This is a genomic window from Geodermatophilus sp. CPCC 205506 (assembly GCF_051383635.1).
In the GTDB taxonomy this organism is placed as follows: Bacteria; Actinomycetota; Actinomycetes; order Mycobacteriales; family Geodermatophilaceae; genus Geodermatophilus.
Genome location: NZ_JALPKP010000010.1, coordinates 57393 through 115063, shown reverse-complemented (window position 1 = coordinate 115063; position 57671 = coordinate 57393). Strand labels below are relative to the sequence as shown.

General features: G+C 74.3%; 54 protein-coding genes and 5 tRNA genes (2 of these 59 cut by a window edge). 15 read left to right on the top strand and 44 right to left on the bottom strand.

From position 1 onward, the window contains the following. From MY520_RS08195 to MY520_RS08125, 15 genes are all read right to left on the bottom strand, one after another. Window positions 1-77: the 5' portion of a heparan-alpha-glucosaminide N-acetyltransferase domain-containing protein gene (locus MY520_RS08195; RefSeq protein ID WP_436691592.1), read on the bottom strand. The gene continues 1048 nt to the left of window position 1, outside the view; the window shows 77 of its 1125 coding nt (coding positions 1-77); its start codon is at window positions 75-77; its stop codon lies beyond the left edge, outside the window. A gap of 52 nt (window positions 78-129) precedes the next feature. Continuing rightward, window positions 130-1044: a pyridoxal 5'-phosphate synthase lyase subunit PdxS gene (pdxS, locus tag MY520_RS08190; protein ID WP_436691591.1), complete on the bottom strand. Its 915-nt coding sequence runs from the start codon at window positions 1042-1044 to the stop codon at window positions 130-132. A gap of 61 nt (window positions 1045-1105) precedes the next feature. After that, complete coding sequence (locus MY520_RS08185; RefSeq protein WP_436691590.1) at window positions 1106-1654, bottom strand: hypothetical protein; 549 nt, start codon at window positions 1652-1654, stop codon at window positions 1106-1108. An 11-nt stretch (window positions 1655-1665) separates the two neighbouring features. Continuing rightward, on the bottom strand, window positions 1666-2901 hold the full coding sequence (locus MY520_RS08180) for a glycosyltransferase family 4 protein (RefSeq protein WP_436691589.1): 1236 nt from the start codon (window positions 2899-2901) through the stop codon (window positions 1666-1668). Next, window positions 2898-3908 (bottom strand): phosphatidylinositol mannoside acyltransferase, encoded by a 1011-nt coding sequence (locus MY520_RS08175; RefSeq protein WP_436691588.1) that lies wholly within the window; start codon window positions 3906-3908, stop codon window positions 2898-2900. Before MY520_RS08175 ends, MY520_RS08180 begins: the two co-directional genes overlap by 4 nt. After that, window positions 3905-4555 (bottom strand): phosphatidylinositol phosphate synthase, encoded by a 651-nt coding sequence (gene pgsA / locus MY520_RS08170; protein ID WP_436691587.1) that lies wholly within the window; start codon window positions 4553-4555, stop codon window positions 3905-3907. The genes MY520_RS08175 and pgsA overlap by 4 nt, the downstream gene beginning before the upstream one ends. Next, window positions 4556-5131 carry an HIT family protein gene (locus MY520_RS08165; protein WP_436691586.1) on the bottom strand — a complete coding sequence of 192 codons (576 nt, stop codon included), beginning with the start codon at window positions 5129-5131 and terminating at the stop codon, window positions 4556-4558. After that, a complete protein-coding gene (gene thrS, locus MY520_RS08160; RefSeq protein ID WP_436691585.1) occupies window positions 5128-7164 on the bottom strand; it encodes a threonine--tRNA ligase in 2037 nt (678 codons plus the stop codon). The genes MY520_RS08165 and thrS overlap by 4 nt, the downstream gene beginning before the upstream one ends. A 93-nt stretch (window positions 7165-7257) precedes the next feature. Next, a complete protein-coding gene (locus MY520_RS08155) occupies window positions 7258-8376 on the bottom strand; it encodes a CapA family protein (protein ID WP_436691584.1) in 1119 nt (372 codons plus the stop codon). A gap of 10 nt (window positions 8377-8386) precedes the next feature. Continuing rightward, complete coding sequence (locus tag MY520_RS08150; protein WP_436691583.1) at window positions 8387-8944, bottom strand: MOSC N-terminal beta barrel domain-containing protein; 558 nt, start codon at window positions 8942-8944, stop codon at window positions 8387-8389. Beyond that, window positions 8941-9393: an HNH endonuclease gene (locus MY520_RS08145; protein ID WP_436691582.1), complete on the bottom strand. Its 453-nt coding sequence runs from the start codon at window positions 9391-9393 to the stop codon at window positions 8941-8943. The genes MY520_RS08150 and MY520_RS08145 overlap by 4 nt, the downstream gene beginning before the upstream one ends. 84 nt (window positions 9394-9477) lie before the next feature. Next, a tRNA-Val gene (locus tag MY520_RS08140) sits at window positions 9478-9549 on the bottom strand. A 26-nt stretch (window positions 9550-9575) separates the two neighbouring features. Then, a complete protein-coding gene (locus tag MY520_RS08135) occupies window positions 9576-10043 on the bottom strand; it encodes a TIGR02611 family protein (protein ID WP_436691581.1) in 468 nt (155 codons plus the stop codon). 14 nt (window positions 10044-10057) lie between these two features. Beyond that, complete coding sequence (locus MY520_RS08130; protein WP_436691580.1) at window positions 10058-10942, bottom strand: anti-sigma factor domain-containing protein; 885 nt, start codon at window positions 10940-10942, stop codon at window positions 10058-10060. Next, complete coding sequence (locus tag MY520_RS08125; protein ID WP_436691579.1) at window positions 10939-11574, bottom strand: sigma-70 family RNA polymerase sigma factor; 636 nt, start codon at window positions 11572-11574, stop codon at window positions 10939-10941. Before MY520_RS08125 ends, MY520_RS08130 begins: the two co-directional genes overlap by 4 nt. 136 nt (window positions 11575-11710) lie before the next feature. Between MY520_RS08125 and MY520_RS08120 the strand changes: the two genes are divergently transcribed. The 4 genes from MY520_RS08120 (at window position 11711) to MY520_RS08105 (ending at window position 12537) form a co-directional block, all read left to right on the top strand. Next, window positions 11711-12160, top strand: coding sequence for an SsgA family sporulation/cell division regulator (locus MY520_RS08120; RefSeq protein ID WP_436691578.1), 450 nt, complete (start codon window positions 11711-11713; stop codon window positions 12158-12160). Window positions 12161-12234: 74 nt separating this feature from the next. After that, window positions 12235-12307: transfer RNA gene (locus tag MY520_RS08115), tRNA-Gly, on the top strand. Window positions 12308-12348: 41 nt separating this feature from the next. Then, window positions 12349-12419 (top strand) — tRNA-Cys (locus MY520_RS08110). 46 nt (window positions 12420-12465) lie between these two features. Next, window positions 12466-12537, top strand: a tRNA-Val gene (locus tag MY520_RS08105). 64 nt (window positions 12538-12601) lie between these two features. Here MY520_RS08105 and coaE read toward each other — a convergent pair. Then, window positions 12602-13201 (bottom strand): dephospho-CoA kinase, encoded by a 600-nt coding sequence (coaE, locus tag MY520_RS08100; RefSeq protein ID WP_436691577.1) that lies wholly within the window; start codon window positions 13199-13201, stop codon window positions 12602-12604. A gap of 258 nt (window positions 13202-13459) precedes the next feature. On the opposite strand from coaE, the gene MY520_RS08095 reads away from it, so the two are divergent. Continuing rightward, the gene (locus MY520_RS08095) at window positions 13460-13621 is read left to right on the top strand and encodes a hypothetical protein (protein ID WP_436691576.1); all 162 of its coding nucleotides are present in this window, start codon (window positions 13460-13462) and stop codon (window positions 13619-13621) included. A gap of 199 nt (window positions 13622-13820) precedes the next feature. On the opposite strand, the gene rpsA is transcribed toward MY520_RS08095, so the two are convergent. After that, on the bottom strand, window positions 13821-15281 hold the full coding sequence (gene rpsA / locus MY520_RS08090; protein WP_436691575.1) for a 30S ribosomal protein S1: 1461 nt from the start codon (window positions 15279-15281) through the stop codon (window positions 13821-13823). Window positions 15282-15495: 214 nt separating this feature from the next. Here rpsA and MY520_RS08085 point away from each other — a divergent pair, with 214 nt between their 5' ends. Next, window positions 15496-16347 carry a class I SAM-dependent methyltransferase gene (locus MY520_RS08085; RefSeq protein ID WP_436691574.1) on the top strand — a complete coding sequence of 284 codons (852 nt, stop codon included), beginning with the start codon at window positions 15496-15498 and terminating at the stop codon, window positions 16345-16347. Between the two features lie 49 nt (window positions 16348-16396). Here the strand turns inward: MY520_RS08085 and MY520_RS08080 are convergent, their stop codons facing one another. Next, window positions 16397-17596, bottom strand: a complete 1200-nt coding sequence (locus tag MY520_RS08080; protein WP_436691573.1) for an FAD-dependent oxidoreductase — start codon at window positions 17594-17596, stop codon at window positions 16397-16399. A 195-nt stretch (window positions 17597-17791) separates the two neighbouring features. Next, window positions 17792-20533, bottom strand: coding sequence for a DNA polymerase I (gene polA, locus MY520_RS08075; protein WP_436691572.1), 2742 nt, complete (start codon window positions 20531-20533; stop codon window positions 17792-17794). 90 nt (window positions 20534-20623) lie between these two features. Here polA and MY520_RS08070 point away from each other — a divergent pair, with 90 nt between their 5' ends. Next, window positions 20624-21028, top strand: a complete 405-nt coding sequence (locus MY520_RS08070; protein ID WP_436691571.1) for a PaaI family thioesterase — start codon at window positions 20624-20626, stop codon at window positions 21026-21028. Between the two features lie 13 nt (window positions 21029-21041). On the opposite strand, the gene MY520_RS08065 is transcribed toward MY520_RS08070, so the two are convergent. After that, a complete protein-coding gene (locus tag MY520_RS08065; RefSeq protein ID WP_436691570.1) occupies window positions 21042-21674 on the bottom strand; it encodes a GNAT family N-acetyltransferase in 633 nt (210 codons plus the stop codon). Between the two features lie 188 nt (window positions 21675-21862). Here MY520_RS08065 and MY520_RS08060 point away from each other — a divergent pair, with 188 nt between their 5' ends. From MY520_RS08060 to MY520_RS08040, 5 genes are all read left to right on the top strand, one after another. Next, complete coding sequence (locus MY520_RS08060) at window positions 21863-23230, top strand: ABC transporter permease subunit (protein WP_436691569.1); 1368 nt, start codon at window positions 21863-21865, stop codon at window positions 23228-23230. A 4-nt stretch (window positions 23231-23234) separates the two neighbouring features. Next, complete coding sequence (locus MY520_RS08055) at window positions 23235-24233, top strand: branched-chain amino acid ABC transporter permease (RefSeq protein WP_436691568.1); 999 nt, start codon at window positions 23235-23237, stop codon at window positions 24231-24233. Beyond that, window positions 24223-25254, top strand: coding sequence for an ABC transporter ATP-binding protein (locus tag MY520_RS08050; RefSeq protein ID WP_436691567.1), 1032 nt, complete (start codon window positions 24223-24225; stop codon window positions 25252-25254). The genes MY520_RS08055 and MY520_RS08050 overlap by 11 nt, the downstream gene beginning before the upstream one ends. Further along, a complete protein-coding gene (locus MY520_RS08045; protein ID WP_436691566.1) occupies window positions 25251-26108 on the top strand; it encodes an ABC transporter ATP-binding protein in 858 nt (285 codons plus the stop codon). Before MY520_RS08050 ends, MY520_RS08045 begins: the two co-directional genes overlap by 4 nt. 95 nt (window positions 26109-26203) lie before the next feature. Further along, complete coding sequence (locus MY520_RS08040) at window positions 26204-26623, top strand: DUF7712 family protein (RefSeq protein WP_436691565.1); 420 nt, start codon at window positions 26204-26206, stop codon at window positions 26621-26623. Between the two features lie 169 nt (window positions 26624-26792). Here the strand turns inward: MY520_RS08040 and MY520_RS08035 are convergent, their stop codons facing one another. Both MY520_RS08035 and MY520_RS08030 read right to left on the bottom strand, forming a co-directional pair. After that, window positions 26793-28130 (bottom strand): ABC transporter substrate-binding protein, encoded by a 1338-nt coding sequence (locus MY520_RS08035; protein WP_436691564.1) that lies wholly within the window; start codon window positions 28128-28130, stop codon window positions 26793-26795. Window positions 28131-28308: 178 nt separating this feature from the next. Beyond that, window positions 28309-28908, bottom strand: coding sequence for an ANTAR domain-containing response regulator (locus MY520_RS08030; RefSeq protein ID WP_436691563.1), 600 nt, complete (start codon window positions 28906-28908; stop codon window positions 28309-28311). A 71-nt stretch (window positions 28909-28979) separates the two neighbouring features. On the opposite strand from MY520_RS08030, the gene MY520_RS08025 reads away from it, so the two are divergent. Then, window positions 28980-29053, top strand: a tRNA-Leu gene (locus tag MY520_RS08025). A gap of 40 nt (window positions 29054-29093) precedes the next feature. After that, the gene (locus MY520_RS08020; protein WP_436691562.1) at window positions 29094-30902 is read left to right on the top strand and encodes a pyridoxal phosphate-dependent decarboxylase family protein; all 1809 of its coding nucleotides are present in this window, start codon (window positions 29094-29096) and stop codon (window positions 30900-30902) included. 7 nt (window positions 30903-30909) lie between these two features. On the opposite strand, the gene MY520_RS08015 is transcribed toward MY520_RS08020, so the two are convergent. The 17 genes from MY520_RS08015 to MY520_RS07935 all read right to left on the bottom strand — a co-directional run bounded on the left by MY520_RS08015 (window position 30910) and on the right by MY520_RS07935 (window position 53565). Then, window positions 30910-31791, bottom strand: coding sequence for an acyl-CoA thioesterase (locus tag MY520_RS08015; protein WP_436691561.1), 882 nt, complete (start codon window positions 31789-31791; stop codon window positions 30910-30912). Next, complete coding sequence (pyk, locus tag MY520_RS08010) at window positions 31788-33203, bottom strand: pyruvate kinase (protein ID WP_436691560.1); 1416 nt, start codon at window positions 33201-33203, stop codon at window positions 31788-31790. The genes MY520_RS08015 and pyk overlap by 4 nt, the downstream gene beginning before the upstream one ends. A 126-nt stretch (window positions 33204-33329) precedes the next feature. Then, complete coding sequence (locus MY520_RS08005) at window positions 33330-34820, bottom strand: glutamate synthase subunit beta (protein WP_436691559.1); 1491 nt, start codon at window positions 34818-34820, stop codon at window positions 33330-33332. After that, window positions 34813-39486 (bottom strand): glutamate synthase large subunit, encoded by a 4674-nt coding sequence (gene gltB / locus MY520_RS08000; RefSeq protein ID WP_436691558.1) that lies wholly within the window; start codon window positions 39484-39486, stop codon window positions 34813-34815. Before gltB ends, MY520_RS08005 begins: the two co-directional genes overlap by 8 nt. A gap of 317 nt (window positions 39487-39803) precedes the next feature. Next, a complete protein-coding gene (lgt, locus tag MY520_RS07995; protein WP_436691557.1) occupies window positions 39804-40775 on the bottom strand; it encodes a prolipoprotein diacylglyceryl transferase in 972 nt (323 codons plus the stop codon). Next, window positions 40772-41575 carry a tryptophan synthase subunit alpha gene (gene trpA, locus MY520_RS07990; protein ID WP_436691556.1) on the bottom strand — a complete coding sequence of 268 codons (804 nt, stop codon included), beginning with the start codon at window positions 41573-41575 and terminating at the stop codon, window positions 40772-40774. The genes lgt and trpA overlap by 4 nt, the downstream gene beginning before the upstream one ends. After that, window positions 41572-42921, bottom strand: coding sequence for a tryptophan synthase subunit beta (trpB, locus tag MY520_RS07985; RefSeq protein WP_436691555.1), 1350 nt, complete (start codon window positions 42919-42921; stop codon window positions 41572-41574). The genes trpA and trpB overlap by 4 nt, the downstream gene beginning before the upstream one ends. Window positions 42922-42994: 73 nt before the next feature. Next, window positions 42995-43804, bottom strand: a complete 810-nt coding sequence (gene trpC / locus MY520_RS07980; RefSeq protein WP_436691554.1) for an indole-3-glycerol phosphate synthase TrpC — start codon at window positions 43802-43804, stop codon at window positions 42995-42997. 159 nt (window positions 43805-43963) lie between these two features. Continuing rightward, on the bottom strand, window positions 43964-44587 hold the full coding sequence (locus MY520_RS07975; RefSeq protein WP_436691553.1) for a Trp biosynthesis-associated membrane protein: 624 nt from the start codon (window positions 44585-44587) through the stop codon (window positions 43964-43966). Between the two features lie 43 nt (window positions 44588-44630). Further along, window positions 44631-46139 (bottom strand): anthranilate synthase component I, encoded by a 1509-nt coding sequence (locus tag MY520_RS07970; RefSeq protein ID WP_436691552.1) that lies wholly within the window; start codon window positions 46137-46139, stop codon window positions 44631-44633. Further along, window positions 46126-46488, bottom strand: a complete 363-nt coding sequence (hisI, locus tag MY520_RS07965; protein WP_436691551.1) for a phosphoribosyl-AMP cyclohydrolase — start codon at window positions 46486-46488, stop codon at window positions 46126-46128. The genes MY520_RS07970 and hisI overlap by 14 nt, the downstream gene beginning before the upstream one ends. Window positions 46489-46524: 36 nt before the next feature. Continuing rightward, a complete protein-coding gene (locus MY520_RS07960; RefSeq protein ID WP_436691550.1) occupies window positions 46525-47205 on the bottom strand; it encodes a hypothetical protein in 681 nt (226 codons plus the stop codon). After that, window positions 47202-48854: an FAD-binding dehydrogenase gene (locus MY520_RS07955; RefSeq protein WP_436691549.1), complete on the bottom strand. Its 1653-nt coding sequence runs from the start codon at window positions 48852-48854 to the stop codon at window positions 47202-47204. Before MY520_RS07955 ends, MY520_RS07960 begins: the two co-directional genes overlap by 4 nt. Window positions 48855-48864: 10 nt before the next feature. Next, the gene (locus MY520_RS07950) at window positions 48865-49377 is read right to left on the bottom strand and encodes a hypothetical protein (protein ID WP_436691548.1); all 513 of its coding nucleotides are present in this window, start codon (window positions 49375-49377) and stop codon (window positions 48865-48867) included. Between the two features lie 60 nt (window positions 49378-49437). Next, a complete protein-coding gene (locus MY520_RS07945) occupies window positions 49438-49887 on the bottom strand; it encodes a hypothetical protein (protein ID WP_436691547.1) in 450 nt (149 codons plus the stop codon). Window positions 49888-49924: 37 nt separating this feature from the next. Next, a complete protein-coding gene (locus MY520_RS07940) occupies window positions 49925-51748 on the bottom strand; it encodes an ABC transporter ATP-binding protein (protein ID WP_436691546.1) in 1824 nt (607 codons plus the stop codon). A 77-nt stretch (window positions 51749-51825) separates the two neighbouring features. Further along, window positions 51826-53565: an ABC transporter ATP-binding protein gene (locus MY520_RS07935; RefSeq protein WP_436691545.1), complete on the bottom strand. Its 1740-nt coding sequence runs from the start codon at window positions 53563-53565 to the stop codon at window positions 51826-51828. Between the two features lie 138 nt (window positions 53566-53703). Between MY520_RS07935 and MY520_RS07930 the strand changes: the two genes are divergently transcribed. Beyond that, entirely contained in the window at window positions 53704-54306 is a 603-nt protein-coding gene (locus tag MY520_RS07930) for a TIGR03085 family metal-binding protein (protein WP_436691544.1), read from the top strand. A 28-nt stretch (window positions 54307-54334) separates the two neighbouring features. On the opposite strand, the gene MY520_RS07925 is transcribed toward MY520_RS07930, so the two are convergent. From MY520_RS07925 to MY520_RS07905, 5 genes are all read right to left on the bottom strand, one after another. Next, window positions 54335-55171 carry a class II glutamine amidotransferase gene (locus MY520_RS07925; RefSeq protein ID WP_436691543.1) on the bottom strand — a complete coding sequence of 279 codons (837 nt, stop codon included), beginning with the start codon at window positions 55169-55171 and terminating at the stop codon, window positions 54335-54337. A gap of 72 nt (window positions 55172-55243) precedes the next feature. After that, window positions 55244-56038, bottom strand: coding sequence for an imidazole glycerol phosphate synthase subunit HisF (gene hisF / locus MY520_RS07920; protein WP_436691542.1), 795 nt, complete (start codon window positions 56036-56038; stop codon window positions 55244-55246). Continuing rightward, on the bottom strand, window positions 56035-56427 hold the full coding sequence (locus MY520_RS07915; protein WP_436691541.1) for a RidA family protein: 393 nt from the start codon (window positions 56425-56427) through the stop codon (window positions 56035-56037). The genes hisF and MY520_RS07915 overlap by 4 nt, the downstream gene beginning before the upstream one ends. After that, window positions 56424-57158 (bottom strand): bifunctional 1-(5-phosphoribosyl)-5-((5-phosphoribosylamino)methylideneamino)imidazole-4-carboxamide isomerase/phosphoribosylanthranilate isomerase PriA, encoded by a 735-nt coding sequence (gene priA / locus MY520_RS07910; protein WP_436691540.1) that lies wholly within the window; start codon window positions 57156-57158, stop codon window positions 56424-56426. The genes MY520_RS07915 and priA overlap by 4 nt, the downstream gene beginning before the upstream one ends. Window positions 57159-57244: 86 nt before the next feature. Further along, on the bottom strand, window positions 57245-57671 hold the 3' end of the coding sequence (locus tag MY520_RS07905) for a hypothetical protein (protein WP_436691539.1). It continues 686 nt past the right edge of the window; 427 of the gene's 1113 nt are visible here — the last part of the coding sequence; the start codon falls outside the window, past its right edge — the gene reads right to left on this strand; its stop codon occupies window positions 57245-57247.

The window sequence follows — 57671 nt, the reverse complement described above, 5'->3', positions numbered from 1 at the left end:
TCCAGGCCGACGACCCGACCGGACGGCCCGCGTGGTGGCCCGGCGCGCTCGGCCACCCGCTCCCGCTCGACGGTCACCGGGGCAGGGTAGGACCCCGACCTGGGAGGCGGCTGCGCAGCGGCGCGGGCGTCACCAGCCGCGGGTGGCGAACCGCTCCTCGTCGGGCAGCGTGGCGACGTTGATGCCGACCATGGCCTCGCCCAGCCCGCGGGAGACCTTGGCGATCACGCCGGGGTCGTCGAAGAACGTGGTGGCCTGCACGATGGCGGCCGCGCGCTGCGCCGGGTCTCCGGACTTGAAGATGCCCGAGCCGACGAACACGCCCTCGGCGCCCAACTGCATCATGAACGCGGCGTCCGCGGGGGTGGCGATGCCGCCGGCGGTGAACAGCACCACGGGCAGCTTGCCCAGCCGGGCCACCTCGGCGACCAGCTCGTACGGGGCCCGCAGCTCCTTGGCGGCGACGAACAGCTCGGTCTCGTCCAGGGTGCCCAGCCGCCGGATGCCGGCCCGGATGGCGCGCATGTGCCGCACCGCCTCGACGACGTTGCCGGTGCCGGCCTCGCCCTTGGAGCGGATCATCGCCGCGCCCTCGGCGATCCGGCGCAGCGCCTCGCCCAGGTCGGTGGCGCCGCAGACGAACGGCACGGTGAACGCCGACTTGGCGATGTGGTGCGCCTCGTCGGCCGGGGTGAGCACCTCGGACTCGTCGATGTAGTCCACGCCGAGGCTCTGCAGCACCTGCGCCTCGACGACGTGGCCGATGCGGGCCTTGGCCATCACCGGGATGGAGACGGCCTGGATGATCCCGTCGATCATGTCGGGGTCGCTCATCCGCGCGATGCCGCCCTGGACCCGGATGTCGGCCGGCACCCGCTCGAGCGCCATGACCGCCACGGCCCCGGCGTCCTCGGCGATCCGGGCCTGCTCGGGGGTGACGACGTCCATGATCACGCCGCCCTTGAGCTGCTCGGCCATGCCGCGCTTCACCCGCTCGGTGCCGGTGCCGGCGGGGGTCTGGTCGGTCGTGCTGTGCTCTGCCACGGGATGCTGCCTCAGGAGTCGGGGGCGCGGGAGGGGTGGAACCGCTCCATCGTACGGACGGTCACGGGCGCGGTCGGCCGCCGGCGGCGCTGCTGGTGACCTCGCGCAGCCCGTCCTCGATGTCGAAGAACCGCGGCATCGGCCGGCCGCCGTGCAACCGCAGCAGGCTCGGCAGCCGGCGGGTGCGCAGCGCGTGGGTGTCCCGGACGGCGTCGTTGTAGAACCGCCGGGCCAGCCCGATCCGCGTGGCGGTGCCCTCGAGGTCCGCCAGCAGCGCGGCCGGCACCCCCGGCAGGTCCCCGGGCAGGTCGCGCAGCTCGCGGCCCAGCGCGTTCTCGGCGAGCTCCCGGTCCCCGCCCCGGGGCCCGCGGGCCTCCCGTGCAGCGGCCGCCAGCCGGGCGGCCCGGTCCTCCCCCACGGCCGCGGCGTGGTCGCGGGCCAGTTCGACGGCGAGCCCCGCCCGTCGCTGCAACTGGGTGTCCAGGGACGTCCAGGCCCGGTCGACGCGGCCCCGCAAGCGGCGCAGTCGGGTCAGCGTCCACGCCGACCAGGCCGCGAGGAGGACGAGGACCGCCGCGAGGACGAGCAGCAGCCAGACGTCGGGGGTCACGGCCGGTCAGGCTAGCGCTGCACCCACCGTCGCAGGGCCGCTCGCATCGGGGCGTCGCCCGGTTCCTCGTCATCCGGGACGACGGGCAGCCGGTCCAGCTCGTCGTCGCCGTCCTCGGCGGTGACCTCGCCCACACCGGGGAGCGCCACGGTCTCGTAGACGGCGAGGATCCGGCGGGCGATCACCGACCAGTCGTACCCGGCGGCCACCCGCTGCCCGACGTCCGACAGCTCCGCCCGCCGCCGCGGGTCGCTGAGCAGCGCGCCCAGGGCGAGCGCCAGCTGGTGGGCGTCGCCGCGCCGGACCAGCACGCCGGCCGATCCGTCCTCCAGCACCTGGGCGAAGGCGTCCAGGTCGCTGGCGACGATGGGCGCGCCCGCGGCCAGGGCCTCGATCAGGATGATCCCGAAGGACTCCCCCAGCAGGTTGGGCGCGCAGTAGACGTCGACCGACCGGAGGAAGGCGCCCTTCTCCTCCTCGGAGAGCTCGCCGAGCAGCGCCACCTGCGGGCGCAGGTCCTCGCCGAGCAGGTCGCCCACCTCGTCGGGGTCACCGCGCCCGGCGATGAGCAGCTGGGCGCCGGGGTGCTGCCGGACGACGGTGCGCATCGCCTCCAGCAGCACCGGCAGGCCCTTGCGCGGCTCGTCGTAGCGGCCGAGGAAGCCGATGGTCGGGCCGTCGACACCCCGGCTGCGGCCGGGCAGGGTGGGGCCGTCGGCGAAGGCGGCCACGTGCACGCCGTTGGGGATGATCACCGCGTCGCCGCCGAGGTGCTCGACCTGCACCCGCCGGGCGAAGTCGGAGACGGCGATCCGCCCGGAGATCTTCTCCAGCCACGGCCGGATCACCGGTCCCCACGCGGCCAGCCACTTCGACCGGATGGTGGCCGCGTGGAAGGTCGCCACGATCGGGCCCTTGGCGATCATGCAGACCAGGAGGCCGATCGACGGCGGCGCCGGGTCGTGCACGTGGACGACGTCGAAGTGGCCCTCGCGCAGCCAGCGACGCACCCGCGCGGCCGACACCGGCCCGAACTGCACGCTGGCCATCGAGCCGTTGTAGGGGACCGGGACGGTGCGCCCCGCCCAGGTGACGTGCTCGGCGGGAAGGGACTCCTCCCGCTCGGCCGGGGTGAGCACCTCCACGTGGTGCCCCATCCCGCGCAGCGTCTCGGCGAGGTCGCGCACGTGGTACTGGACGCCGCCGGGGACGTCCCACTGGTAGGGGCAGACCAGCCCGACCCTCATCCGGCACGCCCCGGCCGGGTCCGCTCCGGCGGGTCGGGCGGCACGTCGGCCCAGATGCGGCCGAGGACGTGCCAGTCCTCGGGCCGGCGCGCGATGCCCTCGGCGAAGGCGTCGGCGACGCCCTGCATCGCCGTCCCCACCCGGTCGCGCAGCCGGCCGGGACCGTCGACCGGCACCTCCGGGGAGAACACCAGCCGCCACCCCTGCTCGGTGAACTGGCAGACGGTGGGGACCACCGCCGCCCCGGTCTGCGAGGCCAGCAGCGCCGGCCCCCCGGGCATCGTCGCCCGCCGGCCGAGGAACTCGACCTCGACTCCTCCGCTGCCGAGGTTGCGGTCGACCAGCAGGCAGGTCACGCCGCCGGCGGACAGCCACTCCCGGAGCACCTCGGTGCTGGGCCGCGGCCCGCCCGTGAGCGGCACCACCCGCATGCCGAGGGACTCCCGGTAGTCCAGGAACCGGCGGTACAGGGACTCGGGCCGCAGCCGCTCGGCGACGGTCATGAACGGGCCGTCGAGGTGGTCGATGAACCACACCCCGGCGGCGTCCCAGTTCCCGCTGTGCGGCAGGACCATCACCAGGGGCCGCCCCCCGTTCCGCGCCGCCACCACGTGCTCGAGGCCGACGACCTCGGTGCCGGCGACGATCCGGTCGCTGCTCAGCCGCGGCAGCCGGAACGCCTCCTGCCAGTAGCGCGCGTAGGAGCGCACCGCCCGGGTGGTCAGCGCGTCCAGCTCGGCCTCCGGCAGCCGCCCGCCGGTGGCCACCCGCAGGTTCGCCCGCAGCTGCCGGACGCCGCGGCCGTCCCGCCGCGCGGCCCAGCGGCCGGCGAGGTCGAAGGCCCCGCGGGCCACCGGCTCGGGCAGCCGCGTCACCGCGCCCCAGCCCGCGGCGAAGCCGAGGTCGGTCAGCCGCGCGCCGGCGCGGGCCCGCAGCCCCGGGCGCCCGGGGACCACCGCGAGCGGGGGTGCCGCCGGACCGGGCTCGGTCCGCGCCGCGTCACTCACGGGGTCAGCCCGGCAGGGGGGCTCGACGGCGGGGCGGGCAGCGACCGGCCGCGGGACTGCCGGTACACCGCGAGGAACCGCTGGCCGACGGTGACCGCGCTGCCCACGAGCAGGACCCAGAGGCCGACGTGCACGGCGTACGGGATGCCGAGCCCGGTGAACCCGGTGCCGGCGAGCACGAGGATCAGCCGCTCGGTGCGCTCTACGACGCCGACGTCGCAGGACAGGCCCATCCCCTCGGCGCGCGCCTTGATGTAGGAGGTGAGCACCCCGAGGACCAGGCAGAGCAGCGCCAGCAGCACCAGCAGCCGGTTGTCCCCCGCCCCGGAGAACCACCAGACCAGGGCGCCGAAGACGGCGGCGTCGGCGGCCCGGTCGCCCGTGGAGTCGAGGACGGCGCCGAACACCGATCCGCCGCCGCGGGCGCGGGCCAGCGCGCCGTCGAGCATGTCCAGCAGCACGAAGACGGTGACGGTGAACGCGCCCCAGAACAGGTGCCCGGTGGCGATCAGCCCGACCGCTCCGGCGACCGCGCCGACCGTGCCGGTCAGCGTGACCATGTCCGCGGTCACCCCGGCGCGCAGCAGCCAGGCCACCACCGGTGCCCAGAAGCGGCCGACGGCCGCCCGCGCGTTGACCCCGAGCACTCAGTCCCCCCGGACCCGCGCGCCGGGCCACTGCTGCGAGAGCAGCTCGCGCGTCTCGCGCAGCACCTGCGGCAGCACGCGGGTCAGCCCGATGACCGGCATGAAGTTGGTGTCCCCGCCCCAGCGCGGCACCGCGTGCTGGTGCAGGTGGTCGGCGATGCCGGCCCCGGCGACCGAGCCCTGGTTCATGCCGATGTTGAACCCGTGCGCCCCGGAGACCGAGCGCACCACCCGCATCGCGGTCTGGGTGAAGGCGCCGAGCTCGGCGACCTCGTCGTCGGTGAGGTCGGTGTAGTCGGGCACGTGCCGGTACGGGACCAGCATGAGGTGGCCGGCGTTGTAGGGGTACAGGTTGAGCACCGCGTAGACCAGGGCCCCGCGGGCGACGATCAGCCCCTCCTCGTCGTCCATCTCCGGGATCAGGCAGAACGGGCAGTCGTGCGCGCCCGTGGGCTTGCCCTCACCACGGATGTAGGCCATCCGGTACGGCGTCCACAGGTGCTCGAAGACCGTGGCCGGCCCGCCGTCGTCACTGGAGACGGCGACCTGGAAGCCCTCCTCCGCGTCGGTGCTCATCCGGCCACCAGGGCCTCGGCGGTGGGGTCGGCGTTGGCCCGGCTCGCCACCCACTGCGCGATCGCCGCGACGGCCTGCTCGACGGGGACGCCGTTGTGCTGGCTGCCGTCGCGGAACCGGAAGGAGACCGCCCCCGCCTCGGCGTCGGTCGCCCCGGCGATGAGCACGAACGGCACCTTCTGCTTGCTGGCGGTGCGGATCTTCTTCTGCATCCGGTCGTCGGAGTCGTCGACCTCGACCCGGATCCCGCGGGCCTTCAGCTTCAGCGCGACGTCGGTCAGGTAGGACACCTGCTCGTCGGTGACCGGGATCCCGACGACCTGCACCGGGGCGAGCCAGGCCGGGAAGGCTCCGGCGTAGTGCTCGGTGAGCACCGCGAAGAACCGCTCGATCGACCCGAACTTCGCCGAGTGGATCATCACCGGCTGCTCGCGCCCGCCGTCGGCGGAGGTGTACTCCAGGCCGAAGCCGGCCGGCTGGTTGAAGTCGTACTGGATGGTCGACATCTGCCACGTGCGCCCGATGGCGTCCCGGGTCTGGACGGAGATCTTGGGGCCGTAGAAGGCCGCGCCGCCCGGGTCGGGCACGAGCTCGAGGCCGGTCTCCCGCGCCGCCTGCTCGAGGACCTTCGTGGCCACTTCCCAGTCCTCGTCGGACCCGATGAACTTGTCCTGCTTGTCCGGGTCGTCGCCGCGGGTGGACAGCTCCAGGTAGTAGTCGTCGAGGCCGAAGTCCCGCAGCAGGCCGAGCACGAAGGCCAGCAGGTGCCGGATCTCGCCGGGGGCCTGCTCGGGGGTGACGTAGCTGTGCGAGTCGTCCTGGGTCAGCCCGCGCACGCGGGTGAGGCCGTGCACGACGCCGGACTTCTCGTACCGGTACACCGAGCCGAACTCGAAGAACCGCAGCGGCAGCTCGCGGTAGGACCGCCCGCGCGACCGGAAGATCAGGTTGTGCATGGGGCAGTTCATGGCCTTGAGGTAGTACTGCGCGTTCTCCAGCTCCATCGGCGGGAACATGGTGTCCGCGTAGTACGGCAGGTGGCCGGACAGCTCGAAGACGTGCGCCTTGGTGATGTGCGGCGTCCCGACGTAGTCGAAGCCCTCCTCGATGTGGCGGGCGCGGACGTAGTCCTCCATCTCCCGCTTCACCACCCCGCCCTTGGGGTGGAAGACGGCCAGTCCCGACCCGATCTCGTCGGGGAAGCTGAACAGGTCCAGCTCCGCGCCGAGGCGGCGGTGGTCGCGGCGCTCTGCCTCCGCGAGGTGCTCGAGGTGGGCCTTGTGCGCGTCCTTGCTCTCCCACGCGGTGCCGTAGATGCGCTGCAGCTGCGGGTTCTTCTCGCTGCCCCGCCAGTAGGCGGCGGCGGACCGGGTGAGGCTGAACGCCGGGATCGTGTTGGTGCGCGGCAGGTGCGGGCCGCGGCACAGGTCGGTCCAGACCCGCTCACCGGTCCGGGGGTCGAGGTTGTCGTACATGGTCAGCTGGGCGCCGCCGACCTCGACGTCGGCACCCTCGGCCGCCTCGCCGGCACCACCCTTGAGCCCGATCAGCTCCAGCTTGTACGGCTCGTGCGCGAGCTCGGCCTGCGCGTCGGCGTCGCTGATCTCGCGGCGGGCGAAGTTCTGCCCGGCACGGACGATCTCGGTCATCTTCTTCTCGAGGGCCTTGAGGTCTTCGGGCGTGAACGGCCGCTCGGGGTCGAAGTCGTAGTAGAAGCCGTTCTCGATGGGCGGGCCGATGCCCAGCCGCGTGCCGGGGAACAGTTCCTGCACGGCCTGCGCCAGCACGTGCGCCGTCGAGTGCCGGATCACCGCGCGGCCCTCGGGGCTGGCCGCGGGCACCGGCTCCACCTCGGCGTCGGCGTCGGGCACCCAGGCGAGGTCCCGGAGGTCCCCGCCGGCCAGGTCGCGGACGACCACCGCGCCGTCGGGACCCTTGAGCGGCACCCCCGCCTCCTTGAGCGCGTCCAGGGCCGTGGTCCCGGCCGGCACCCGGATCGGCGCGGCGGCGGCAGGGGTGGGCGCGGCTGACACGAGGGCTCCTGGAGGTCGATCGGTGCGGCCCGGCCGGGTCGGCCGGACAGGGGAAGGGTAGCCACCGGAGCACCCGGAACCGGAGCACCCGACCTAGCCGGCGACGATCTCCAGCCCCGCGGCGCGCGCCCCCCGCCGGTCGAGCACCGCGGCCACCCGCTCGAACGTGGCCGGGTCCGCGGGCACGACCTGCACCTCGTCGGGACGGCGGTCGATGAGCAGCGGCACGGCCTCGGCCCGGGTGACGGTGAACCGGCCGTCGCCGCCGCGGGTGAAGGTGAAGCGGGCGGCCACCGAGTCCTCGGTGGCGTAGCCGCGGGTCGAGTGCTCGGCCAGGTGGTTGCCGAGTCCGTAGGCCACCCACTCGCCGTCGATCCGCTCGAACGGCTGCACGACGTGGGCGTGGTGGCCCAGCACCAGGTCGACGTCCGGCGAGGCGAGCAGCGCCCGCACCGCCTGCTCCTGGGCGGCGGTCGGCTCGTGGTCGTACTCGGCGCAGCAGTGCAGGCTGGCCACCACGATCTGCGCCCCGGCGGCGCGCGCCCGGGCCGCGGCGGCCAGCACGCCCCCGACGTCGGGCACGTCGGCGACGTCCACCGCCCACGGCCGCCCGGGCGGCAGCGGCACGCCGTTGAGGCCGAACGTCGCGGACACCGAGGCCACGCGCACACCGGCGACGTCGAGCACGACCGGGGTCGCGCTCTCGGCCTGCGAGCGGTAGGTGCCGGTGTGGGCGATCCCGGCCGCGTCCAGGACGTCGAGGGTGCGGGCCACCCCGTCGACGCCTGCGTCCAGCGAGTGGTTGGAGGCCGTGGTGCACAGGTCGTAGCCGGCGCCGGCCAGCGCGTCGACGACCTCCGGCTGGACGGCGAAGCTCGGGTACCCGCGGTAGGGCCCGCCCGCCGGGGCGACCGGCGTCTCCAGGTGGCAGATGGCCAGGTCGGCGTCCCCGATGACCGGCGCGACCGGCGCGAACACCCCGGTGAAGTCGTACCCGCCGTCCCCGGTGGCGGCCCCCGCGACCAGGGCGCCGTCCTGGTGCACCAGCACGTCGCCGGTGGCGACGACGGTGACCGACTCCGGGGCCGGCGGGGCGGAGGCGGACGTCGCGGACGGTGCGGCCTCCGGTTCCGGCTCCGGAGCGGCGCCGCAGGCGGCCAGCAGCAGCGCGAGGACCCCGGCGGCGACCGGCCGGCGGCTGGAGCTGGGCACGCCGACGACGCTAGTGCGGAGCCACCTCGACCCGGTCTCCGACGCGCACCGTCCCCGGCCGCCGGACGTCGGCGTAGACACCCAGGCAGTGCTTGGGCGTGCGGGTGACCAGCAGCTCGACGGCGCCGATGCGGACGGTGCGCCCCACCCAGCCGCGCTCGTCGGCGCCGGGCGGGAGGTCGAGCAGGAGGTTGGCGCGGGGGTCGTCGGCCGAGCAGCCCTCGGGCACCTCCCCGGCGGCGGCGCGGGCGACGGCCGCCCGGCTCACCAGGTGGACGGCGGCGGCGTCGACCTGTGGCCCGGCGGCCCGCTCCAGCCGGACGGGCCGGCCCAGCACCTCGGTGAGGGTGATCGTGTCGGCCTCGTCGTCCCCCGTGGCGACGACGCCGGCCATCGCGGGGGTGGTCTTGACCGTCACCGGCTCCCCCGTCGTCGCGTCGACGACGCGCCACGCCCGGTCGCCGGCGAGGCCGGCCGGCGAGACCTCCACCTCGGCGACGGTCCGGCCACCGAGGCTCTTGACCGGGTAGACCGTCACCTGCGCGATGCTGCCCACGACGTCGGTCACGGGGCGACCGTACGACGCCGGTCGGGGGCGGCCTCGGGGAACCGGCGGCGCACCCGCCTGAGCTGGGCGTCGAGGTAGGGCCGCGCCCGCCGCTGGCCGCCCACCCGCTCGATGGCCTCCCCCAGCGCGGCCAGGGCCCGCGCCAGCCGCGGTGCGTCCGGCGCCCAGCCGCGCCGCTCGCACTCCTCGAGCCAGTCGACCGGCGGGCGGTGCCCCCGGTCGGCGTTGCACCGGCGGCAGGCGGCCACCTCGTTCTCCAGCCAGGACGGGCCGCCCTTGACCCGCGGGACGACGTGCTCGGTGGTCGCCGCCACGAGGGGCCCGAAGCCGCGGCCGCACCAGATGCAGGTACCGCCGTCGCGCTCCACCACGGCCGCCAGCCGGGCGGCGCGACCGGGCTGCCGCGGGTGCTGGCCGGCGGGGACGGCTGGGGACCGGCGCGGGGGCATCGACCCCATGGTCCCCGCTCGCGGCCGGCGCCGCAGACGCGGAGAGGCCCGGTCCGCCGTCGCGGACCGGGCCTCTGCCGGGGGTGGGCGATACTGGGTTCGAACCAGTGACCTCTTCGGTGTGAACGAAGCGCTCTACCACTGAGCCAATCGCCCGTGCGGGAGTTCATTGTGCCAGACCCTCACCGCCAGAGCGGCACCCACCCCGGGACCCAGCCGGGCACGCCCATCATGTGCAGGGTGACCACCAGGACGCCGTAGACGAAGGCCGCCGTCACGAGCGCGACCGCCAGCCGCACCCACAGCGCCTGCCGGCCGAGCCAGTCGGTCCAGGCCTTGACGTGCTTCTTCGTGAACTCCAGCAGCCGCTCGGCCCAGAAGAACTCCGTGGCGAGCACGAAGAGCCCGGCGATGACGGTGAGCCACCCGGGCCCGGGCAGCGGGATGGTGACCAGCCCGACGGCGACGATCAGGCCGCCGACGATGCCCACGCCCAGCCGGTAGGTGGAGTCGACGGTGCGGCGCGCGGCCAGCCGACGGCGCCAGCGGGTGCCGGCCACCCGCTCCCGCAGGCTGCGGTGGCTGTCGTGGCCGTAGTGCTCCTGCAGTTGCTCTCTCGTCTGGTGCCCTCGCCGCTCGACAGGGGTCACCGTCTCCGGACCGGTCAGCTGGTCACCTCCCCGCGCGCGACGACGTCCGTCGGGTCCGACGGAGCCTGGCGACCGGGCTCGAGGCTGACCGCGTAGGCCGAGTAGTCGTCGAGACCGATCGAGGCGGAGCCTACGGTCCGCAGGTCCATCTGTGGTCGGACCACGTCGAAGGTGCCCAGGGCCACCGGCGTGTCACCGGTGATGCCCCAGATCACGTAGGTCTGCGCCGCGGCCTCGTTGACCGGCAGGCCGTGGGTGACCACCTGCACCCGGCCGGCCCTGGCGACCACCGTCGCCAGCGGCGCGCCGTCGTCCCCGGACAGCGGCGCGATCGTCGCCCGGCCGGGGGTGAGCAGCGCGTTGACGACGTCGGCCTGCACGGCCGCCGCCGCCCGCGCCTCGTCCCGCGCGGTGCTGAGCACCACGTTCCAGGTGCCCAGGGCCAGCATCGCCGCCACCGCCCCCGCGAGGAGGGCGCTGGGCAGCACGCGGCGCCAGGGCGTCGGTGGCAGCGGCGGCTCGACGGGGTCGGGCACGGGGTAGCCGGGCAACCCGACGGCGGGCAGGTCGGCCGGCCAGGCGACGGCGTCCCCCTCCGGTGCGGGCCGGGGACCCGGCGGCCGCTCGGCCGGAACGCGCTGCGCGGTCTCCCCGACGGCCGCGCGCAGCCGCTCGCCCAGGCGGTCGGAGGGCCGGGCCGGCGGCAGGTCGGCGGCCAGCGCGCCCATGACCTCGGTGGTCTCGGCGACGGTGCCCCGGCAGCGGGCGCAGCCGGGCAGGTGGGCGGCGACGAGGGTCTCCTCCTCGGGCTCGAGCGCGTGCAGCGCCCAGCCGACGGCCAGCTCGTCGAACGTCCCGTGCCCGTCCGGTCGCCGCGGCGCCCCGGGGAGCTCGCTCACCGGCCCGGCCCGTCGACGTGGGTGACGTCGTGGAGGGCACCACCCATCGAGCGGCCGGCGACCGTGCCGAGGTCCTCCCGGAGCCGTCGCATGCCGGCCAGCATGCGTGTCTTGACCGTGCCGAGCGGTGCCCGGGTCAGTGCCGCCACCTCCCGCTGCGTGTAGCCGCCGTAGTAGGCCAGCGTCAGCGCCTCCCGCTGGGCGTCCGGGAGCGCGCCCAGCGCGGCCCGCACGCGGGCGGCGACGATCCGCCCCCACACGTCCTCCTCGACGTCGCCGCCGGACGCCGGCTCCCCGGCGGGGTCGTCAGCGCGGCCCAGCCGCCGCCGGTGGGCCTCCTCCCGGCGGACGGCGTCGACGGCCTCGTGGTGCACCAGCCCCATGAGCCAGGACGAGAGGCTGCCGCGGTCGTGGTCGTAGGCGGCCGGGTCGCGCCACACCCCCAGGAACACCTCCTGGAGCACGTCCTCGGCCAGCGCGTCGTCCGCCAGGATGCGCCGGGCGAGGGCGAACGCCGGGCGGCTGTAGCGCAGGTAGAGCTCCTCCAGGGCGGCCCCGTCCCCTGCGCGCACCCGCAGCAGGAGGTCGGCGTCGCCGGGCCCGTGCCCGGCCCGCCGTGCCGGACGGCTCACGTGTCCATGGTCACACGCCACCGCGTTCGCGGGGAGGCTCCACGGTTCAGCCGGCCCCGGAGGGGGCACTACAGGATGGACACGCCCGGCAGACGCCGCGGCGTGACCCGTCTCAGGGAAGGTCGTTGTTCGGGTCATGATCAGCCGCTCGACGCCCGGGTACACGTGCCCCACCACCCTCCACCTGATCGGACCACAGTCGTGGACCGAGGTGCCGGCGCTGCTCAGCTATCAGGTCAGCGACCCCTTCGCCGTCCGGATCACCTTCGGCGACAGCGGCACCGACGGCGGCGAGGGCATCTCCTGGCTGCTCGCGCGCGAGCTGCTGCAGTCCAGTCTCGACCGCCCGGCCGGCGAGGGTGACGTGCGCCTGTGGCCGTCCCGCACGGCCGGCGACGTCCTCTACCTCCACCTGCGCGCCCCCTCGGGCGAGGCGCTGTTCGAGCTCTCCCGCGGCGCGGTGGCCGGGTTCCTGCAGCTCACCGAGACCATCGTCCCCATGGGCGAGGAGGCCTCCGTCCTCGCGGTGGACGACGAACTGACCGCCCTGCTGTCCAACGGCGGCGCCGACCCCGGCGCTCGCTGACGCAGGCGGAGGAGGGACCCCCCTTCGGAGCCGCACTCGCGGTCGGGTATGGTTCTCTCCCGTAGGACAGCAACGCGGACGTGGCTCAGCTGGTAGAGCATCACCTTGCCAAGGTGAGGGTCGCGGGTTCGAATCCCGTCGTCCGCTCGGAACCTCGGGCGCTGGTCGCGAGACCGGCGCCCGTGTGCGGTGGAGTGGCCGAGAGGCGAGGCAACGGCCTGCAAAGCCGTCTACACGGGTTCAAATCCCGTCTCCACCTCGGCTCCCCCGGGAGCGGTGGAACGGGCCGGCCGGCAGACCGGAACGGGCGATTGGCTCAGTGGTAGAGCGCTACCTTGACACGGTAGAGGTCACTGGTTCGAACCCAGTATCGCCCACAGCAGCAGGGCCCCAGGTCGATCGACCTGGGGCCCTTCGCGTTCCCGGCCGGTAGGGCGCGTCTCACGCGCCGAGGGCCGGCCCGACGCGCTCGGCCCAGAAGCGGTCGACCTGGGCGGCCAGGTCCTCGGGAGAGCCGCTGTTGTCCAGGACGACGTCGGCCACCGCCCGGCGCTGCTCGTCGGTCGCCTGCGCGGCGATCCGGGCGCGCGCGTCGGCCTCGGCCAGGCCGCGCTGCGCCAGCCGGCGGACCCGCGTCTCCAGGTCGGCCTCCACCACCAGCACGAGGTCGTAGCCCGCCGCCTGGCCGGTCTCCACCAGCAGCGGCACGTCCTGGACCACGACGGCGTCCGGAGGCGCCGCCGAGACCAGCTCCGCGGCCCGCGCGCGGACCAGCGGGTGGACGATCCCGTCGAGCCGGGCCCGTGCCGCGGGGTCGGCGAACACGACGGCGGCCAGGGCCGGGCGGTCCAGCGCTCCCTCCGACGTCAGCACCTCCGGGCCGAAGGCGTCGGCGACGGCGGCCAGCCCGGGGGTGCCGGGCTCGACGACCTCGCGGGCGATGCGGTCGGCGTCGACGATCCGGGCCCCGCGGGCGGCGAGCAGGCCGGCCACCGTGCTCTTCCCCGATCCGATCCCGCCGGTCAGCCCGATCCGCAGCATGGGCGGACAGTAGCCAGCACCCGGGGGCCCATCACGGACAGGTAACACCCGTCCATCCAGCCCGGCGCGTCGCTCCAGTCACACGCGTCCCGTGGATAACGTCCGCCTCGGCGTTCATCCCCGCCGAGAGAGGCAGAACCGACCATGTCCCGTCCCGCCCACGCGGCCCCCTCGTCGTCCCCTGCTGCCACGCGTCGCGGTCCTGGCCGGCACCGGCTCGACCGCCCCACCGGCGTCCGGGTCACGGACCTGCCGGCCGTGCGGGAGCGACTCGAGCGCAACGCCCCGGCCGTGCGCCCGCGCAACGCCTTCCTGCGCTGGCTGTCCGCGACCGCCCCCGCCGGCCGGCACACCTGGTCGTTCCTGGCCGACTCCGGCGGCCGCCCGCGCACGGCGTTCGCGATCATCCTCAGCCTCTGAGAGCGGGCCCTCCTGCCCCCCGTCGCCTCGCACGCTCGCGGCGGGTCCCTGCAGGAGGGCCGCCCCCGACAGGGAGGCCCCGCGGACACGCGCGGGTCCTCTCCTCGTCCCTCCAGGGGATGGGAGGGACGACTGAGGCCCGGGACCCCACGGGGTCCCGGGCCTCAGCCCTTCAGCCGATCAGCTCAGCCGAGTGCGGTCACTCGCCGCCGGCCAGCTTGGCCCGCAGGGCCGCGAGCGCCTCGTCGCTGGCGAGGGTCCCGCCGGAGGTGTCGCTGACCTCGGCCTCACCGGTGGAGTAGTTGCCACCGGCCGCAGCCTCCGCGTCGGCCGCGCGGGCGTCGGCGATCTGCTTGCGGTGCGCCTCGAAGCGGGCCTGGGCCTCGGCGTACTGCCGCTCCCACGTCTCCCGGGCCTCGTCGTAGCCCTCGAGCCACTCGCCGGTCTCGGGGTCGAAGCCCTCGGGGTAGATGTAGTTGCCCTGGTCGTCGTAGGACGCGGCCATGCCGTAGGCGGCGGGGTCGAACTGCTCCTCGTCGCCGATGACACCCTCGTTGGCCTGCTTGAGCGACAGCGAGATCCGGCGCCGGTCCAGGTCGATGTCGATGACCTTGACCAGGATCTCGTCGCCGACCTGCACGACCTGCTCGGGGATCTCCACGTGGCGCTCGGCCAGCTCGGAGATGTGCACCAGGCCCTCGATGCCCTCGTCGACACGCACGAACGCACCGAAGGGCACCAGCTTGGTGACCTTGCCGGGCACGACCTGGCCGATCTGGTGGGTCCGGGCGAACTGCCGCCACGGGTCCTCCTGCGTCGCCTTGAGCGACAGCGAGACCCGCTCGCGGTCGAGGTCGACGTCGAGCACCTCGACGGTGACCTCCTGGCCCACCTCAACGACCTCGGAGGGGTGGTCGATGTGCTTCCAGGACAGCTCGGAGACGTGCACGAGACCGTCGACGCCGCCGAGGTCCACGAACGCGCCGAAGTTGACGATCGAGGAGACGACGCCGGTCCTGACCTGACCCTTGGCGAGCTTGTTGAGGAACTCGCTGCGGACCTCGGACTGCGTCTGCTCCAGCCACTGCCGACGGGACAGGACGACGTTGTTGCGGTTCTTGTCCAGCTCGATGATCTTCGCCTCGAGCTCCCGGCCCACGTAGGGCTGCAGGTCGCGGACGCGGCGCATCTCGACCAGCGACGCGGGGAGGAACCCGCGCAGGCCGATGTCCAGGATGAGGCCGCCCTTGACGACCTCGATGACGGTGCCGGTGACGACCTCGTCGGCTTCCTTCTTCGCCTCGATCGTGCCCCAGGCGCGCTCGTACTGTGCGCGCTTCTTGGACAGGATCAGACGGCCTTCCTTGTCCTCCTTCTGGAGGACGAGGGCTTCCACCTCGTCGCCGACGCTGACGACCTCGTTGGGGTCGACGTCGTGCTTGATGGACAGCTCTCGCGAGGGGATGACGCCCTCGGTCTTGTAGCCGATGTCCAGCAGCACCTCGTCCCGGTCGACCTTGACGATGACGCCTTCGACGATGTCGCCGTCGTTGAAGTACTTGATCGTCTGGTCGATCGCGGCGAGGAAGTCCTCGGCGGTGCCGATGTCGTTGATCGCGACCTGGGGGGTGCTGTTAGGACGGACCTGGGTGGAGGTCATGTGGTCGAGTGCTCCGGACGGGGGATGCGTAGGGACAGGGGACCCGCGGCCGGGTTGCCGCGGGGAGCGGGGAGAGCCGGCGCGGGCTGGACCCCGGTGGGCACAGCACTGACAGACCTCTGGCGCATCCCCCATGGTACGGAGCGCAGCAGCACCGGGTCCACCTGGGTCGCGCCGCCTCCGGAGCCCCCGGGCGTGTCACGATCGGCGTGTCATGATCGCTCCCCTGCCCCCGGCATCCGGCCTCCCCCTGGCCGACGACGGCTACCCGGCGCCGAGCGGCGTCGAGCGCCGGGAGGCGGACGCGGCGGAGTCGGTGCGCGCCAACCGGCGGTGGTGGGACGCCGCCGCGCCGGCGTACCTCGCCGAGCACGGGGCCGACCTCGGCGACGTCGACTTCCTCTGGTGTCCGGAGGGGCTGCGGGAGGGCGAGGCGCACCTGCTCGGGGACGTCGCGGGGCGGCGGGTGCTGGAGGTCGGCTGCGGCTCGGCTCCGTGTGCCCGGTGGCTGCGCCGGCAGGGGGCCGACGTCGTCGCGCTGGACGTCTCCGGGGGGATGCTGGCCCGCGCCGCCGACCTCAACCGCGCCACGGGGATCGACGTCCCGCTGGTGCAGGCCGACGTCGGGGCGCTGCCGCTGGCCGCCGCGAGCGTCGACCTGGCCTGCTCGGCCTACGGCGGGCTGCCGTTCGTGGCCGACGTCGAGGGGGCGCTGGCCGAGGTGGCACGGGTGCTGCGGCCCGGCGGGCGGTTCGTCGCGTCCGTCAACCACCCGATGCGCTGGCCCCTCCCGGACTCCCCCGACCCCGAGGACCTGCGGATCGTCTCCTCCTACTTCGACCGCCGGCCCTACGTCGAGACCGGCGAGGACGGGGAGACCGTCTACGTCGAGCACCACCGCACCGTCGGCGACTGGGTGCGCGCGGTGGTCGGCGCCGGGTTCGTGCTGGCGGACCTGATCGAGCCCGAGTGGACGCCGGGCCGCACCCAGGAGTGGGGTCAGTGGTCGCCGGAGCGCGGGGCGCTGGTCCCGGGCACGCTCGTGCTGGTCTGCCACCGCCCCTGACCTCGACCTCCGGTCGAGGTCGAGGTGGAGGTCGAGATCGACCGTCGGCTCACCAGGCGCCGATGAGGGACGGCGTCTCCATCCGCTTGGTGAGCATCAGCCGCTCGATCAGCGCGTCGCGGTCGGTGGCCAGCCGGCGCAGGCCGGCCATGTCCCGCTCCAGCTGCTCCGGATCGGAGTTGTGGAAGATCATCTTCTTGATCGCCGTGGCGGCGGGGTCGACCAGCTCGACGAAGACCCGGTGCCGCTCGCGGCTGTACGCGTCGAGCACCGACTGGTCGGCGGTGCCGTGGACCACGGCGGCGAGCGCCTCCTGCAACACGAAGGTGTCGAACAGGCCCCCGGTGAGCCCGAGGCCGCCGGAGGGGTTGGTGACGTGGGCGGCGTCGCCGGCCAGCAGCACCCGCCCCTCCCGGAACCGCGGCGCCACCCGCTGGTGCATCCGGTACGGGGCCCACTCCGCCACCTCGACCTCGGCGGGCGTGGGCAGCACCGCGCGGTGGACGTCGGGCATCCGGTCCAGGACGCCGTCCTCGGGCAGGTCCTGGGACTCGCAGTAGGTGTAGCGCCACAACCCGCCGCCGGCCGAGTCGTCGAGCTTCGCGATCACCGCGCCGTACACGTCGTCGACGATGAAGGTGCTCTGCGCGAACCCGTGCTCGGCGAACGGGTAGCGGACGTTGGTCGCGACGAAGCGCTCGGGCCAGGTGAAGCCCTCGAACGGCAGGCCCACCGCCTTGCGGACCGCGCTCGACGCGCCGTCGGCCCCGATCAGCCAGCCCGCCGTGGAGGTGCGGACGCCGTCGGGCGTCTCCACGGTGACGGTCACCCGGTCGTCGTCCTGGTCGACGGCGACGACGGTGTGCTGCCACAGCACGGTGGCCGAGTCGTGGGCGGCCAGCTCCGCGAGGGCGATCTCGACCAGCGCCCCCTGGCCGAGGTGCAGGTTGTACGGGCGCTCGACCAGGCCCTCCAGCGGGTCCAGCCCGAACCGGACCCGTTCACCGGTCTTGTACGCCCGGTACTCGTAGTCCTGCTTGAGGAAGCCGCGGGTGGCCGCCTGCTCGTAGACGCCGAGCCGCTCCAGCCCGTCGAGAGCCGCCCAGTGGTAGATGGCGGCCCGCGGCGACCGGACGACGCCGGGCGCCCGGTCGAGCACGGTGACGGGGATCCCCGCCCGCGCCAGGCCGAGGGCGTTGAGGATCCCCACCGGTCCGGCGCCGACCACCAGCACCGTGTCGTCGGTCACCACCTGACCGTCCCCGCTGCCGGCACCCCGGACAAGTCGGTGCTCCGCCGGCCGGAAGGTGGCGGCACACGCGCCGGACCCGCGGTGTGGTCGGCGACCTCGCGCTACGACGCGGGTTCGGCCACCACACCGCGAGGTCGGCGATCACCCGTGCACGGCACCTGGCCCCGGCGCGGGGGGCACCGGGGTCGTCCTTCAGTGGGCGGCGGCGTCCCAGCTGGCGCCGAAGCCCACCGAGACCTCCAGGGGCACCGACAGCTCTGCGGCGCCGGCCATCTCCCGGCGGACCAGCGACTCCAGCGCCTCATGCTCCCCTGGGGCCACCTCGAGCACGAGCTCGTCGTGCACCTGGAGCAGCATCCGCGACCGCAGCCCGTCGGCGGCGATGGCCTTCTCCACGTTGAGCATGGCGACCTTGATGACGTCGGCCGCCGAGCCCTGGATGGGGGCGTTGAGCGCCATCCGCTCGGCCATCTCGCGGCGCTGCCGGTTGTCGCTGGTCAGGTCGGGCAGGTAGCGGCGCCGGCCGAGCGTCGTCTCGGTGTAGCCGGACAGCCGCGCCTCCTCCACCACGCTGTCGAGGTAGTCGCGGATGCCGCCGAAGCGCTCGAAGTAGGCGTTCATCTGCTCGCGCGCCTCCTCGGTGGAGATGCGCAGCTGCTGGGACAGCCCGTAGGCCGACAGACCGTAGGCCAGGCCGTAGCTCATGGCCTTGATCCGCCGGCGCATCTCGGGGTCGACGTCCTCGATGGGGATGCCGAACGCCCGGGAGGCGACGAAGGAGTGCAGGTCCTCCCCCGAGGTGAACGCCTCGATCAGCCCCTCGTCGCCGGAGAGGTGCGCCATGATCCGCATCTCGATCTGGCTGTAGTCGGCGGTCATCAGCGACTCGTAGCCCGCGCCGACCACGAACGCCTGCCGGATCCGCCGGCCCTCGGCGGTGCGGATGGGGATGTTCTGCAGGTTCGGGTCGGTCGAGGACAGCCGGCCGGTCGCGGCGATCGTCTGCTGGAAGGTCGTGTGGATGCGCCCGGCGTCGTCGACCATCGGGATCAGCCCGTCGATGACGGTGCGCAGCCGGGTGACGTCGCGGTGCCGCAGCAGGTGCTCGAGGAACGGGTGCCCGGTCGACGCGAGCAGCGAGGTCAGCGCCTCGGCGTCGGTCGTGTAGCCGGACTTGATCTTCTTCGTCTTCGGCAGTCCCAGCTCGTCGAAGAGCACCGCCTGCAGCTGCTTCGGCGAACCGAGGTTCACCTCGCGGCCGATGACGGCGTAGCACTCGGCGGCCGCGTCGGCGACGCCCTCGGCGAACTCGCGCTGCAGCCCCTGGAGGAAGGGGAGGTCCGCCGCGATGCCCCGGTACTCCATGCCCGCGAGCACCCGGGTCAGCGGCAGCTCGATCGCGCCGAGCAGGGCGTCCCCGCCGCGCTGGCCGAGCACCGTCTCCAGCGCGTCGGACAGGTCGTTGACCGCCACCGCCTTGAGCACGTCGGCGGTCGCGGCCTCGCGGGCGAGGTCGTCCTCCGACGGGCCCAGCCCGTCGAGGGTGAGCTGCGTCTCCTCGGTCGCGGTGTCCTTGAGCTCACGGCGCAGGTAGCGGACGGCGAGGTCGCCGAGGTCGAAGGACCGCTGCCCCGGCAGCGCCAGGTAGGCGGCCAGCGCGGTGTCGCTGACCACCCCGTCGAGCTCCCAGCCCCGCGCCCACACCGCCAGCAGCGGGCCCTTGACCTCGTGCACGACCTTCTGGGTGGCCGGGTCGGCGAGCCAGGCGGCCAGCGCCTGCTCGTCGGCGACGTCCAGGCCGGGTCCGAGGTCGACGAACGTGGCGGAGTCGTTGGCGGCGGCCAGCGCGATGCCGGTCAGCTCCCCGCCGCCCCTCCCCCACGTGCCGCGGAAGATGACGCCGGTCCGGCCGGTCCGCGCGTTCCGCTCCAGCCACGCGCCCAGCCCGCCGGCCGGCACCTCGTCGACGGCGACGTCGAAGCCGCCCTCGACCTCGGGCTCGGCGCTGGTGAGGGTCGCGAACAGGCGGTCCCGGAGCACCCGGAACTGCAGGTTGTCGAAGAGGGTGTGCACCTCGTTGCGGTCCCACGCGCGGACGGCGAGGTCGGCCGGGCCCAGCTCCAGCGGAACGGCGCGGTCGAGCTCGGTCAGCCGCCGGTTCTGCATCACCGAGGAGAGGTGCTCGCGCAGCTTCTCGCCGACCTTGCCCTTGACGGTGTCCACCTGGTCGACGAGCGCGTCGAGGGAGCCGTACTCGCGGACCCACTTCGCGGCCGTCTTCTCGCCGACGCTCGGGATGCTCGGCAGGTTGTCGCTGGGGTCGCCGCGCAGCGCCGCGAAGTCGGGGTACTGCGCAGGGGAGAGCCCGTACTTGGTCTCCACCTCCTGCGGCGTGAACCGGGTCAGGTCGGACACGCCCTTGCGCGGGTACAGCACGGTGACGTGCTCGTTGACCAGCTGCAGCGCGTCGCGGTCGCCGGTGGCGATCAGCACGTCCATGCCCTGCTCGACCGCCGCGACGGTCAGCGTCGCGATGACGTCGTCGGCCTCGTAGCCCTCGGCGGTGATGACCGGCACGCGCAGCGCGCCCAGCACCTCCTGGATGAGGCTGACCTGGCCGCGGAAGTCGGTCGGGCTCTCGGCGCGGTTGGCCTTGTACTCCGCGAAGATCTCGCTGCGGAAGGTCTTGCGGCCGACGTCGAAGGCGACCGCGAGGTGGGTGGGCTGCTCGTCGCGCAGGATGTTGATCAGCATCGACGTGAAGCCGTAGACCGCGTTCGTCGGCTGGCCGGTGGTGGTCGAGAAGTTCTCCACCGGCAGCGCGAAGAAGGCGCGGTAGGCCAGGGAGTGCCCGTCGAGCAGGAGCAGCCGGGGGCGCGGCCCACCGGTGGTCGGGACGGCAGGGGACGCGAGGGCGGAGACCGGAGCGGACATCACCGCCGATCCTAGGTGCGGTCACCGACACCGCCGGTCCGGCGGCGGGCCCCGGCGAGGCGCCGTCCGCCCGCTGGCTACCGTGCCCCGGTGACCCTCGCCCCTCCCGACTGGCTGCCCACCGGCCACGTCAGCCCGCTCGACGAGAAGCTCGGCATCGAGATCACCGACTACGACCCCGACCACCTGGTCGCGACCATGCCGGTCGAGGGGAACCAGCAGCCGGCGGGGCTGCTGCACGGCGGGGCGACCTGCGCGCTGGTGGAGACGGTGGGGTCCTGGGCGGCCGCCCTCGGCGCCGGCCCCGGACGCCGGTGCGTGGGCGTGGAGCTCAACGTCAGCTACCTGCGGCCGGCGACCAGCGGGTTCGTGACGGCGGTGGCCACGCCGGTCCGCCGCGGCCGCACCCTGGCCACCTTCCGGGTCGAGGTCAGCGACGAGCAGGGCCGGCCGACGGCCACGGCCCGGCTGACCTGCATGCTCGGCGGCGCCTGAGAGGGGTCCTCACTCAGCCCTCGGCAGCGTCCACGAGCGGAACTCCCCGGTCGACCGGCCGTCGGCGGACCGGTGGACGGCGCGGCACGGGGATGGGCACGCCACCGCGCCGCCAGGCGGCCAGCGCCCGCGCGAGGCTCTCCCGGGGGACGATCCGGCGGGTGGTGAGCGGCGCGAAGCCCATCCGGGCGAGGAACCGCAGCCGCTCGGCCTCGTGCCCGCCGACCGCGGCGACCACGTGGTCGGCGCCGGTCTCGGCCGCGAAGGCGACCGCGGCGCCGAGCAGGGCGGCCCCCGCTCCGCAGCGGCGGTGCTCCCGGTGGACGACGAGGTTGTCGACGGTCACCTGGCGGACGCCGAGGACCACCGACAGCGGGTCGACGCCGAGGATCGCCAGCCCCACCACCACCTCGCCGGCACCGCCGACGTCCGGGTCCGGCCGGACCGCCAGCGCCACCCGGTGACCGTCGTCGGCGAGCAGCCGGCGGAACCCGGCGGCCGCGGCGGCCCCGGGTGTCTGTCCGGTGAGCACGCCCTCGGCGTGGGCCTCGGCCCGGTGCTGGCGCACCAGGGCGAGGACGGCGGGCAGGTCGTCGGGACGCGCCGTGCGCGTCGTGACGCGGGACCGCGAACCGGAACCTGACACAGGAGTCCTCCCCTGGACTGTGGCCAGAGCGTGCACCCAGGAGGAGGGTTGATCACGACGGCGCGCCGCCGCGGAGGGGGTGGATCGGGGCGGCGTGTCGCGGAAAGGTCACAGCTCGCAGCGAGGACGGCGACCCGAAACACACCTGGGTTACGGTCCCCCCTCCACTCACACGCCAGGGAGGTCGCGTGACGCACGCGCCAGGCCGTGCCCGACGACACGGTCGCCGCCCAGAGAGAGCCCCACGCGCCTCGACCGGACGGGACTGCTCCGACGCACGCCTCAGGTACCTGGTCCGCGTCCTGCTCGTCGCCGCCTTCGGGCTCGGGCTCGCCGCCGTCGTCCCGGGGTTCGCCCAGGCCACCGACGAGGGAGCGGCCACCGAGCAGCTCGCCGGCACCCTGCAGACCAGCCGGAGCGGCCCGATCGAGGGTGTCGAGGTGACGGTCACGACCGTCGACGGCGAAGAGGTCGACACGGTCGAGACCGACGAGCAGGGCCGCTGGGAGGTCGACCTCCCCGGCCCGGGTGACTACGTGGTCAGCATCGACGCCGACGACCTGCCGGAGGGCGTGGTCCTGGCGGGTGAGGACAGCCGCACGGTCACCGTCGAGGAGGGGCGCCGGCAGGCGGCCATCATCGGGCTCAACGACGGCAGCCGGGAGAGCGGCGGTGGCACGGTGCGCGCCGTCCAGCTGCTCGTCGACGGCATCCGGTTCGGCCTGCTCATCGCGATGTGCGCCGTCGGCCTGTCGTTGATCTTCGGGACGACGGGCCTGACCAACTTCGCCCACGGCGAGCTGGTCACCATCGGCGCGGTCGCGGCCTGGTTCATCAACGTCGAGGGCGGCGTTCCGTTCGTCCTGTCGGCGCTGATCGCGATGCTCGTGGGCGCCGCCGTCGGCGCGCTCAACGAGCTGGGGCTCTGGCGGCCGCTGCGGCGCCGCGGCACCGGGCTGATCGCGGCGCTGGTCGTGTCGATCGGCCTCTCGTTGCTGCTGCGCTACCTGATCCAGCTGGTCTACGGCGGCCGGTCCAACGCCTACGAGGGCGTCGGGGGCGGCCGGGCCGTCGACTACGGCCTCTTCCGCATGACGGGCGCCGACCTCGCCTCCGTGGTCATCTCGATCGTCGTCCTCGTGCTGGTCGCGCTCATGCTGCAGCGCACCAAGATCGGCAAGGCCATGCGGGCGGTCTCGGACAACCGTGACCTCGCCGCCTCCTCCGGCATCGACGTCAACCGGGTCATCCTGGTCGTCTGGATGATGGGTGGGACGCTGGCCGCGCTCGGCGGCGTCCTGCTCGGCCTGTCCGACCAGGTGCAGTGGGACATGGGCTTCCGCCTGCTGCTGCTCATGTTCGCCGGTGTCACGCTCGGGGGGCTCGGGACCGCCTACGGCGCGCTCATCGGCAGCCTGGTCGTCGGCGTCTTCGTCCAGATGTCGACCCTCGTCGTCCCGAACGACGTCAAGTACGTCGGCGGGCTGCTGCTGCTGATCGTCATCCTCGTCATCCGGCCCCAGGGGATCCTGGGCAGCCGCGTCCGGGTGGGCTGACCCCATGAGCGAACTCATCAACGCCGTCGCGGTCGCCGGCAAGGCCGCTCTGGGGTTCCAGGCCATCTTCTTCGTCCTGCTGGCCCTCGGCATCAACGTGCAGTTCGGCTACACCGGCCTGCTGAACTTCGGGCAGATCGCCTTCGCCATGCTCGGCGGGTTCGGCATCGCCATCTCGGTCAGCAAGTGGGGACTGAACTTCTGGGTCGGGGTCCTCGTCGGCCTGGCTGCCGCGATCGTGCTCGCCCTGCTGCTCGGCCTGCCGACCCTGCGGCTGCGCGCGGACTACCTGGCGATCGTGACCATCGCCGCCGCCGAGGGGCTACGCCTGGTGTTCCGGTCGGTCTCGGCCACCCCGCTGACCAACGGGACCCGCGGCATCTCCGCCTTCAACAGCGACTTCCTGGCGCTCGCGCCGTGGACCACCAACGCGCGCTACCGCATCCTGGGCACCAGCTGGTCCGGTGGGGAGCTCTGGGTGGCGCTCGTGGGCTGGTCGCTGGTGGCCCTGTCCTGCCTGCTCATCTGGGCGCTCATGCGCAGCCCGTGGGGCCGCGTCGTCCGCTCCATCCGCGAGGACGAGGACGCCGTCCGCGCCCTGGGCAAGAACGTCTACACCTACAAGATGCAGGCGCTGGTGCTCGGCGGCATCCTCGGTGCGCTCGGCGGGATGATCTACGCCGTCGGCACCGGCTCGGCCATCCCCGACCAGTACCAGAACGCCAACACGTTCCTCGCCTACGCCGCCCTGATCCTCGGCGGCGCAGCCCGGGTGTTCGGCGCGGTGGTCGGCGGGATGATCCTGCTGTTCCTCCTCCAGTTCGCCGACACCGGCCTGCGCGCCCTCATCGAGAACGGGCTCATCCCCGAGGGCCTGCTGACCTCCACCGACGTGGCGCAGATCCGCTTCGTCCTGGTCGGCCTCGGGCTCATGCTGTTGTTGGTCTTCCGGCCACAAGGCATCTTCGGTGACCGACGAGAGGTGATGCTCGATGCCCGCTGACCCCACGCCCACCGAGCCGGCCGCGAGCGGGGCGCACGCCGCGTCCGGCGGCGCGGGCGGCACCGGCGGTGCGCCGCGGCGGCTGGCCCAGGCCGCCCTCCGGGACGTCCCGTGGGAGGTCGGGGTCGCCAAGCCGGACCCGATCGTCGTCGTCGACGGGGTGACCCGGACCTTCGGCGGCCTCACCGCGGTGTCCGTCGACCACCTCGAGGTGCAGCGCGGCGGCATCACCGGCCTGATCGGGCCCAACGGTGCCGGCAAGACGACGCTGTTCAACCTGCTGACCGGCTTCGACCAGCCCAACAGCGGCAGCTGGACCTTCGACGGCCGGTCGCTGTCCAACCTGCCGCCGCACAAGGTCGCCCGGCTCGGCGTCGTGCGGACCTTCCAGCTGACCAAGGCGCTGTCGCGGCTGACCGTGCTGCAGAACATGCTGCTCGGCGCCCAGGGCCAGAAGGGCGAGAGCTTCCTCGGCGCGCTGCTGCCGGGGTGGCGCTCCCAGGAGAAGGCCAACACCGAGAAGGCGATGGACCTGCTCCAGCGGTTCAAGCTCGACGCCAAGAGGGACGACTTCGCCGGCACGCTCTCCGGCGGTCAGCGCAAGCTGCTGGAGATGGCACGGGCGCTGATGAGCGATCCGACCGTCGTCATGCTCGACGAGCCGATGGCCGGGGTGAACCCGGCACTGACCCAGAGCCTGCTCGGCCACGTCAAGGACCTGCGCGAGCAGGGCATGACGGTGATCTTCGTCGAGCACGACATGGACGTCGTCCGCGACATCAGCGACTGGGTCGTCGTCATGGCGGCCGGCCGGGTGATCGCGGAGGGGCCACCGGAGGCGATCAGCCAGAACCAGGCCGTGGTCGACGCCTACCTGGGCGCCCACCACGACGCACCGCTCACCGTCGAGGAGGAGGACCGGGTCCTCGCCGAGGCGGAGCACGCGATCGCGCAGGAAGAACGCACGGAGGGTGAGGTGCTGCAATCGGACGGCACGCGCCGAGGGGAGACCGACCGATGAGCGACCCGCTGTTCCAGGTGGACGAGTCCGGCGAGGACCTCACCCGGGCCGACCAGGCCGCCTCGCCGGCCGCCACCCTCTCCCCCGCGGAGAAGGCGGCCACCCGCGAGGAGCACGTCCGCCTCGCCGAGGGCGCCCTGGTGCGCGCCGACGACCTGGTGGCCGGCTACGTGCCGGGGGTGAACATCCTCCGCGGCTGCGACTTCTACCTGAGGGAGGGCGAGCTCGTCGGCATCATCGGGCCGAACGGCGCCGGCAAGTCGACCCTGCTCAAGACGCTGTTCGGGCTGATCCCGGTGCGCTCGGGCGCGGTGACGCTGCGCGGGGAGGACATCACCTCCGCCCCAGCGCACCGGCTGGTGTCCCTCGGCGTCGGGTACGTCCCGCAGAACAACAACGTGTTCCCCTCGCTCACCATCGAGGAGAACATGCAGATGGGCGTCTACCTGCGGCCGAAGACGTTCAAGGAGCGCTTCGACTACGTCATCGACCTGTTCCCGCTGCTCGGTGAGCGGCGCAAGGGCAAGGCCGGGGCGCTCTCCGGCGGCGAACGGCAGATGGTCGCGATGGGCCGGGCGCTGATGATGGACCCGTCGGTGCTCCTGCTCGACGAGCCCTCGGCCGGCCTCTCCCCCGCCTACCAGGACGAGGTCTTCATCCGCTGCCGGCGGATCAACGCCACCGGCGTCTCGATCATCATGGTCGAGCAGAACGCGCGGCGGTGCCTGCAGATCTGCGACCGCGGATACGTGCTCGACCAGGGCCGCAACGCCTACACCGACACCGGGAGCAACCTGATGACCGACCCCAAGGTGATCGAGCTCTACCTGGGCACGCTGGCCAAGACCCGCTGAGAGGACCCCGGACGGGCCGAGACGGCGCCGGCTCCCGCGACGGGACCGGCGCCGTCGTCGGTGGGGGCGCGGCCCGGCCCGGGTACCGCCCGGTCATGAACTGGACCTGGAACCTCCGCTCCCGCGACGGCGGGATGAACGGCCTGGAGTTCGCCCGCGCCACCACGGCCGGGGGCTTCTCCCGCGTGCTGGTGCACGCCGCGCCGGCATCGCTGCACGTCGAGGTGGTCGCCGAGGACGACCGCGTCGTCCTGCGGTCCGACGCCGACCGGGACGGGAACTACTCCCCGCTGACCCTGCTCGAGCTCTCCGGCGGCGCGGTGCGGCGCTCCGAGGTGTGGCCCGGGCCCGAGCTGCATGGCGTGCCCGTCCTGCTGCCCGGCGGGGAGGTCGGCGTCCTGACCTCCTGGGAGCACGCCGAGGACCACAGCTGGTGGCGGTGGTCGGTGGAGTTCTCCAACCACACCGGCCGGCCGGCCGACTGGCAGCCGCCGGGCCAGCAGCTGCAGCGCTGAACCCGCGCGGCCGCTGAGCCGGGGCGGCCGGTCAGCCGGCGGCCCAGCCGGTGCCGTGGGGATCGGCGGAGAACCGTCTGGACAGCGCAGTGGCCCGGCACCGTCGATCGGTGCCGGGCCACTGCGGGTGGCGCGCTCCCGGGACGTCAGGAACGCCCCGGGAGGTGGGTCACTCGGCCGAGCCGATGCCGTTCGCGTTCAGGCCCTCGATGATCCGCGAGGACTCGTCGAACCCGATGACCACGATCGCGTCGGGGTTGAAGTCGACCATCTGCTGCACCTCGGAGTCGAAGTTGGCAGCCTGCGGGTCGTAGATGATCGACTGGATGTCGCCCTCGGCGAGGCCAGCGGCCTGCAGGTTGTTGGCGACGTTCTCCGCGAGACCGGTGCCGTAGGGGTCGTTGAGCGCGAGGATCCCGACGGTGTTGTTGCCGTCCTCGATGATGAGGTCGGCCAGCGCCTCGGCCTGCAGCACGTCCGGCGGTGCGGTACGGAAGTACAGCCCGTTGTCGTTGTACGTCGTGAACTGGTCGGACGTGTTGGCCGGCGAGAACTGCAGGACGCCGGCGCCGGTGATGGTGTCGATGACCGTCAGGCTCACGCCGGAGGACGCCGCACCGATGATCGCGTTGGCGCCCGCCTGGAGCAGGGCGTCGACCGACTGGGTCGCGATGTCGGTGGTGGTGTCACCGGAGTCGCGCTGGATCAGCTGCACCTGCTGGCCCAGGACACCCCCCGCGGCGTTGATGTCGTTGACCGCCAGCTGGGCACCGGCGATCTCGGGCGGGCCGAGGAAGGCCAGGTTGCCGGTCTCCGGCAGCAGCGTGCCGATGATCAGCGGCGTCGGCGACGTGGTGCCGGGCGGGGCCGGGGCCGGGCCCTCGTCGGTGGTGGCGTTCGCCTCGTCACCCGGGATGACGTAGCGGGTGAGGCTGTCGTCGATCCGGTTGTCCTCACCGAACTGCTGGATGCCGATGCTGGCCTGGGCGGGCTCGCCGGCGTCGGTGAAGCTCAGCGGGCCGGACTGCCCCTCGTAGTCGGGGTTCCCGCCGTTGTTGACGATCTCGAGGCACGCGGTGAAGTCCGAGCACGCCTCGCCGCCCACGGTGACGCCGTTGACGTAGGCCTTGAACACGTTGGCGTCGGTGGTGCCGGCCATCTGCGCGGCGAGCGCCGTCACCACGATGGCGTCGTACGTCTCGCCGGCGTAGTTGAAGTCGACCAGCTGCGGGTTGATCTGCAAGAGCCGGTCCTGGAAGTCACCGGACAGCTCGGTGAGGGGCAGCGTGCCCTTCATCCGGACCAGGGCGCCCGGCTCGCTGATGCGCTCGCCGAGGGCGTTGCCCATGTTGCCGTCGGAACCGTAGACGTTGACCTGCTTCTCGCCGCCGCCGTCGCCACCGCCGCTGGCGCTGCCGCCCTCGTCGTCTCCGCCGCCGCAGGCGGTCAGGACGAGAAGGGCCGCGGCGGACACGGCGGCGCTCCGGGCGAGGATGCCTGTGCGCATCAAACAACTCCCACTGTGGTGTCGGTGCACTCGGTCAGCCCAGTCGGGTTGACCTGATCAGTGGGGGGAAGGTAACTGCTGCTCACCGGGCCGGAAGCGGGGTCGACCGGATAGTGATGGGGTTGTGACCTCCCGGATCCCGGCCCGACACGCCGCATCGCGGGGTGGACCGGGGGGCTCAGTCCGGGGTGGTGTCGCTCGCGGGCTGCGGCTCGAGCACCCGCTGGGCGAGCGCCTTCATCGACGTCCGCTCGTTCATGGCCGTCCGCTGGATCCACCGGAACGCCTCGGCCTCGGTCATGCCCTGCTCGGCCATCAGCCGGCCCTTGGCCTTCTCGACGACCTTCCGGGCCTCCAGCCGCTCCTCCAGCGACCGCACCTCCCCGTCGAGGGCGGTCAGCTCGGCGAACCGCGCCCGGGCGACCTCGATCGCCGGGACCAGGTCGTTCTTGGAGAACGGTTTCACCAGGTAGGCCATCGCACCGGCGTCCCGCGCCCGCTCGACCAGCTCGCGCTGGCTGAACGCGGTCAGCACGATGACCGGCGCGATCCGCGTCGAGGCGATCTGCTCGGCGGCCGACAGGCCGTCGAGGACCGGCATCTGGATGTCGAGGATGACGAGGTCCGGCCGCAGCTCGGTGGCCCGGTCGACGGCCTGCTGCCCGTCGCCGACCTCGGCGACGACGGTGTACCCCTCCTCCTCGAGCATCTCCTTGAGGTCGAGGCGGATGAGCGCCTCGTCCTCCGCGATGAGGACCCGGATCGTCTCGCTGCTCACGCGCGGGAGCCTAGCGATGCCGGTGGGTCGGCGACGCCCGGCTAGGCTGCTCCGACAGCCGGTGCAGGCACGCCCCCGTACCCCAATCGGCAGAGGGAGCGGATTCAAAACCCGCGCAGTGTGCGTTCGAGTCGCACCGGGGGCACCGTCGGACGAGCGCGGCAGGGAGCCATACGGTGGGCACCGTGAGCCAGCCGACACCCCCGCACATGACCCCCGAGGAGTTCCGCCGGCACGGGTACGAGGTCGTCGACTGGATCGCCGACTACTGGTCGCGCATCGGCAGCTTCCCCGTCCGCTCCCCGGCCGCGCCCGGCGACGTCCGCGAGTCGCTGCCCGCCGCGCCGCCGGAGCACGGCGAGCCGTTCTCCGCGGTCCTGGCCGACCTCGACCGGGTCGTCCTCCCCGGCATCACGCACTGGCAGCACCCGGGCTTCTTCGGCTACTTCCCGGCCAACACCTCCGGCCCGTCGGTCCTCGGCGACCTCGTGTCCTCCGGCCTCGGCGTCCAGGGCATGTCGTGGGTGACCAGCCCGGCGGCCACCGAGCTCGAGCAGCACGTCATGGACTGGTTCGCCGAGCTGCTCGGCCTGCCGGCGTCCTACCGCTCCTCGGGCGCCGGGGGCGGCGTCGTGCAGGACTCCAGCTCCGGCGCCAACCTGGTCGCGCTGCTCGCCGCCCTGCACCGGGTCAGCGGCGGCGCCACCGTCCGGCAGGGCGTGCGCCCGGAGGAGTACACGGTCTACGTCTCCTCGGAGACGCACTCGTCGATGGAGAAGGCGGTGCGCGTGGCCGGCCTCGGCAGCGACGCCGTCCGCATCGTCGAGGTGGACGGCGACCTCGGCATGCGCCCGCAGGCGCTGCGGGCCCGCCTCGAGCGCGACACCGCGCGCGGGTTCCGCCCGGTGCTGGTCTGCGCGACCGTCGGGACGACGTCCACCACCGCCGTCGACCCGCTCGCCGAGCTCGGCCCGATCTGCCGCGAGCACGGGGTCTGGCTGCACGTGGACGCCGCCTACGCGGGCGTCAGCGCCGTGGCCCCGGAGCTGCGGACGCTGCAGGCCGGCGTCGAGTGGGCCGACAGCTACACGACCGACGCGCACAAGTGGCTGCTGACCGGCTTCGACGCCACCCTCTTCTGGGTCGCCGACCGCGCGGCGCTCACCGGTGCCCTGGCGATCCTCCCCGAGTACCTGCGCAACGCCGCCACGGACGCCGGCGCCGTCGTCGACTACCGCGACTGGCAGATCGAGCTCGGCCGCCGGTTCCGCGCGCTCAAGCTGTGGTTCGTGCTGCGCTGGTACGGCGCGGAGGGACTGCGGGCGCACGTGCGCTCGGGGGTCGCGCTCGCCCAGGAGCTGGGCGCGTGGGCCGACGCCGACGACCGGTTCGACGTCGCCACCCCGCACCCCCTGTCGCTGGTGTGCCTGCGCCCGCGCTGGGCCGCCGACGTGGACGCCGACGTCGCGACCATGACGCTGCTGGAGCGGCTCAACGACGGCGGCGAGGTCTTCCTCACCCACACCACCGTGCGCGGCCAGGTGGTGCTGCGGCTGGCCGTGGGCGCGCCGGCGACGACGCGGGCGCACGTGGAGCGGGCCTGGGCGCTGCTGTGCGAGGGCCACGACTGGCTGGCCGCCGACTTCGCCGAGTCCGCCGCCGAGCGGGCCCGCGCCGCGGCGGAGCGCCGGGCCGCCGAGGAGGCGCGGGCCGAGCAGGAGCGGCGGGCCGCAGACGAGCGGCGGGCCGTCGAGGACGCCCGGGCCGCGGCGGAGACGCCGCCGGTGGAGACGCCGTCGGAGGAGGCCCCGCGGGTGGAGACGCCGTCGGAGGAGGCCCCGCCGGTGGAGACCCCGGCCGCCCAGGACGAGTCCGCAACCCAGGCGCACGCCCAGGAGCACCTCACCGCGGACGCCGCCCCCGACCTGCCGGCCGTCGCCGAGACGGCGGCCGCCCTCGACGAGACCGACGCCGTCCGGCAGCCGGGGTCCTAGCCGCAGCTCAGCGCACGACGGCGCGCAGCAGCCCCTCCTGGGCGACGGTGGCCACGTGCGTGCCGTCGGCGGACCACACCCGGCCGAAGCACAGCGCCCGGCCGCCCGCGGCCGCCGGGCTGTCGGTCTCGTAGAGGAACCAGTCGTCGGCGCGGACCGGCGCGTGGAACCACACCGCGTGGTCCAGGCTGGCGCCGGCGTAGCGGTCCTGCCAGCCGCCGACGCGGGCCAGCCCCGCGCCGAGCAGCGTCAGGTCGCTGGCGAAGGTCAGCGCCGCCGCGTGCACGGCGGCGTCCTCGGGGAGCCGGCCGGGGACCCGCATCCACACGCGGGTCGAGGTGTCCGGCGGCTGCTTGGCCCGGCCCTCGAACGGGTCGTCGAGCAGCCGCTGCTCGACGGCCCGGCTGATCTCCAGCGCGGCCGACGCCTCCTGGCCGTGCCGGGCGGCGACGTCGGCCAGCGAGGGGAGGGCCGCCGGCACCGGGACGTCGGGCATCGGCAGCGAGTGCTCGACGACGGCCGTCTCCCCCGCGTGGAAGTCGGCGGTCAGCGCGAAGATGGCCACGTCCTCGCCCCGGCGCCGCTGGCACCCGATGACCCGCCGGGTGGTGAACGACCGCCCGTCACGGATCCGGTCGACGGCATAGCGGATCTCCTCGTGCGGGTCGCCCGGGCGCAGGAAGTAGGCGTGCAGCGAGTGCACACCCCGCTCCCCCGGCACCGTCCGCCCGGCGGCCATCAGCGCCTGGCCGGCGACCTGCCCGCCGAAGATCCGTTGCAGCCGCGTGGTGGGCGTCTGCCCGACGAAGACGTCCCGCTCCCGCTCCTCGAGGTCGAGGACGTGCAGCAGAGCGGCGGCCTCGCCGGCGCCGTCGCCCGCCGCGGTCACGAGTCGGTCCCGACCTCGTGGACGCGGATCAGGTTGGTCGACCCCACGGTGTTGGGCGGGCTGCCGGCCACCACGACCACGCGGTCGCCCTCCTTGAGCCGCCCGATGGACAGCAGCGAGAAGTCCACCTGCCGCACCATGTCGTCGGTGTGCTGCACCGAGGGCACGAGGAAGGTCTCCACGCCCCAGGAGAGTGCCAGCTGGCTGCGCACCCGCGCGTCGACGGTGAAGGCCAGCAGCGGCTGGCGCGGGTGCAGCGCGGCGAGCCGGCGGGCGGTGTCGCCGGTCTGGGTGAAGGTCGCCAGCGCCTTGACGTCCATGGTCTCGCCGACGTCCTTGGCCGCGCGCACGATCGCACCCGACCGGGAGCGGGACACCCGCTGCAGGGGCGGCACGCCGGCATGCGCGCTCTCGACGGCGTCGATGATCCGCTCCATCGTGCGGACGGCGGCGATCGGGTACCGCCCCACCGAGGTCTCCCCCGACAGCATCACCGCGTCGGCGCCGTCGAGGACCGCGTTGGCGACGTCCGAGGCCTCGGCGCGGGTCGGTCGTGAGGAGCTGATCATCGACTCGAGCATCTGCGTGGCCACGATCACCGGCTTGTTGCGCTCCCGGGCGGCCTGCACGGCGCGCTTCTGCACCAGCGGCACCTGCTCCAGCGGCAGCTCCACGCCGAGGTCGCCGCGGGCGACCATGACGCCGTCGAAGGCCTCCACGATCGCCTCGAGGTTCTCCACCGCCTCGGGCTTCTCCAGCTTGGCGATGACGGGGACCGAGATGTCCTCCTGCCGCATGATGTCGCGCACCAGCTCGACGTCGTTCGGGGAGCGGACGAAGGACAGGGCGATGAAGTCGACCGAGAGGTGGAGGGCGAAGCGCAGGTCCTCCTCGTCCTTGTCCGACAGCGCCGGCACGCTGACCGCGACGCCGGGCAGCGAGAGCCCCTTGTTGTTCGAGACCTCGCCGCCCTCGACCACCAGGCACCACACGTCGGGCCCGTCGATGCCGACCACCGAGAGCGCGAGCTTCCCGTCGTCGACCAGCAGCCGGTCCCCGACCCGGGCGTCGGAGGCCAGCCCCTTGTAGGTGGTGGAGACCCGGTCGACGGTGCCCTCGACGTCGTCGACGGTGATGCAGACCCGGCTGCCGGTTTGCCAGGTCACCGGGCCGGCGGCGAAGGTGCCCAGCCGGATCTTGGGGCCCTGCAGGTCGGCCAGGATCGCGACGGCGTGGCCGGTGCGGTCCGAGGCCTCGCGAACCAGGTGGTAGGCCTTCTCGTGGTCGGCGTGCGCGCCGTGGCTGAAGTTCAGCCGGGCCACGTCCATCCCGGACTCGACGAGGGCGGTGACCTGCTCCAGGGAGCTGGTCGCCGGCCCGAGCGTGCAGACGATCTTGGCGCGACGCGACATGCTCCAGACGCTAGTGGGACGGCTCCGGCCGCGTCGGGAGGGGACCCTGTGACCCTCGTCCGGAGACGACGGCGAGGCCGGGCCCGCGCGATGCGGACCCGGCCCCGGCCGTGACGAGGAACCCCGTTACCGCAGCGCGACCATCGTGGGCGTGACCGGCCGCGGCAGCATCGACGCCCCGGTCAGCCAGGTGTCGACGGCGCCGGCGGCGGCGCGGCCCTCGGCGATGGCCCAGACGATCAGCGACTGGCCGCGGCCGATGTCGCCGGCGACGAAGACGCCCGGGACGGTGGACATGAACTCGCCGTCGCGGGCCACGTTGCCGCGCCCGTCGACCTCGACGCCGAGGGCGTCGACGAGCCCCTCGCGCTGCGCCCCGGTGAAGCCCATGGCGAGGAAGACCAGGTCCGCCGGGAGCTCCCGCTCGGTGCCCTCGATCTTCTGGAAGCGGCCGTCGACCCGCTCGACCTCGTGGAGGAGCAGCGCGCGCACGGCCCCGCCGTCGGTGCCGATGAAGCGCTCGGTGTTGACGCTGTAGAGCCGCTCGCCGCCCTCCTCGTGGGCGCTGGATACCCGCATGATCATCGGGTAGGTCGGCCACGGGTTGGACGACGGGTCACGACGGTCCGGCGGGGCCGGCATGATCTCCAGCTGGGTCACCGAGGCCGCGCCCTGGCGGTGCGCGGTGCCCAGGCAGTCGGCGCCGGTGTCGCCACCGCCGATGATCACCACGTGCTTGCCGCGGGCGTTGATCGGCGGGTCGTCGAGCTCGCCGAGGGCCTGCCGGTTGCCGTGCGGCAGGTACTCCATCGCCAGGTGGATGCCGGTGAGCTCCCGGCCGGGAGCCGGCAGGTCGCGGCCCACGGTGGCGCCACCGGCCAGCACGATCGCGTCGTACTCGGCGCGCAGCTGCTCGGTCGACAGGTCGTCGGCACCGCTGCCGCCGACCTCCACGCCGGTGACGAACCGGGTGCCCTCGGCCCGCATCTGGTCCAGCCGCCGGTCGAGCACGGCCTTCTCCATCTTGAACTCCGGGATGCCGTACCGGAGCAGCCCGCCGACGCGGTCGGCCCGCTCGAAGACGGTCACGTCGTGCCCGGCGCGGGTGAGCTGCTGCGCGGCGGCCAGCCCGGCCGGCCCGGAGCCGACGACGGCGACCTTCTTGCCGGTGTGCTCCTGGGCGGGCACCGGCTTGACCAGGTCGCGCTGGAACGCCTGGTCGATGATCTCCCACTCGATCTGCTTGATCGTGACCGGCGAGTCCTCCAGGTTCAGCACGCAGGAGCCCTCGCACGGCGCGGGACACAGCTTCCCGGTGAACTCCGGGAAGTTGTTGGTCGCGTGCAGCCGCTCGATGGCCTCGGTCCAGTCGTCGCGGCGGGCGAGGTCGTTCCACTCCGGGATGAGGTTGCCCAGCGGGCAGCCGTGGTGGCAGAACGGGATGCCGCAGTCCATGCAGCGGGCGGCCTGCTGACGCACCGCCGTCACCGGGAAGACGTGGTCCTCACCGGTGTCCCGGGTGAGGTAGACGTCCTTCCAGTCCAGGATGCGGACGTCCACCGGACGCCGCGGCGGCAGCGCGCGGTCGTGCTTGAGGAAACCGGTCGAGTCAGCCACGTGCGGCCTCCATCACTGCCCTGTCCACATCCGTTCCGGCGGCCTCGGCGGCACGCCGGGCCTCGAGCGCGCGACGGTAGTCACGCGGCATGATCACGGTGAACCGCTCCGACCAGCGGCCCCAGTCGGCCAGCAGCGCGGAGGCCACCGGCGACCCGGTGTCGGACGCGTACCGCACCAGGACGTCGCGCAGCCACTGCGCGGACTCGCCGTCCAGCGGCTCGACGTCCACCATCTCGCCGTTGACCCGGTGCCGGGCCAGGTCGAGGACGTAGCCGATGCCCCCGGACATGCCGGCCGCGATGTTGCGGCCGGTCGTGCCGAGGATCACCGCGCGGCCGCCGGTCATGTACTCCAGCGCGTGGTCCCCGACGCCCTCGACGACGGCCAGCGCGCCGGAGTTGCGCACGCAGAACCGCTCGCCGACCCGGCCGCGCAGGAAGATCTCCCCCGCCGTCGCGCCGTAGCCGATGACGTTGCCGGCGATGACGTTGTCCTCGGCGGCGAAGCCGGCCTCGCGGCCCGGGCGGACGACGATCCGCCCACCCGAGAGGCCCTTGCCGACGTAGTCGTTGGCGTCGCCGAGCAGCCGCATCGTGATGCCGCGCGGCACGAACGCGCCGAAGGACTGGCCGGCCGACCCGGTGAAGGTCAGGTCGATCGTGCCGTCGGGCAGCCCCTCGCCGCCGAAGCGGCGGGTGACCATCGAGCCGAGCATCGTGCCGACGGTCCGGTTGACGTTGCGCACCGGCAGCTCGAGGCTGACCGGCCGCGCGTCGAGCAGCGCGCCCTCGCACAGCTGGATGAGGGTCTGGTCCAGCGCGACGTCCAGGCCGTGGTCCTGGGTGCGGACGCGGTGCCGGGGGGCGCCCTCGGGAAGCTCCGGCACGGCCAGCACCGGGGTGAGGTCCAGGCCGGCGGCCTTCCAGTGGTCGACGGCCTTGCGGGTGTCCAGCAGCTCGGCGTGGCCGACGGCCTCCTGGAGCGAGCGGAAGCCCAGCTCGGCGAGGTACTGGCGGACCTGCTCGGCGAGGAACTCGAAGAAGGTGACGACGAACTCCGGCCGCCCGGTGAACCGCTTGCGCAGCTCCGGGTTCTGGGTGGCGACGCCGACCGGGCAGGTGTCGAGGTGGCAGACGCGCATCATCACGCAGCCGGAGACGACCAGCGGAGCGGTGGCGAAGCCGTACTCCTCCGCACCCAGCAGCGCGGCGATGAGCACGTCGCGGCCGGTCTTCATCTGCCCGTCGCACTGCACGACGATGCGGTCGCGCAGCCCGTTGGCCAGCAGCGTCTGCTGGGTCTCGGCCAGGCCGAGCTCCCACGGCGAGCCGGCGTGCTTCAGCGAGGTGAGCGGCGCGGCACCCGTGCCGCCGTCGTGCCCGGAGATGAGGACGACGTCGGCGTGCGCCTTGCTCACGCCGGCCGCGACCGTCCCGACCCCGACCTCGGAGACCAGCTTGACGTGGACCCGCGCCTCGTTGTTGGCGTTCTTCAGGTCGTGGATCAGCTGCTTGAGGTCCTCGATCGAGTAGATGTCGTGGTGCGGCGGCGGGCTGATCAGGCCGACGCCCGGCGTGGAGTGCCGGGTGCGGGCGACCCACGGGTAGACCTTGGCGCCGGGCAGCTGGCCGCCCTCGCCGGGCTTGGCCCCCTGCGCCATCTTGATCTGGATGTCGTCGGCGTTGACCAGGTACTCGCTGGTGACGCCGAACCGCCCGCTGGCCACCTGCTTGATCGCCGAGCGGCGCAGGTCGCCGTTGGGGTCGGCCACGAAGCGGTCGGGGTCCTCGCCGCCCTCACCGGTGTTGGACTTCCCGCCCAGCCGGTTCATCGCGATCGCGAGGGTCTCGTGCGCCTCCTGCGAGATGGAGCCGTAGCTCATCGCACCGGTGGAGAACCGCTTGACGATCTCGCTGACCGGCTCGACCTCCTCCAGCGGCACCGGCGGGCGCACCCCGGTCCGGATCGTGAACAGCCCGCGCAGCGTCGCGGCGTCCTCGGAGAGCTGGTCGACGGTCCGGGTGTACTTCTCGAAGACGTCGTACTGCCGCGCCCGGGTGGCGTGCTGGAGCAGGAACACCGTCTCGGGGTTGAACAGGTGCACCTCGCCCTCGCGGCGCCACTGGTACTCCCCGCCGGTCTCCAGGCGACGGTGCGCCCGCTCGGTCGGGTTCTCCGGGTAGGCCCGGCGGTGGCGCATGGCCACCTCCTCGGCGAGGACGTCGATGCCGACGCCGCCGAGCGGGCAGGAGGTGCCGGTGAAGTACTCGTCGACGATCTCCTGCGACAGGCCGACGGCCTCGAAGATCTGCGCCATCGTGTACGAGCCGACGGTGCTGATGCCCATCTTGCTCATGACCTTGAGGACGCCCTTGCCGAGCGCCTTCACCAGGTTGCGCGCGGCCTGGGCCGGCTCGATGCCGGTCAGGTCGCCGGCCCGGATGAGGTCCTCGAGGGACTCGAAGGCCAGGTAGGGGTTGACCGCGGCGGCGCCGTAGCCGAGCAGCAGCGCGACGTGGTGCACCTCGCGGCAGTCGCCGGACTCGACGACCAGCCCGACCTCCATGCGGGTCTTCTGCCGCACGAGGTGGTGGTGGACGGCGGCGGTCATGAGCAGCGACGGGATGGGGGCGCGCTTCTCGTCGCAGTCCCGGTCGGAGAGCACGATGACGCGGGCGCCGGCGGCGATCGCCTTGCTGACCTTCGTCCGCAGCTGCTCGACCGCCTGGGCCAGCGCCGTCCCGCCGCCCTTGACGTCGAAGTGGCCGGTGATCCGGACGGCGGCGTAACCGGGCAGGTCGCCGTCGTCGTCGATGTGCAGGATCTTGGCCAGCTCGTCGTTGTCGATGACCGGGTAGGGCAGGAACACCTGGCGGCAGGACGCCGGCGTGGCGTTCATCAGGTTCTGCTCCGGGCCGAAGGTGCGGCCGAGGCTGGTCACCAGCTCCTCGCGGATGGCGTCCAGCGGCGGGTTGGTCACCTGGGCGAACAGCTGCCCGAAGTAGTCGTACAGCAGCCGCGAGCGGTCCGAGAGCGCCGCCACGGGGGTGTCGGTGCCCATCGAGCCGATCGGCTCGGCCGCGGTCGAGGCCATCGGGGTGAGCAGGACGCGCAGGTCCTCCTCGGTGTAGCCGAACAGCAGCTGCCGGCGGACGACGGACTCGTGGCTGGGCCGGGCGCGGCGGCGCTCGGGCAGCTGCGGCAGGTGCACCAGGCCGGCGTGCAGCCAGTCCTCGTAGGGGTGCTCCGCGGCCAGCGCGCCCTTGACCTCCTCGTCGGAGACGATCTTCCCGGCGGCGGTGTCGACCAGGAACATGCGGCCGGGCTGCAGCCGGCCCTTGGCCACGACGTCGGCGTCGGGGACCTCCAGGACGCCGACCTCGCTGGCCAGCACGACCAGGTCGTCCTTGGTGTGCCACCAGCGGCCCGGGCGCAGCCCGTTGCGGTCGAGCACGGCGCCGATAAGCGTGCCGTCGGTGAAGGCGACCGCGGCCGGCCCGTCCCAGGGCTCCATGATCGAGGCGTGGAACCGGTAGAAGGCCCGGCGGGCCGGGTCCATCTCGTCGTGGTTCTCCCACGCCTCCGGGATCATCATGAGCACCGCGTGCGGCAGCGACCGCCCGGACAGGTGCAGCAGCTCGAGCACCTCGTCGAACGTCGCCGAGTCGCTGAAGTCGCTGGCGGTGACCGGGTAGATCCGCTCGAGACCGAGCTCGGAGGCCGGGCCGGCGGGCCCGTCGAAGAGCGTCGTCTCCAGCTTCGCCTCGCGGGCGCGCATCCGGTTCCGGTTGCCCTTGATGGTGTTGATCTCGCCGTTGTGCGCGATCACCCGGAACGGGTGGGCCAGCGGCCAGCTGGGGAAGGTGTTGGTCGAGAACCGGCTGTGGACCAGCGCGATCGCCGACTCGTAGCGCTCGTCGCGCAGGTCGGGGAAGAACGCGGGCAGCTGGTCGGTGGTCAGCATGCCCTTGTAGGTGATGGTCCGCGACGACAGCGACACGATGTACAGGGAGCTGCCGGCCTCGGTGGCGGACCGCTCGGCCCGCTTGCGGAGCACGAAGGCGCGCCGCTCCAGCCGGGTCACCCCGTTCACGGCCGCGTTGCCGCCGAAGGCGCGGACGTCGGCGCGGGCGCCGATCGTCTCGGCGACGAAGAGCTGGGCGAAGTGCGGCATGACGGCGCGCGCGGTCGGACCGACGTCGGCGCCGTCGGGGTCGACGGGCAGCTCGCGCCAGCCGAGGACGGTGAGGCCCTCCTCGGCGGCGAGCCGGGCGACGTCGGCGAGCCGCGCGGCCCGCTCGGCCTCGTCGACCGGCAGGAAGGCGATGCCGACCGCGTACTCCCCGAGCGGGGGCAGGTCGAAGTCGACCTCCGCGCGCAGCAGCGCGTCGGGCACCTGGGTGAGGATGCCCGCGCCGTCGCCGGAGTTCGGCTCGGAGCCGGCGGCACCGCGGTGGTCGAGGTTGTGCAGCGCGGTGAGCCCGGCGGCCACGATCTTCCGCGAGCGGCGCCCCTGGACGTCGGCGACGAAGGCCACGCCACAGGCGTCCTTGTCGTTCGCCGGGTCGTAGAGGCCGGACGCGGCGGGGACCGCCGAGAACGGCACACCGGGCGCTGCGGAGGAGGGGACGGCGGTGCCGGCGGGGGCGGGGAACTGCGACATGTCACTCCCGTCGTCGGCGCACCACCCGCGGCCGTCGGTCGACGGGGCAGGTGGAGGGCGGAGGGCCCGGCCGGGGGTCAGAGGGCGGTGGGGCGGCACTGCGGGAGAGCCGGCGAGCTGGGTGGTCAGTGCGACCACCGGGTCAGCTCTGGCTCGCGAGCCTCGGGGGTGGTGCCCCCGGGGCTGTCGTCCGCGGGGCGGCACTGGCCCGGTTTCGACGCGTGCGACCCGCCAGGATCACTGGGAGGTCTGGAGGGAAGGGTACACAGCCGTAACACAGGCCTCACTCGGGCAAACGTCACATCCGGCGCGTCGCGTCAGGCCTCCTCCTGTCGTCGCGGATCGGCTTCACCAGGGGTTTCGGCGTCTGCCCCGTCGGAGCCCCGGGCGGGCACCGTCGGAGCGGCGTCGGCCGTCCCGGCACCGGTCCCGGCGCTGTCGCGCTGGTCACGCCCGCGGGTGATCACCTCGCGCGGGCGGCCGCGCTGCCAGACCAGGTAGGCCACCGCCAGCAGGCCCACGACGACGGAGGTGAACACGTTGAGGCGGACGCCGAAGAAGGTCTCCGCCGGGTCGGTGCGCAGCAGCTCGATCCACAGCCGACCCGCGCAGTAGCTGGCCACGTAGAGGGCGAACGCGCGGCCGTGGCTGAGCTGGAAGCGGCGGTCGGCCCAGATGACCAGGGCGGCCGCGGCCAGGTTCCACAGCAGCTCGTAGAGGAAGGTGGGGTGGAAGGTGCCCAGCACCACCGGCTGCCCGCCGGGGCCGACGACGGCGCCGGTGCCGGTCCACTCGTAGATCGTCAGCGCCCACGGCAGGTCGGTGAGGCCGCCGTAGAGCTCGTTGTTGAACCAGTTGCCGAGCCGGCCGATGGCCTGCGCCACCAGCAGCCCGGGGGCGATCGCGTCGGCGAAGGCCGGCAGCGGGATGCCGAGGCGCCGGCAGGCGATCCACGCGCCGACCCCGCCCAGTGCGATCGCACCCCAGATGCCGAGCCCGCCCTCCCAGATGGCGAAGGCGCGCAGCGGGTCGCCGCCCTCGCCGAAGTAGGGCCGGGGGCTGGTGATCACGTGGTAGATCCGGCCGCCGACGATGCCGAAGGGCACCGCCCAGACCGCGATGTCCAGGACGTCGCCCTCCGCTCCGCCCCGCGCCCGCCAGCGCCGGTCGGTCAGCCAGATCGCGGCGACGATGCCGGCGATGATGCACAGCGCGTAGGCCCGGATCGGCAGGGGCCCGAGCTCCCAGACGCCCTGGGTGGGGCTCGGGATGGCCGCCAGCGCGGTCACGCGTGCGCCCCGGCCCGGCGGCGCACGCCCTCGGCGAGCTCGGTGGCCAGCGCCCGCACCCCCCCGGCGCCGGCGCCGTCCAGCAGGGGGCGGACGAACGCCGTACCGACGATGACCCCGTCGGCGAAGGCGGCGACCTCGGCGGCCTGGTCGGCGCTGGAGACGCCCAGGCCCACGCAGACGGCGAGGTCGGGGGCGGCGGCGCGCGTGCGGGCCACCAGCTTCTCGGCAGCGTCGCTGACCGTGGCGCGGGTGCCGGTGACGCCCATCGTGGAGGCGGCGTAGACGAACCCGCGGCAGGCCGCGGTGGTGGAGACCAGCCGGGCGTCGGTGGACGACGGAGCCACGAGGAAGACCCGGTCGAGGTCGGCCCGCTCCGCCGCAGCCAGCCACTCGGCGGCCTCGTCGGGGATGAGGTCGGGGGTGATCGCGCCCGCCCCCCCGGCCGCGGCCAGGTCGGTGGCGAACCGCTCGACGCCGTAGCGCTCGATCGGGTTCCAGTAGCTCATGACCGCCGGCACCGCGCCCGCGGCGGCGACCGCCTCGACGGCGCGCAGCACGTCGCGCATCCCCACGCCGGCGCGGACGGCGACGTCCACGGCCTGCTGGATCACCGGCCCGTCCATGCCCGGGTCGCTGTACGGGACGCCGATCTCGAGGACGTCGGCACCGCCCTCGACCGCGGCGACCATCGCCGCGATCGACTCGTCCACGCTCGGGTACCCGACCGGGACGTAGGCGATCAGCGCGGCCCGCCCCTCGGCGCGGGCCGCACCGATCCTCGTCGCCAGCGAGCTCACGCCGTCTCCCCCGCGTCCTGGCCGGGCACGGCGTCGCCGGACGTCACGGCACCCTCGGTCGGCTGCTGGTCGGTGTCGAGGCCCGGGCCGGGGTCGACCTCGTCGCGGTCGCCGAGGCCGAACCAGCGCGAGGCGGTCTCGACGTCCTTGTCGCCGCGGCCGGAGAGGTTGACCAGCAGCAGCGCGTCCGGTCCCAGCTCCTCGCCGAGGGTCATCGCCCCGGCGAGGGCGTGCGCCGACTCGATGGCCGGGATGATCCCCTCGGTGCGGCACAGGAGGGCGAAGGCCTCCATGGCCTCGGCATCGGTCACCGGCCGGTACTCGGCCCGGCCGATGCTGTGCAGGAAGGAGTGCTCGGGGCCGACGCCCGGGTAGTCGAGGCCGGCGCTGATCGAGTGCGACTCGATGGTCTGCCCGTTGTCGTCCTGCAGGAGGTACGAGCGGGCGCCGTGCAGCACGCCCGGCGAGCCGCCGGTGATCGTGGCCGCGTGCCGGCCGGTCTCCAGGCCCTCGCCGCCGGCCTCCAGGCCGACCAGCCGCACACCCTCGTCAGGGACGAAGGCGGTGAAGATGCCGATCGCGTTGGACCCGCCGCCCACGCAGGCGAGGACGGCGTCGGGCAGCCGGCCCTCGCGTTCGAGCACCTGGGCGCGCGCCTCGTCGCCGATGACCCGCTGGAAGTCGCGGACCATCTCGGGGAACGGGTGCGGGCCGGCCACCGTGCCGAACACGTAGTTGGTCGTCTCGACGTTGGTGACCCAGTCGCGGAACGCCTCGTTGATGGCGTCCTTCAGCGTGCGCGAGCCGGTGGTGACCGGGATGACCTCGGCGCCCAGCAGCCGCATCCGGGCCACGTTGAGCGCCTGCCGCCGGGTGTCCTCCTCGCCCATGTACACGGTGCAGGACAGGCCCATGAGCGCCGCCGCGGTCGCGGTGGCCACGCCGTGCTGCCCGGCGCCGGTCTCGGCGATCACCCGAGTCTTGCCGATCCGCTGGGTGAGCAGCGCCTGGCCCAGCACGTTGTTGATCTTGTGGGAGCCGGTGTGGTTGAGGTCCTCCCGCTTGAGCAGCACGCGGGCGCCACCGGCGTGGGCGGCGAACTTGGGCACCTCGGTGATCGGGCTGGGCCGGCCGGTGTAGTCCCGCTGCAGCCGGGCGAACTCGGCCTGGAACGCCGGGTCGACGCGCATGGCCTCGTAGGCCTCGGTCAGCTCGTCGAGGGCGGCGATCAGGGCCTCGGGCACGAAGCGCCCGCCGAAGACGCCGAAGTGACCGGTGGCGTCGGGCCAGCCCGGGCGAGCCTGGTGGAGCTGGTCTCCCCGCTGCGGTGGGCTGGTCGTCGTCATGCGCCCAGACTAAGGACCTCCCTGCCCCCCACCGCTCGCAGGCTCGCGGCGGGCCCCTGCACGGAGGCCGGGATCAGCGGGTGGTGCGGGGGGTCGCGGGGTGCGATCCGGCCGTCACCAGGTCCGCGACCGCCTGGCGGGCGTCGCCGGCGGTGACCAGGCCCTCGCCGACCAGGACGGCGTCGGCCCCGGCGGCGGCGTAGCCGATCAGGTCGTGCGGCCCGCGGACGCCGGACTCGGCGACCTTGACCACCTCCGAGGGCAGGCCGGGGGCGATCCGCTCGAACGTGGAGCGGTCGACCTCGAGGGTGGTGAGGTCGCGCGCGTTGACGCCGATCACCGCCGCCCCGGCGGCCAGCGCGCGGTCGGCCTCGGCCTCGGTGTGCACCTCGACCAGCGCGGTCATCCCGAGGGACTCGACCCGCTCCAGCAGGCCCACGAGCACGTTCTGCTCCAGCGCGGCGACGATCAGCAGGACGACGTCGGCACCGTGGGCGCGGGCCTCGTGCACCTGGTAGCTGCTGACCACGAAGTCCTTGCACAGGATCGGCACGTCGACCGCGGCGCGGACGGCGGCGAGGTCGGCCTGGGACCCGCCGAACCGGCGCCGCTCGGTGAGCACGCTGATCACCCGCGCGCCCCCGTCGGCGTACTGCCGGGCCAGGACGGCGGGGTCGGGGATGTCGGCGAGGGCGCCCTTCGACGGGCTCTGCCGCTTCACCTCGGCGATGACGCCGACCCCGGGAGCGCGCAGCGCGGCCAGCGCGTCGAGGGCCGGGCGGGCGTCCTCCGCGGCTGCCTTGACCTCGGCCAGCGGGGTGACCGCCTCGCGCGCCGCCAGGTCCTCGCGAACACCGGCGACGATCTCGTCGAGCACGGACACGCGGCCTCCCCGCTGCTGTTCGACGGTCCGCCCCTGCGGGGCGTGGCCCCGGCCGGGACCCGATCCGTGGACCCACTCTAGAGGCGGGGCGGCCGCCGACCGTCCGCGGGGCAGGGGGTCCGCCCGCCCGGGCGGTTGGCCCGCACCACCCCCGGGTATTCAGCGTTGTTCGGCCGCGGACTCCGTGGGGTCCTCCCCGCGGTCGAGCGCGCGCCAGGCGTCCAGGGCGCGGTCCTCGTCGGTCCGCTGCCGCCGGGGGGTGTCCGTGCTGCCTGCGGGCCGGCGCTCGTAGCGGCGTCCCATGCCGGGCCAGGCCCGCCCGCGGAGCACCGTGAGCAGGCCCGAGAGCACGGCGACCGCCCCGGCGACGACCGCCAGCACCGGCCAGCCGGCCGACACGTCGGCGGTCAGCGCGTCCGCGCGGGTGCCGGGGCCGATGACGGCGGCGGCCGCCGCACCGACGTCGGTGACCAGGGGGCGCAGGCCCGACCACGCGAGCACCCCGCCGGCGAGGGCGACCAGCAGCCCGAGTGCGTAGCGGCCCGCCCCGCGGACGGCGATCAGCGCCACCGCGGCGGCCAGCAGGAGCAGCCCCGCGGCGGACACCAGCGGCACCAGCGAGCTGCCGGCCAGCTCCGCGGTCGTCGGCGGCAGCGGCTCGGGGCGCTGCACGGTGGCGGTCACCCAGGTCTGGCCGCCCGCCGACAGGGCCAGCCCCCCGGCCAGCGCCGTCCCGGCGACCGCGGCCGCCAGCTCACGCCGGTCACCCCTCACGGTGCCCACGGTTCGCCTCCGCCCGGCGGAGCCGGTAGGACGGCAGAGCGGCTCACGGGAGTTCCCGCATCCCCTCCGCCGTCGCGATGGCCGACAGCACGGCCCGGGCCTTGTGCCGGGTCTCGGCCTCCTCGGTGGCCGCGTCGCTGTCGGCGACGATGCCCGCGCCGGCCTGCACGTAAGCCCGCCCCTGGTGGAGGACCGCCGTCCGGATGGCGATGGCCATGTCGAGGTCGCCGCTGGCGTCGACGTACCCGACCGTGCCGGCGTACAGGGCGCGGCGGGTCGGCTCCAGCGTCTCGATGATCTCCATGGCCCGCGGCTTGGGGGCGCCCGAGACCGTGCCGGCCGGGAACGTCGCATCGAAGACGTCGAGGGCGTCCCACTCCGGCGCGACCTGGCCGGCCACGGTGGAGACCAGGTGCATCACGTGGCTGTAGTGCTCGATCCGCATGAAGTCGGGCACCTCGACCGTGCCCGGCACGCAGACCCGCCCGAGGTCGTTGCGGGCGAGGTCGACGAGCATCACGTGCTCGGCCCGCTCCTTGGGGTCGGCCAGCAGCCCCTCGGCCAGCCGGACGTCGTCGTCGGGGGTCGCCCCCCGGGGCCGGGTGCCGGCCGGCGGGTGGACCACGGCGGAGCTGCCGGTCACGGTGACCAGCGCCTCCGGCGAGGAGCCGACGACGTCGAAGGGCGTCTCCCGGCCGGCGAAGCGCAGCAGGTACATGTACGGGCTGGGGTTGGTGGCGCGCAGCACCCGGTAGAGGTCCAGCGCGTCGACCTCGGTCGGCACCTCGAACCGCTGGGAGAGCACCACCTGGAAGGCGTCGCCGGCGCGGATGTGCTCGCGCACCCGCTCCACGCCGTCCTCGAACACACCCGGGGCCATGTTGCTGACCACCGGCGGCGCCTCGGCGGTGCTGAAGACGGCGACCCCGGGCGCGGCCGCCTTGGCCAGGTCGGCGGCCATCGCGTCGAGCCGGGCGACGGCGTCGTCCCAGCCGGTGCCGGCCTCCCCCGCGCCGCGCAACGCGTTGGCGATCAGCAGCACCGTGCCGTCGGTGTGGTCGAGCACGACGAGGTCGGTGACGAGCATCAACGCCAGCTCGGGCATGCCGAGGTCGTCGGTGGCCAGCACCGGGAGCCGCTCCAGCCGCCGCACGACGTCGTAGCCGAGGTAGCCGACCAGCCCGCCGGTCAGGGGCGGCAGCGCGGGGTCCCGCGGGGAGCGCAGCCGGCGGGCCAGCGTCCGGACGGCGGCCAGCGGGTCGGCCGGCAGGCCGTCGGTGAGCCCGGGCAGCGCCTGCCCGAGCCACTCCGCCCGGCCGTCCCGCTCGGTCAGCACCCCGGCGCTGCGCACGCCGACGAAGCTGTACCGCGACCACTGCTTGCCCTGCTCGGCCGACTCGAGCAGCACCGTGCCGGGCCGGTTGCCGGCCAGCTTGCGGTAGATGCCGACGGCGGTCTCCCCGTCGGCGAGCAGCTTGCGGGTCACCGGGACCACCGGCCGGTCCAGCGCCGCGAACTCCTCCCTTGACGGCGAGGTCTCACCGAGCCGCACGGGACACCTCCAGCTCGCGGTGGAAGCAGCTGCGCTCGCCGGTGTGGCAGGCCGGGCCCTCCTGGTCGACGAGCACGAGCAGCGCGTCGCCGTCGCAGTCCAGGCGCACGTCGCGCACCCACTGCCGGTTGCCGGAGGTCTCCCCCTTCACCCAGTACTCCCCGCGGCTGCGCGACCAGTAGGTGGCCCGGCCGGTGGTCAGGGTGCGGCGCAGCGCCTCGTCGTCCATCCAGGCCACCATGAGCACCTCGCCGGTGTCGTGCTGCTGCACGACGGCGGCGACCAGGCCGGCGGGGTCGTGGCGCAGCAGCGCGGCGACGTCGGGGTCCAGGGCGGGGGCGGCGGACATGGACCCGATCGTCCCACCCGCGGACGACCGCCCCGGTCACCGGCCGGGCGGAGCCGCCTCCGCGGCGGGGGCGAACCACGCGCGGGCGGCCCGGCTGCACAGCAGCCCGAGCCCGACCGCGGGGGCCGCGGCGAAGCAGAACACCCCGAAGAGCATCACCGCCGACGGATCGGGCCCGACGGCGCCCTCGACGAGGGCGACCAGCCGCACCGCCCAGTAGACGGCGACCGCGATCTGCAGGGCGAGCGCGGCCAGCAGCGTCTGGCGCGCGGCGCGGCTGCGGCGGTTCAGCGCCATGATCCCGCCGACGACGAGGGCGACCACCGACGCCACCTGCACGAAGGCCACGACGGTCGCCTCGGTGGCCAGCGCGCCGCCGTCCGCCGGGAAGCCCGCCTCGCCCCCGCTGAGGGTGAACAGCGACGCCAGCAGGACGACGTAGGCCGACGCCAGTGCCACGACGGCGGCCTGCACGAAGGCGAGCACCGCCGCGGCGATCACCTGGCCGGGCCGCCGCGGTCCGGCCGGCGGCGGCCAGGGGGCGCCGTAGGGGGCCCCGCCGTAGGGGAACGCGCCGTACGGCGCCGGCCAGCCGGGAGCCGGGGCGCCGTACGGCGCGCTCCACGGGGGCACCGGCCCCGTGGCGGGCGGCCCGGCGTAGGGCGCGCCGTGCTCGGTCTCGGTGACCGGGTCCGACCAGGGGTCGGGCCGGCTCACAGGCTCGCCGCCAGGGCCCGGCCCGCGACCCGGCCGGAGAACAGGCAGCCGCCCAGGAAGGTGCCCTCCAGGGAGCGGTAGCCGTGCATGCCACCACCGCCGAACCCGGCCACCTCGCCGGCCGCGTAGAGGCCCGGGAACACCGCGCCGCCGGGCCGCAGCACCCGGCCGGAGAGGTCGGTCTCCAGCCCGCCGAGGGTCTTGCGGGTGAGCAGGTTCAGCCGGACGGCGATCAGCGGCCCGGCCGCCGGGTCCAGGAGCCGGTGCGGCGGGGCGACCCGGATGAGCTTGTCGCCGAGGTAGTGGCGGGCGCCGCGGATGGCGGTGATCTGCGAGTCCTTGCCGAACTCGTTGGCGATGGCGCGGTCGCGGCAGACCACCTCGGCCTCGACGGTGGCCAGGTCCAGCTCGGGCTCGCCGCCGGTGATCCGGTTCATGCCGGCCACCAGCTCGGGGAGCGTGCGGGCGACGACGAAGTCCTCGCCGCGGTCCAGGAACGCCTGCACCGGCCCGGCCACGCCGGCCTTGACCCGGTTGAGCAGCAGCCTGACGTCCTTGCCGGTGAGGTCGGGGTTCTGCTCGGAGCCCGACAGTGCGAACTCCTTCTCCACGATCTTGTGCGTCGCGACGAACCAGGTGTGCTCGTGACCGGTCTGCCCGATGTGGGCCAGCGTGCCGAGGGTGTCGAAGCCGGGGAACAGGGGCACCGGCAGCCGCTTGCCGGTCGCGTCGAGCCACAGGGACGACGGGCCGGGCAGGATGCGGATGCCGTGCCGGTCCCACACCGGGGAGTGGTTGGCGATCCCCTCGGTGTAGTGCCACATGCGGTCCCCGTTGATCACGTTCCCGCCGGCCGCCGCCGTGGCCTGCAGCATCCGCCCGTCGACGTGCGCCGGGACGCCGGACAGCAGCCGCTGCGGCGCCGGGCCCAGCCGGGCCGGCCAGTTCTGCCGGACCAGGTCGTGGTTGCCGCCGATGCCGCCGGAGGTGACGACGACGGCCTGCGCGGCGATCTCGAAGTCCGCGACCTGCGTGCGCGAGCTGGCCTCCCCGCGGGCCACGTCGCTGGGTTCGAGGACGCCGCCGCGCACCCCGGTCACCACGCCGTCGTCGACCACCAGCTCGTCCACGCGGTGCCGGAAGCGCAGCTCCACGAACCCGCGGTCCACCGCGGCGCGCACCCGGCGGGCGAACGGCTCGACCAGCCCCGGTCCGGTGCCCCAGACGATGTGGAACCGCGGCACGGAGTTGCCGTGGCCGGTGGCGGTGTACCCGCCGCGCTCGGCCCAGCCGACGATGGGGAAGAACCCGACGCCCTGCTCGCGCAGCCAGGCCCGCTTCTCCCCCGCGGCGAACTGCAGGTAGGCCTCGGCCCACCGGCGCGGCCAGTGGTCCTCCTCGCGGTCGAAGCCGGCGGTGCCGAACCAGTCCTGCCGGGCCAGCTCGAGCGAGTCGTGCACGCGCAGCCGCCGCTGCTCCGGGGAGTCGACGAGGAACAGCCCGCCGAAGGACCACCAGGCCTGGCCGCCGAACGACGCCTCGGGCTCCTGCTCGACCAGGACCACCCGCTTGCCGGCGTCGGCCAGCTCCGCGGTGGCCACCAGCCCGGCCAGCCCCGCACCCACCACGACGACGTCAGTGTCGGTCACGGAGCGCACGCTAGCGGGCGCGGGCTCCCCGCCCACCGGACCCGGCCGCCGGCGTCGCCCGGCCGGGTCGCGTCCACTCCCGGATCGGGCGGCGCACGCTCAGCACCAGGCTGCCCACCGGCCCGACCAGCAGCAGCAGCGCCCACGACATCGCCTGACCGCCGCCGAGGACGCCGAAGAGGGTGACCAGCCCGACCAGCGCCAGCAGTGGCAGCAGGCTCGCGCCGGCCAGCACCAGCCAGCCGCGCGGGCGGCCCTGCCACACCATGCCGGCGCCGACGACCGCCCAGCCGGCCAGCAGCAGCGGCAGGAGGACGTACCAGTACCAGCCGCGGTCGGGCTCCCAGAGGAGGTAGGCCAGGTAGATGTCCTCGGCGGCGGTGAGGACGCCGAAGGCGACGGCGAACGGGACCAGCTGCGGGCGCCTCGGCGGAGCCGGTGCGTACCGGGCCTGCGCCGGGCGCGGCGCGGCGCGGGGCGAGCGCCGCGCCACCGCCCGGCTGCGCGAGGAGGACGACGGCATGGCCGCAGGGTAGGGCGACTGGCTGGGACCGGCCTCAGCCCGGCGGGGGGACGCGCGCGGTCACCGGGTGCGGCCCGGGCGGCCGGCGATCCACCGCCGCACGGACGGCGCGAGCGCCAGGCCGGCCGCGACGAGCGGCCCGGCCAGGAGCAGCAGCGGCCAGCCCGCCCCACCGGTGTCCTGGTCGGCCGCGGCCCAGATGACCGCCCCGGTGAGCACCGCCACGGGGAGCACGGCGAGGACCAGCGGCAGCCAGCCGCGGCGGGCCAGCAGCCACAGCGCCCCGAACAGCTGCAGGACCGGCGCCACCACGAGCAGGTAGGTCCAGGGATCGGGTCCGGTGTCGGCGTCCAGCCCGCCGAGCGTCACGGCGAGCACGGCGACGAACGCGGCCGGCATCGCCCCGACGATGCCCACGATGCCCGCGGCCAGCGCGGCGCCGGGCATCCGCGGGTCGGACGGCGGGACGGTCTCGGCCCGGCGACGGGCCCGGCCTGCGGAGGTGGACACGTCGGCAGGCTAGGGCGCGGCAGCCCGCCGTGGGAGGTCAGGCGGGCTGGGGCTCCCCGCGCGACGAGCGCCGCCAGGAGGCGTGCAGCCGCGCGTACGGGCCCTCGGCGCCGACCAGCTCCGCGTGCGTGCCCCGCTGCACCACCCGGCCCGCGTCGACGACCAGCACCTCGTCGGACCGCTCCGCCGTCGACAGCCGGTGCGCGATGGTCAGCGTCGTCCGGCCGTCGGTGAGGGTGTCCAGCGCGCGGGTCAGCCGCTGCTCGGTGGCGGGGTCGACCGCGCTGGTCGCCTCGTCGAGCACCAGCAGGTCGGGGTCGGCGACGTGGGCGCGGGCGACGGCGACCAGCTGCCGCTCCCCCGCCGACAGCGACTCGCCGCGCTGGCCCACCCGGGTGGCCACGCCGTCGGTCAGCCCGGCCACCCAGGCGGTCAGGCCGAGGTCGTCGAACGCGGCGAGCACCTCGCCGTCGGTCAGCCCCGGCCGGCCGTAGCGGACGTTGTCGGCGACGGTGGCGTCGAAGAGGAAGCCGTCCTGCGGCACCATGACCACCCGCCGGCGCAGCGAGCCGAACGCCACCCGGTCCAGCGGCACCCACGTGGTGGCGTCGTCGCCGAGCAGCACCCGACCCGTGCCGGGGTCCATGAGCCGGGTGACCAGCTTGGCGAACGTCGTCTTGCCCGACCCCGTCTCCCCGACGACCGCCACCCGCCGCCGCGGCGCGATGGTGAGGTCGACCCGGTCGAGGGCCGGGCGGGCGTCCGGGGAGTACCGGAAGCTGACGTGCTCGAAGCGCACGCCGAGGGGGCCCGGCGGCAGCTCGGCGGCCGACCCGGCGTCGTCCACCGCGGGATCGCGGACGTCGGGCTCGGTGGCGAGCACGTCGAGCACGCGGCGGAACCCCGCGACGGCGTTCTGCGCCTCGTTGAGCACCTCGCTGGCGGTCTGCACCGGCGCCACGAACAGGGTGACGAGGAACAGGAAGGCGACCAGGGTGCCGGCGGTCAGGTCGCCGTCCAGCCCGAGCAGGACGCCGACGACCACGACGGCGGCGTTGGCCACCGCGGCGACGATCTCCCCGCTGACGAACACCGCGGCGGTGGTCCTCTGGGCCCGCACCTGGGCGCGGTAGTGCCGCGCGATGGCGCGGTCGAGGCGGGCGGCGGTGCGCTCGCGGATGCCGTAGGCGCGCACGGTCGGCGCGCCGACCACCGACTCGGAGACCGCGGCCAGCACGTCGCCCACCCGCTCGCGGACCACGCCGTGGACGACGGCCAGGCGCCGGGCGAGGTACCGCAGGGCGAGGGCGAGCGGCACGAAGCAGACCAGCACGAGCAGGGTCAGCTGCCAGGAGTAGACGGCCATCACGACGGTGGCCACGAGCAGCTGCCCCAGGCTCACCACGCCCAGGACGCCGCCCCACTGCATGAAGGTGGACAGCTGGTCGACGTCGCTGGTGACCCGCGAGACCAGCGACCCGCGCCGCTGGCCCTGCTGGTGCAGCACCGACAGGTCGTGCACGTGGCGGAACGCCCGCGCCCGCAGCCCGGCCAGCGCGGTCTCCGTCGTCCGGAACAGCCGGACGTTCATCCCGTACACCGCGACGGCGGTCAGCAGCACGACGACCGCGCACAGCAGCACGAGGTCGCGGACCAGGCCGAGGTCCGGGCCGCCGGGGCCGGACAGGCCACGGTCGATCACCTGCTGGACGGCGATCGGCACGACCACCCGGCCGGCGGTCGCCAGCAGCGCGAGGGTGAAGGTGACCGGCAGGCCGCGGCGGAACTCGGGCATCATCCGCAGCCCCCGGCGCAGCGTGGCCAGCGCCCCCTCGTCCCGGTGCTCGGCGAGCCCGTTCACGCCGCCCTCTGGTTCGCTCCCGCGGGGCGCTCCGCTCCTCGCTCGTTCCTCGCTGCGATGCTCACGCCCCTGTCCGCTCACGCCGCCACCTCGCTCTGCGCGTACGCGTGCACCAGCGCCGCGTAGCCGGGCACCCGGGCGAGCAGCTCCTCGTGCGTGCCGCGCGCGGTCACCCGGCCGCCCTCCAGCCAGACCACCTCGTCGGCCAGCGCGATCGTCGCCTGCCGATAGGCCACCACGACGACGGTGGAGGGCCTCTCGGCGTCGCGGAGCGCGTCGAGGATGCGCGCCTCGACGGTGGGGTCGACGGCGCTGGTGGCGTCGTCCAGCACCAGCAGCCGCGGGCGGCGGACCACCGCGCGGGCCAGCGCGAGGCGCTGCCGCTGGCCGCCGGACAGGGTCGCGCCCCGCTCCCCCACGCGGGTGTCGAGGCCGTCGGGCAGCCGGGCGACGAAGTCGTCGGCGGCGGCGACCCGAAGCGCGGCCGTGACCTCGTCGTCGGAGAACTCGGCGCCGAGGGTCACGTTGCCCCGGACGGTGTCGTCGAACAGGAACGTCCCCTGCGGGACGAACGCCGCCTGCCCGCTCACCTCGCCCTCCCGCAGCGCGCGCACGTCCACGCCGTCGAGCAGGACCTCCCCGCTGCCGGGGTCGACCAGGCGGACGAGCAGGCCGGCCAGGGTCGACTTGCCCGACCCGGTCGGCCCGACGACGGCGACGGTGCTGCCGGCGGCGACGTCGAAGGTGACCCCCGACAGCGTCGGCCGGACGGCCGGGTCGAAGCCGAACTCCACGTCCCGCAGCGCCAGCCCGGCGCCGCTGGTCCCGCCCCGGGCGACGGCGGTCCCGTGCGGCGTCTCCCCGGTGGCGTCGAGGACGGGGGTGACCCGGTCGAAACCGGCCAGGGCGCGGGGCAGGTCGGCCAGCACCCAGCCGATCGCGCGGATCGGCAGCGCGAGCAGGGTGAACAGGTAGGCGATGGAGACCAGGTCGCCGGCGTCGGCGGCGCCGTCGGCCACCCGGCCGGCGCCGATGAGCAGCACGGCCAGCGTGCCGAGGCTGGGCAGCGCCTCCATGAGCGGGTCGAACACCCCGCGCACCCGGCCGACGGCGACCAGCCCGTCGCGCAGCTCCTCGGCGCGGGCGGTGAACCGCGCCGTCTCGACGTCCTCCCGGCCGAGGGTCTTCACCACCAGCGCGGCGTCGAAGGACTCGTGGGCGATCTCGCTGACCTCGGCGCGCAGCTGCTGCGCCCGCCGCATCCGCGGGCTCATGACCTGTGAGTAGACGGCGTTGACCACGAAGACCAGCGGGAAGACGACCAGGCCGACCAGCGCCAGCCACGGGTCGGTGGCCACGAGGGCGGCGACGGTGATGCCGATCATCACGACCGCGCCGCAGGCGAAGGGCAGCGGGGCGACGAAGTACCAGGACGCCTCGACGTCGGAGTTCGCGTTGCTCAGCAGCTGCCCGGTCGGGTGCCGCTGGTGCCACGACAGCGGCAGCCGCAGGTACTGGCCGGTGACCCGCCGCCGGTACTCGGCCTGCAGCCGGTAGCTCATGATCCCGGCGAACAGCCGCCGGCCCAGGATGCCGAGGATCTTGAGCACGGCCACGCCGAGGACCGCCGCGGCCGCCAGGGTCAGCGCGGCGGCGGTGGTGGCGCCGTCCCGGAACGCCGGCAGGACGACGCGGTCGGCGATCTCGCCGATGACGTACGCGCTGGCCACCGTCATCCCGCCGTAGAGGCTGCTGGCGAGGAAGGCCAGGGCGAACATGCCGGGCTGCTCGGCGATCGCGCGACCGACGTGGCGCATCCCTCGCCGGACCACGGCATCTCGGCGGCGGGGCACAGCTCTCCTTCTGTTCCGTGCGGGGCGGTACCGCGAGCGTACTTAGGTCGGCTAACGGCTGCCTCCGGTTTCCCGGACCCGCCTGGTCGGTAACCCCGGGCGGTGACTGCCTCTTCCCGGTCGCTGGCGGAGCGTGAGCGCGCTGGGCTCGCCGACCTGCTCGACCGGCTCGGACCCGACGCGCCCACCTGCTGCGCGGGCTGGACGACCGCCCACCTCGCCGCGCACCTCGTCGTCCGCGACCGCCGGCCCGACGCGCTCGCGGGTTTCGGGGTGGAGCGGCTCGGTGTGGCCCGCCCGCTGACGGTGTGGTCGCACCGGCTCGAGGATCGGCTGCGGGCCACGACGCCCTACCCGGAGGTGGTGGCACGGGTGCGGTCGGGCCCGCCGGTCTGGGTGCCGATGGGCTGGCCGGTGGTCGGCGACGCGGTCAACACCGCCGAGTTCGCCATCCACCACGAGGACGCCCGCCGGGCGCAGCCGGGGTGGGCACCGCGGGAGCTGGCCCGGGCCGACCAGGACCAGCTGTGGCGGGCGGTGCGCTACTTCGCCGGTCGGCCGCCCGGCGGGGTGGTGCTCCGGCGCACCGACACCGGCGCCGAGCACCGGGCGGGCGAGGGGCGGACCACGGTGGCCGGCGAGCCGATGGAGCTGCTGCTCTGGGCCAGCGGCCGCACGGACGTCGCGCGGGTCACCGGCCCCTGACGGCAGCGCAGCTCACCCGGCCCGGAGGTCAGGCCCCCACCGGCACGCGAGGGCGGAACGGGAGCTCGCGCACCGTCTCCCCCACGACGAGCGCCGTGCCGACGGGCACCTCCCGCCACACGCCGGGCAGGTCCACCAGGGGTTCGGAGACGACGGCCCGGGCCCGGTCGGGGAAGTGGGCGAAACGCTCGACGGCCGGGTACAGCAGGCGCAGCGACTCCACGTCCTCGCTGACGAACAGGGAGTTCACCACCGGGCCGCTGGCGTACCGGGCCGCGTACAACCGGTCGCCGTCGGTCAGGCCGACCGTCATCTGCAGGGGCTCCGGGACACCCGCCGCCTCGGCGACCTCCTCCACGAAGCCGGCCATGGCCTCCAGTCCGGCCACCGGGTCCTCCTCCAACCCGTAGGTCAGCGCCAGGTGGAACATCAGCTCCGAGTCCGTCGTCCCGCCGATGTTGCCGAAGAGGTCCGGCCGGACGGCCAGCAGCAGCTCCCGCCGCAGCCGGGGGTGCTCGTTGATGTACCCGTTGTGCACGAACAGCCAGTTCCGGAACCGGAAGGGGTGACAGTTGCTCTGCTGCACCGGCGCTCCGGTCCCGGCCCGCACGTGCGCGAGGAACAGCCGCGAGGTGATCTCGCTGGCCAGCTCGAGGAGGTTCTCGTCACCCCAGGCGGGGGCGGTGGTCCGGAACAGGGCCGGCGTCTCCCGGCGCCCGTACCAGCCCAGCCCGGACCCGTCACCGTTGGGCAACGGCATGTCCGGGGCGTGCCGCCGGCTCTGCTCGATCAGCGACCGTTCCGGGTCGTACAGCAGCTCCCGGGGCGCGATGGGATCCCCGACGTAGCCCAGCCAGCGGCACACGGCGCCTCCCCGGTCGCGGGAACACCGAGCAGCGTCCCACGGCTGCGCGATCCGGTCGACGCCCGTCCGCGCTCAGGTGGTCGGGTGGTCGGCCTCGTGGCGGACGGGGACTCCGGCGCCGGCCAGCGCGGCCTTGACCTCCCCGATCCGCAGCTTGCCGAAGTGGAAGACGCTCGCGGCCAGGACGGCGTCGGCCCCGGCCTCGACCGCGGGCGGGAAGTGCCCGGGCTCGCCCGCTCCCCCGCTGGCGATGACCGGGACGGTGACCTCCCGGCGCACCGCCCGGATCAGCTCCAGGTCGAACCCGGCTTGGGTGCCGTCGGCGTCCATGGAGTTGAGCAGCACCTCCCCGACCCCGAGCCCGGCGGCCTGCACCACCCACTCGACGGCGTCCCGGCCGGTGCCGCGCCGCCCGCCGTGCGTGGTGATCTCGAAGCCGGAGTCGGTGACCGCGCCGTCGCGGCAGCGCCGGGCGTCGAGGGACAGCACCAGCACCTGGTTGCCGAACCGCTCGGTGATCTCGCTGATCAGCTCCGGCCGGGCGACGGCGGCGGTGTTCACCGCGACCTTGTCCGCACCGGCCCGCAGCAGCCGGTCGACGTCGTCGACGCTGCGGACGCCGCCGCCGACGGTGAGCGGGATGAACACGCTCTCCGCGGTCCGGCGGACGACGTCGTAGGTGGTCTCCCGGTCGCCGGAGCTGGCCGTGATGTCGAGGAAGGTGAGCTCGTCGGCGCCCTCGGCGTCGTAGACGCGGGCCATCTCCACCGGGTCGCCGGCGTCGCGCAGGTCGACGAAGTTGACGCCCTTGACCACCCGGCCGGCGTCGACGTCCAGGCACGGGATCACCCGCACGGCCAGGCTCATGCCGGCACCCGCCGCACCGCGTCGGCCTCGATCTCGACCAGCATCTGCGGGTCGATCAGCGCGGCGACCTGCACCATCGAGGTGGCCGGCCGGATGTCGCGGAACACCTCGCCGTGCGCCCGGCCGACCTCCTCCCAGCGGGAGATGTCGGTGACGAACATCCGGGTGCGGACCACGTCGGCCATGGTGAAGCCGGCCCGTTCCAGCGCGGTGGCGAGGTTGGCCAGCGCCTGGCGGGTCTGCCCGGCCGCGTCGCCGGGGTGCACGACCGCGCCGTCCACGGTGGCGGTCGTCCCGCTCACCCACGCCATGTCGCCGTGCACCACGACCCGGCTGTACCCGACCACCGCCTCCCAGGGGGTGTCCGAGCCCAGCCGCACCACCCTCACGACGCCATCTCCCCGGTCACCCGCAGCGCCTCGGGCAGGGTGAAGGCGCCGGCGTACAGAGCCTTGCCCACGATGGCGCCCTCCACCCCGACGGGAGTCAACCCGGCGAGCGCGCGGATGTCCTCCAGCGAGCTCACGCCGCCGGAGGCGACCACCGGCCGCGGGGTGGCCGCGCAGACCTCGCGGAGCAGGTCGAGGTTGGGGCCGCGCAGCGTGCCGTCCTTGGTGATGTCGGTGACCACGTAGCGGGCGCAGCCCTCGGCGTCGAGCCGGGCCAGGGTCTCGTAGAGCTCCCCGCCCTCGCGGGTCCAGCCGCGGGCGGCCAGCCGGGTGCCGCGCACGTCGAGCCCGACGGCGATGCGGTCGCCGTACTCGGCGATCGCGCGGGCGCACCACTCGGGCGACTCCAGCGCCGCGGTGCCCAGGTTGACCCGCCGGCAGCCGGTGGCCAGCGCCGCGGCCAGCGACTCGTCGTCCCGGATGCCGCCGGAGAGCTCCACGTCGACGTCGAGCTCGCCGACGACGCGGGCCAGCAGCTCCCGGTTGCTGCCCCGGCCGAAGGCGGCGTCGAGATCGACGAGGTGCACCCACTCCGCGCCGTCCCGCTGCCAGGTCATCGCCGCCTCGAGGGGGTCCCCGTAGGAGGTCTCGCTGCCGGCCTCCCCCTGCACGAGACGGACGGCCTGGCCGTCGGCGACGTCGACGGCGGGGAGCAGCTGCAGCTTCGGCACGCGTCACAGGCTAGTGAGCCGCGGATCCGACACTCCTGACCACGCTCGTCGACCGACTCCCGGTCGGTCGCCGCCGGTCGACGACCTCAGCGCCGGCCGCTGCACTCCACGTTGCTCAGGCCTCCCACTGCGTCCGCCTGGTTGTCGCACGTCACCGTCACGCTGGCGCGGAGCTCCCGCGGTCCGGCGACGTTGATGCCGTAGCCGGCGACCCGGCCCACCCGGTTCCCCGCGAACACGACGTCGCGCCCCCAGCCGTCGACCACCTCGTGCACCTGGAAGCCGTCCTCCGGCGAGGACGTCCCGACGTTCCCCTCGACCACCCAGCCGTTGCCCTTCACGTCCACCCAGGAGTCGGCCTCCACCATCGTGGCGCCGTCGAAGGTGTTGCCGCGCAGCACGCCGTCGCTGGTCCCCTCCTTGACGTCGACCGACTCCGCCGTCGTCCCGGCCACGTCGTTGCCCTCGATCAGGTTCCGGTCGCTGCGGTCGGGCTGGCAGTCGGTCAGCTGG

What these genes read in the sequence shown, in the direction of transcription:
- hisI (WP_436691551.1), bottom strand. Translation starts at nt 46,488, where the DNA reads ATGTCCGCCGCCCCCGCCCTGGACCCCGACGTCGCCGCGCTGCTGCGC.
- MY520_RS08035 (WP_436691564.1), bottom strand. Translation starts at nt 28,130, where the DNA reads ATGCGCACAGGCATCCTCGCCCGGAGCGCCGCCGTGTCCGCCGCGGCC.
- polA (WP_436691572.1), bottom strand. Translation starts at nt 20,533, where the DNA reads ATGTCCGCTCCGGTCTCCGCCCTCGCGTCCCCTGCCGTCCCGACCACC.
- MY520_RS07935 (WP_436691545.1), bottom strand. Translation starts at nt 53,565, where the DNA reads ATGCGCCACGTCGGTCGCGCGATCGCCGAGCAGCCCGGCATGTTCGCC.
- MY520_RS08045 (WP_436691566.1), top strand. Translation starts at nt 25,251, where the DNA reads ATGAGCGACCCGCTGTTCCAGGTGGACGAGTCCGGCGAGGACCTCACC.
- gltB (WP_436691558.1), bottom strand. Translation starts at nt 39,486, where the DNA reads ATGTCGCAGTTCCCCGCCCCCGCCGGCACCGCCGTCCCCTCCTCCGCA.
- MY520_RS07950 (WP_436691548.1), bottom strand. Translation starts at nt 49,377, where the DNA reads ATGCCGTCGTCCTCCTCGCGCAGCCGGGCGGTGGCGCGGCGCTCGCCC.
- hisF (WP_436691542.1), bottom strand. Translation starts at nt 56,038, where the DNA reads ATGAGCCTGGCCGTGCGGGTGATCCCGTGCCTGGACGTCGACGCCGGC.
- MY520_RS08055 (WP_436691568.1), top strand. Translation starts at nt 23,235, where the DNA reads ATGAGCGAACTCATCAACGCCGTCGCGGTCGCCGGCAAGGCCGCTCTG.
- MY520_RS08050 (WP_436691567.1), top strand. Translation starts at nt 24,223, where the DNA reads ATGCCCGCTGACCCCACGCCCACCGAGCCGGCCGCGAGCGGGGCGCAC.
- pyk (WP_436691560.1), bottom strand. Translation starts at nt 33,203, where the DNA reads ATGTCGCGTCGCGCCAAGATCGTCTGCACGCTCGGGCCGGCGACCAGC.
- MY520_RS08040 (WP_436691565.1), top strand. Translation starts at nt 26,204, where the DNA reads ATGAACTGGACCTGGAACCTCCGCTCCCGCGACGGCGGGATGAACGGC.
- MY520_RS08180 (WP_436691589.1), bottom strand. Translation starts at nt 2,901, where the DNA reads ATGAGGGTCGGGCTGGTCTGCCCCTACCAGTGGGACGTCCCCGGCGGC.
- coaE (WP_436691577.1), bottom strand. Translation starts at nt 13,201, where the DNA reads ATGCTGCGGATCGGGCTGACCGGCGGGATCGGATCGGGGAAGAGCACG.
- rpsA (WP_436691575.1), bottom strand. Translation starts at nt 15,281, where the DNA reads ATGACCTCCACCCAGGTCCGTCCTAACAGCACCCCCCAGGTCGCGATC.
- MY520_RS08085 (WP_436691574.1), top strand. Translation starts at nt 15,496, where the DNA reads ATGATCGCTCCCCTGCCCCCGGCATCCGGCCTCCCCCTGGCCGACGAC.
- MY520_RS08120 (WP_436691578.1), top strand. Translation starts at nt 11,711, where the DNA reads ATGATCAGCCGCTCGACGCCCGGGTACACGTGCCCCACCACCCTCCAC.
- MY520_RS08165 (WP_436691586.1), bottom strand. Translation starts at nt 5,131, where the DNA reads ATGAGCACCGACGCGGAGGAGGGCTTCCAGGTCGCCGTCTCCAGTGAC.
- trpB (WP_436691555.1), bottom strand. Translation starts at nt 42,921, where the DNA reads ATGACGACGACCAGCCCACCGCAGCGGGGAGACCAGCTCCACCAGGCT.
- MY520_RS08145 (WP_436691582.1), bottom strand. Translation starts at nt 9,393, where the DNA reads ATGCCCCCGCGCCGGTCCCCAGCCGTCCCCGCCGGCCAGCACCCGCGG.